This window comes from Exiguobacterium sp. s133 (genome assembly GCF_018618595.1).
GTDB lineage: Bacteria > Bacillota > Bacilli > Exiguobacteriales > Exiguobacteriaceae > Exiguobacterium_A > Exiguobacterium_A oxidotolerans.
Genome location: NZ_JACSMK010000016.1, coordinates 1 through 41,869, shown reverse-complemented (window position 1 = coordinate 41,869; position 41,869 = coordinate 1). Strand labels below are relative to the sequence as shown.

General features: G+C 47.9%; 43 protein-coding genes, 2 tRNA genes and 1 rRNA gene. 1 reads left to right on the top strand and 45 read right to left on the bottom strand.

The features are described from left to right. Positions 1-365: 365 nt before the first annotated feature. The 35 genes from lysS to metG all read right to left on the bottom strand — a co-directional run bounded on the left by lysS (position 366) and on the right by metG (position 34,583). Entirely contained in the window at positions 366-1,847 is a 1,482-nt protein-coding gene (lysS, locus tag KNP96_RS16085) for a lysine--tRNA ligase (protein WP_214771760.1), read from the bottom strand. 170 nt (positions 1,848-2,017) lie between these two features. Further along, positions 2,018-3,013 carry a tRNA dihydrouridine synthase DusB gene (dusB, locus tag KNP96_RS16080; protein WP_214771757.1) on the bottom strand — a complete coding sequence of 332 codons (996 nt, stop codon included), beginning with the start codon at positions 3,011-3,013 and terminating at the stop codon, positions 2,018-2,020. 31 nt (positions 3,014-3,044) lie between these two features. Beyond that, positions 3,045-3,542 carry a 2-amino-4-hydroxy-6-hydroxymethyldihydropteridine diphosphokinase gene (gene folK, locus KNP96_RS16075; RefSeq protein WP_088835989.1) on the bottom strand — a complete coding sequence of 166 codons (498 nt, stop codon included), beginning with the start codon at positions 3,540-3,542 and terminating at the stop codon, positions 3,045-3,047. Further along, a complete protein-coding gene (gene folB, locus KNP96_RS16070; RefSeq protein ID WP_088835988.1) occupies positions 3,539-3,910 on the bottom strand; it encodes a dihydroneopterin aldolase in 372 nt (123 codons plus the stop codon). The genes folK and folB overlap by 4 nt, the downstream gene beginning before the upstream one ends. Positions 3,911-3,912: 2 nt before the next feature. After that, positions 3,913-4,704, bottom strand: a complete 792-nt coding sequence (gene folP / locus KNP96_RS16065; RefSeq protein ID WP_088835987.1) for a dihydropteroate synthase — start codon at positions 4,702-4,704, stop codon at positions 3,913-3,915. Continuing rightward, positions 4,701-5,540, bottom strand: a complete 840-nt coding sequence (gene pabC, locus KNP96_RS16060; protein ID WP_088835986.1) for an aminodeoxychorismate lyase — start codon at positions 5,538-5,540, stop codon at positions 4,701-4,703. The genes folP and pabC overlap by 4 nt, the downstream gene beginning before the upstream one ends. Then, entirely contained in the window at positions 5,524-6,105 is a 582-nt protein-coding gene (locus KNP96_RS16055; RefSeq protein ID WP_214771754.1) for an anthranilate synthase component II, read from the bottom strand. The genes pabC and KNP96_RS16055 overlap by 17 nt, the downstream gene beginning before the upstream one ends. Then, positions 6,102-7,490, bottom strand: a complete 1,389-nt coding sequence (locus KNP96_RS16050; RefSeq protein WP_088835984.1) for an anthranilate synthase component I family protein — start codon at positions 7,488-7,490, stop codon at positions 6,102-6,104. Before KNP96_RS16050 ends, KNP96_RS16055 begins: the two co-directional genes overlap by 4 nt. Positions 7,491-7,582: 92 nt before the next feature. Continuing rightward, positions 7,583-8,527: a cysteine synthase A gene (gene cysK / locus KNP96_RS16045; RefSeq protein ID WP_088835983.1), complete on the bottom strand. Its 945-nt coding sequence runs from the start codon at positions 8,525-8,527 to the stop codon at positions 7,583-7,585. A gap of 80 nt (positions 8,528-8,607) precedes the next feature. Continuing rightward, positions 8,608-8,919, bottom strand: coding sequence for a SurA N-terminal domain-containing protein (locus KNP96_RS16040; RefSeq protein ID WP_029332222.1), 312 nt, complete (start codon positions 8,917-8,919; stop codon positions 8,608-8,610). Positions 8,920-8,931: 12 nt separating this feature from the next. Next, positions 8,932-9,858: an Hsp33 family molecular chaperone HslO gene (gene hslO, locus KNP96_RS16035; RefSeq protein ID WP_029332221.1), complete on the bottom strand. Its 927-nt coding sequence runs from the start codon at positions 9,856-9,858 to the stop codon at positions 8,932-8,934. An 11-nt stretch (positions 9,859-9,869) separates the two neighbouring features. After that, positions 9,870-10,631, bottom strand: a complete 762-nt coding sequence (locus tag KNP96_RS16030) for a type III pantothenate kinase (RefSeq protein WP_088835982.1) — start codon at positions 10,629-10,631, stop codon at positions 9,870-9,872. A 161-nt stretch (positions 10,632-10,792) separates the two neighbouring features. Continuing rightward, positions 10,793-12,799 carry an ATP-dependent zinc metalloprotease FtsH gene (gene ftsH / locus KNP96_RS16025; RefSeq protein ID WP_088835981.1) on the bottom strand — a complete coding sequence of 669 codons (2,007 nt, stop codon included), beginning with the start codon at positions 12,797-12,799 and terminating at the stop codon, positions 10,793-10,795. Between the two features lie 120 nt (positions 12,800-12,919). Further along, positions 12,920-13,465: a hypoxanthine phosphoribosyltransferase gene (gene hpt / locus KNP96_RS16020; RefSeq protein WP_012368964.1), complete on the bottom strand. Its 546-nt coding sequence runs from the start codon at positions 13,463-13,465 to the stop codon at positions 12,920-12,922. Between the two features lie 33 nt (positions 13,466-13,498). Then, the gene (gene tilS, locus KNP96_RS16015; protein ID WP_088835980.1) at positions 13,499-14,743 is read right to left on the bottom strand and encodes a tRNA lysidine(34) synthetase TilS; all 1,245 of its coding nucleotides are present in this window, start codon (positions 14,741-14,743) and stop codon (positions 13,499-13,501) included. Between the two features lie 76 nt (positions 14,744-14,819). Continuing rightward, positions 14,820-14,891: transfer RNA gene (locus KNP96_RS16010), tRNA-Glu, on the bottom strand. 9 nt (positions 14,892-14,900) lie between these two features. Beyond that, positions 14,901-14,977 (bottom strand) — tRNA-Met (locus KNP96_RS16005). Between the two features lie 153 nt (positions 14,978-15,130). After that, a complete protein-coding gene (locus KNP96_RS16000; RefSeq protein ID WP_088835979.1) occupies positions 15,131-15,655 on the bottom strand; it encodes a S1 domain-containing RNA-binding protein in 525 nt (174 codons plus the stop codon). A gap of 83 nt (positions 15,656-15,738) precedes the next feature. Further along, entirely contained in the window at positions 15,739-16,119 is a 381-nt protein-coding gene (locus tag KNP96_RS15995) for an FtsB family cell division protein (protein WP_088835978.1), read from the bottom strand. Positions 16,120-16,184: 65 nt separating this feature from the next. Beyond that, positions 16,185-16,457 carry an RNA-binding S4 domain-containing protein gene (locus KNP96_RS15990; RefSeq protein WP_088835977.1) on the bottom strand — a complete coding sequence of 91 codons (273 nt, stop codon included), beginning with the start codon at positions 16,455-16,457 and terminating at the stop codon, positions 16,185-16,187. After that, complete coding sequence (gene yabN, locus KNP96_RS15985) at positions 16,454-17,884, bottom strand: bifunctional methyltransferase/pyrophosphohydrolase YabN (protein ID WP_088835976.1); 1,431 nt, start codon at positions 17,882-17,884, stop codon at positions 16,454-16,456. The genes KNP96_RS15990 and yabN overlap by 4 nt, the downstream gene beginning before the upstream one ends. Continuing rightward, positions 17,881-19,431 carry a polysaccharide biosynthesis protein gene (locus KNP96_RS15980; protein ID WP_214771751.1) on the bottom strand — a complete coding sequence of 517 codons (1,551 nt, stop codon included), beginning with the start codon at positions 19,429-19,431 and terminating at the stop codon, positions 17,881-17,883. Before KNP96_RS15980 ends, yabN begins: the two co-directional genes overlap by 4 nt. Further along, complete coding sequence (gene mfd, locus KNP96_RS15975) at positions 19,428-22,946, bottom strand: transcription-repair coupling factor (RefSeq protein WP_088835974.1); 3,519 nt, start codon at positions 22,944-22,946, stop codon at positions 19,428-19,430. The genes KNP96_RS15980 and mfd overlap by 4 nt, the downstream gene beginning before the upstream one ends. 55 nt (positions 22,947-23,001) lie before the next feature. After that, complete coding sequence (pth, locus tag KNP96_RS15970; protein ID WP_088835973.1) at positions 23,002-23,559, bottom strand: aminoacyl-tRNA hydrolase; 558 nt, start codon at positions 23,557-23,559, stop codon at positions 23,002-23,004. A 100-nt stretch (positions 23,560-23,659) separates the two neighbouring features. After that, positions 23,660-24,616, bottom strand: coding sequence for a ribose-phosphate diphosphokinase (locus KNP96_RS15965; protein ID WP_029332210.1), 957 nt, complete (start codon positions 24,614-24,616; stop codon positions 23,660-23,662). 69 nt (positions 24,617-24,685) lie between these two features. Next, on the bottom strand, positions 24,686-26,035 hold the full coding sequence (gene glmU / locus KNP96_RS15960; RefSeq protein ID WP_214767913.1) for a bifunctional UDP-N-acetylglucosamine diphosphorylase/glucosamine-1-phosphate N-acetyltransferase GlmU: 1,350 nt from the start codon (positions 26,033-26,035) through the stop codon (positions 24,686-24,688). Between the two features lie 326 nt (positions 26,036-26,361). Next, positions 26,362-26,673, bottom strand: a complete 312-nt coding sequence (spoVG, locus tag KNP96_RS15955; RefSeq protein WP_088835971.1) for a septation regulator SpoVG — start codon at positions 26,671-26,673, stop codon at positions 26,362-26,364. Between the two features lie 162 nt (positions 26,674-26,835). Next, entirely contained in the window at positions 26,836-27,675 is an 840-nt protein-coding gene (purR, locus tag KNP96_RS15950) for a pur operon repressor (protein ID WP_029332207.1), read from the bottom strand. 69 nt (positions 27,676-27,744) lie between these two features. Further along, positions 27,745-28,605 (bottom strand): 4-(cytidine 5'-diphospho)-2-C-methyl-D-erythritol kinase, encoded by an 861-nt coding sequence (gene ispE / locus KNP96_RS15945; protein ID WP_029332206.1) that lies wholly within the window; start codon positions 28,603-28,605, stop codon positions 27,745-27,747. Positions 28,606-28,701: 96 nt separating this feature from the next. Further along, positions 28,702-28,941: a Veg family protein gene (locus KNP96_RS15940; RefSeq protein ID WP_012368950.1), complete on the bottom strand. Its 240-nt coding sequence runs from the start codon at positions 28,939-28,941 to the stop codon at positions 28,702-28,704. A gap of 84 nt (positions 28,942-29,025) precedes the next feature. After that, complete coding sequence (gene rsmA / locus KNP96_RS15935; protein ID WP_029332205.1) at positions 29,026-29,904, bottom strand: 16S rRNA (adenine(1518)-N(6)/adenine(1519)-N(6))-dimethyltransferase RsmA; 879 nt, start codon at positions 29,902-29,904, stop codon at positions 29,026-29,028. Continuing rightward, positions 29,901-30,458: a ribonuclease M5 gene (gene rnmV, locus KNP96_RS15930; RefSeq protein ID WP_088838386.1), complete on the bottom strand. Its 558-nt coding sequence runs from the start codon at positions 30,456-30,458 to the stop codon at positions 29,901-29,903. The genes rsmA and rnmV overlap by 4 nt, the downstream gene beginning before the upstream one ends. A 69-nt stretch (positions 30,459-30,527) precedes the next feature. Continuing rightward, complete coding sequence (locus KNP96_RS16885; RefSeq protein ID WP_214771748.1) at positions 30,528-31,808, bottom strand: 3D domain-containing protein; 1,281 nt, start codon at positions 31,806-31,808, stop codon at positions 30,528-30,530. Further along, positions 31,805-32,572 (bottom strand): TatD family hydrolase, encoded by a 768-nt coding sequence (locus tag KNP96_RS15920; protein ID WP_088835968.1) that lies wholly within the window; start codon positions 32,570-32,572, stop codon positions 31,805-31,807. Before KNP96_RS15920 ends, KNP96_RS16885 begins: the two co-directional genes overlap by 4 nt. A 58-nt stretch (positions 32,573-32,630) precedes the next feature. After that, complete coding sequence (metG, locus tag KNP96_RS15915; RefSeq protein ID WP_214767919.1) at positions 32,631-34,583, bottom strand: methionine--tRNA ligase; 1,953 nt, start codon at positions 34,581-34,583, stop codon at positions 32,631-32,633. A 341-nt stretch (positions 34,584-34,924) separates the two neighbouring features. Between metG and KNP96_RS15910 the strand changes: the two genes are divergently transcribed. Next, complete coding sequence (locus KNP96_RS15910) at positions 34,925-35,221, top strand: transition state genes transcriptional regulator AbrB (RefSeq protein ID WP_012368944.1); 297 nt, start codon at positions 34,925-34,927, stop codon at positions 35,219-35,221. A 41-nt stretch (positions 35,222-35,262) separates the two neighbouring features. Here the strand turns inward: KNP96_RS15910 and rsmI are convergent, their stop codons facing one another. The 10 genes from rsmI to rrf form a co-directional block, all read right to left on the bottom strand. Further along, positions 35,263-36,120 carry a 16S rRNA (cytidine(1402)-2'-O)-methyltransferase gene (gene rsmI / locus KNP96_RS15905; protein ID WP_214771745.1) on the bottom strand — a complete coding sequence of 286 codons (858 nt, stop codon included), beginning with the start codon at positions 36,118-36,120 and terminating at the stop codon, positions 35,263-35,265. Beyond that, positions 36,117-36,371, bottom strand: coding sequence for a GIY-YIG nuclease family protein (locus tag KNP96_RS15900; protein WP_088835965.1), 255 nt, complete (start codon positions 36,369-36,371; stop codon positions 36,117-36,119). Before KNP96_RS15900 ends, rsmI begins: the two co-directional genes overlap by 4 nt. Continuing rightward, positions 36,364-37,101 (bottom strand): tRNA1(Val) (adenine(37)-N6)-methyltransferase, encoded by a 738-nt coding sequence (locus tag KNP96_RS15895; RefSeq protein ID WP_088835964.1) that lies wholly within the window; start codon positions 37,099-37,101, stop codon positions 36,364-36,366. The genes KNP96_RS15900 and KNP96_RS15895 overlap by 8 nt, the downstream gene beginning before the upstream one ends. Before the next feature lie 49 nt (positions 37,102-37,150). Further along, the gene (gene yabA, locus KNP96_RS15890; RefSeq protein ID WP_029332197.1) at positions 37,151-37,513 is read right to left on the bottom strand and encodes a DNA replication initiation control protein YabA; all 363 of its coding nucleotides are present in this window, start codon (positions 37,511-37,513) and stop codon (positions 37,151-37,153) included. Further along, a complete protein-coding gene (locus KNP96_RS15885) occupies positions 37,510-38,340 on the bottom strand; it encodes a PSP1 domain-containing protein (protein WP_029332196.1) in 831 nt (276 codons plus the stop codon). Before KNP96_RS15885 ends, yabA begins: the two co-directional genes overlap by 4 nt. A 6-nt stretch (positions 38,341-38,346) precedes the next feature. Continuing rightward, the gene (locus KNP96_RS15880) at positions 38,347-39,339 is read right to left on the bottom strand and encodes a DNA polymerase III subunit delta' (protein WP_088835963.1); all 993 of its coding nucleotides are present in this window, start codon (positions 39,337-39,339) and stop codon (positions 38,347-38,349) included. Further along, complete coding sequence (locus tag KNP96_RS15875; RefSeq protein ID WP_029332194.1) at positions 39,339-39,668, bottom strand: cyclic-di-AMP receptor; 330 nt, start codon at positions 39,666-39,668, stop codon at positions 39,339-39,341. Before KNP96_RS15875 ends, KNP96_RS15880 begins: the two co-directional genes overlap by 1 nt. Continuing rightward, positions 39,665-40,303 (bottom strand): dTMP kinase, encoded by a 639-nt coding sequence (gene tmk, locus KNP96_RS15870; protein ID WP_088835962.1) that lies wholly within the window; start codon positions 40,301-40,303, stop codon positions 39,665-39,667. Before tmk ends, KNP96_RS15875 begins: the two co-directional genes overlap by 4 nt. Beyond that, positions 40,300-41,721, bottom strand: a complete 1,422-nt coding sequence (locus tag KNP96_RS15865) for an aminotransferase class I/II-fold pyridoxal phosphate-dependent enzyme (RefSeq protein WP_088835961.1) — start codon at positions 41,719-41,721, stop codon at positions 40,300-40,302. The genes tmk and KNP96_RS15865 overlap by 4 nt, the downstream gene beginning before the upstream one ends. Positions 41,722-41,789: 68 nt before the next feature. Then, positions 41,790-41,869 (bottom strand): 5S ribosomal RNA (rrf, locus tag KNP96_RS17015); the annotation flags it as partial.

Below are 41,869 nucleotides of genomic sequence, written 5' to 3'. Positions count from 1 at the left end.
CGTTGACGAAGCTTGCGCTTCATTCATTGTTTGTATCCGAAGATACGTTTTTTGCCTCATCGTTCAGTTTTCAAAGTTCGTCGTGTCGTTTTCAGCGACTTTAATATCTTACCAAGTTATCAACACAATTGTCAACAACTTTTTTTGATATTTTTTTCGGTGTGTCACAACCATTTGCGGCACAAGAAATAATATACCATGGCTTTTTCGATTGTACAAGCATTTTATTAGAAAAACATTTAAAAAGATTATTTACCCGTTTTATTGCTGATTGATTCCAATTCATCATGTCTTTTCGAGCCTTCATTTTTCATAATAAAGCTCCCTCTCTACTATATATAGAAGAAAGGGAGCAAACGTGTTTGTTAGTTTTGTTGGTGGCGCATCGTTGGGAATAAGAGAACGTCCCGAATCGATGGTGCATTTGTTAGCAACATGACAAGGCGATCGATTCCGATTCCAAGTCCACCCGTTGGCGGCATTCCGTATTCCAATGCTTCGATGAAATCATTATCCATCTCGTGTGCTTCGTCGTTCCCAGCTTCCTTTTCAACAAGCTGTGCTTCGAAACGTTCACGTTGGTCGATTGGATCGTTTAACTCCGTGAAGGCATTCGCATGTTCACGACGCACGATGAATAATTCGAAACGATCCGTAAAGCGTGGATCTTCTGGGTTTTTCTTCGCGAGTGGTGAAATTTCAACTGGGTGACCATAAACGAAAGTCGGTTGAACGAGTGTCTCCTCGATTTTTTGTTCGAAGAATTCATTTAAGATATGCCCCGTCGACATATGTGACTGAACTTCGATTCCGTGTTCATGGGCAAGTTCGTGGGCCCGCTCTTTCGAAATATCATCAAAGAAATTGATTCCTGTCGCTTCTTTAACGAGATCTGCCATATGGGCACGTTTCCAACCAACCGTTAAATCGATGACGTCTTCGCCATACGTAACTTTTTTTGTCCCAAGTACTTCTTGAGCGACGTGAGCAATCAGGTTTTCTGTTAAATCCATGATATCTTCATAGTCCGCATATGCCTCATACAACTCAATCATCGTGAACTCTGGGTTATGGCGTGTTGAAATTCCTTCATTTCGGAAGACACGACCAATTTCATATACTTTTTCAAGTCCACCGACGATAAGACGTTTTAGGTGCAATTCAATCGCAATTCGCATGTAAAGCGTCATATCAAGAGCATTGTGGTGCGTGATGAACGGACGGGCAGATGCTCCACCTGCGATTGTGTGTAACATCGGTGTTTCGACTTCCAAGTAGCCGAGACTATCGAGGTATTGACGGATGCCTCGAATTACTTTGCTTCGGGCGATGAATGTCTCCCGTGATTCCGTGTTCGTAATGAGATCGAGATAACGTTGACGGTACCGTTGTTCCACATCTTTTAATCCATGATATTTATCTGGAAGCGGACGAAGTGCTTTCGTCAACAATGTAAACGACGTGACATGGACTGATAACTCGCCGACGTTCGTTTTAAAGACATAACCACTGATTCCGATGATATCACCTAAATCGCATGTCTTGTAAATTTCATATGCTGCTTCTCCGACATCGTCTTTCCGGACATATAACTGAATTTGACCTGTCACATCCTGAACGTTCGTAAATCCAACTTTCCCTTTACGGCGTGTTGTCATGACACGTCCCGCAATCGTTACTTCCGGTTTTAATTCAGCTAATTCCTCTTTTTCGTTCTCGCCGTAAGCTGAACGAATGCTTGCTGTATCCGTTGACCGTTCAAAACGAGCACCGAACGGGTCGAGTCCTTGCTCACGCATCGCGTTCATCTTACCGAGACGCACCTGCATTTGATCATTCATTTCCATGTCCTGACTCACTGTATTCACTCCTTCTAAAAATTGTTCACGACGGTCTTCATCATTCTGCATCAAAAAGCTGCCGGCATGACCGACAGCACCTTGAAAAAAACCGATTCGCTCATCTTTAATGCAATTAGCGTACCATAAAACGGGTAATGCCGACTATACTTTACCTGTCACGCATGTACTGCGGTTGTTTCCAAGGTTTCGACATACTGACGTAACAACTCTTGAAGACCGGCATGGGTATCAATATCGAATAAGGCTTTTCGGACTTGCCCGTTCCCACTTAATCCTTTGAGATACCACGCGACGTGGGTACGCATTTCACGAACGGCTAGTTTCTCACCTTTCAGTGCAACGAGTCGTGCCGCATGCAACAAGCAAATATCAATCTTTTCACGTGGTGTCGGCTCGGCTGGTAACGTCCCGGATTCGAGATACTGGATGGTCTGATAGAGCATCCATGGATTGCCGAGCGCCGCCCGACCAATCATCACACCATCTACACCGATTTCATCAATCATCCGTTGCGCGTCTTGCGGCGTTTGCACATCACCGTTTCCGATGATCGGAATCTGCACTGCCCGTTTTGCTTCCCCGATGATGTTCCAGTCCGCAACGCCCTCATACTTTTGCGAACGGGTCCGCCCGTGAATAGCAACCGCCTTTGCTCCACCCGCTTCCGCTGCCCGGACATTATCGACACAATAAATATGATGACTGTCCCAGCCTGTCCGCATCTTGACCGTGACGGGCTTCTCGACCGCTTGCGATACAGCATGAACCATTTCATATACTTTATCGGGATCAAGCAACCATTTTGCACCGGCATCACATTTCGTGACTTTTGGAACCGGGCATCCCATGTTGATGTCAATGATATCCGCATTCGTGTTGGCATCGACATACTGTGCCGCCTTTACGAGTGTCTCCTTCGATCCGCCGTAAATCTGCAGACTGAGCGGCTTTTCGCGTTCGTCGACATACAGCATCTCTAACGTCCGTTCATTTTCATACAAAATCCCTTTATCGCTGACCATTTCCGCACAGACGAGTCCTGCCCCGAATTCTTTTGCAATCAAACGAAACGCAGGATTGCAGACGCCCGCCATCGGTGCGAGGATGACACGATTGTTCAGTTCGACGTCACCAATCTTAAAACCTGACATGTAGCGCTCTTCCTCTCTTCTTCAATACCCTCTATTCCTTCACGATTCGTCTGACGCCCGCTCGTTCCGTTTCCGGTAGTTGCGCGTAGAGTTCCTCGACCGTCCTCTTTAAATGCGGTACCTCATATTGCGGATTCAATTCCTGCAACGGCGCGAGGACAAATGCCCGCTCTTGCATCCGTGGATGCGGCACCGTTAATCCTTCTGAATGTATATCATCTGTATTATAAAGGATGATGTCAAGGTCTAACGTTCTCGGTCCATTCTTGAACAATCGCTTCCGTCCTTCTTGGCGTTCGATGCCCTGCAAGTGCTCGAGCAACACCTCCGCGGACCAACTCGTCTCAAGTTCGACGACCATGTTGTAGAATAAATCTTGATCGAGGTAACCGACAGGAACGGTCTCATAAATCGAGGACGGGCGAATCGCTTGAATCTCCGGGTACGCCGTCATCGCTTCAATTGCAGCATGTAAGTGCCCGGCCTTATCCCCGATGTTCGACCCAAGGGCGATGTAAGCACGGTTCATGCATAATCCCCCCGAACCCGATTGATTTCTACCGCGACATGCTCATAGTGCCCTGCGATCGGTGGATCAGGTTTGATGACTTTGACGGTCGCTTCCAAAATTCGTGGATCGAGCAAAAAGACGTGTCGGACGATTCGGTCCGCGAGCGCCTCGACCAACTGAACGGCCTCCCCTTCGACGACATGTTTCGTCGCTTCATAGAGTTCCGCATAATTGACACTTTCCCGTAAATCGTCCGTCTCGCCGGCGCGTGATAAATCAAGTCCGATGGATAAATCCACATTAAAGCGCTGTCCTAACTTCGTTTCTTCTGCGAACACTCCATGATAACCATAAAAACGCATCCCTGAAACGTGTATGCGATCCATCTTCATTCCCCCTTCGGTAATTCTGCTGCAAGCATCGCGTCCATCATCAGAGCGGCCCGCTTGATTTCTTTCACGTCATGGACACGCATCCACTCGCAACCTTGTTGGATGCCGTAACAGACGGTCGCAATCGTCCCTTCCACCCGTTCCGCCGCCGGGAGTCCGAGCGTCAATCCGATGAGTGACTTTCTCGACGTCCCGAGCAGGACGGGGTATCCGAAATCTGTCGCGATCGCGAGGTGACGCATCAAAAATAAATTCTCTTCATACGTTTTCATGAAACCAATCCCTGGATCGAGCCAAATCCGATTTTCCGAGACACCCGCCTGTTTCGCTAATCGGATTGATTCTTCAAGGTCGGCGCGGACTTCAGCTAAGACGTCTGTTCCGTGTGGTTCCGTCCGATTATGCATCAGGATGATTGGGACTTCGTGCCGGGCGGCGACCGTTACCATTGAACGATCCCCCCATTTCGAACCCCAGACGTCATTGATGAGATCTGCACCGGCACGGACAGCGGCTTCAGCGACTTCCGGTTTATACGTATCAATCGAAATCAAGACATCGAGCTCACGCTTCAAGCGACGAATCACTGGAACAACGCGGTCGATTTCATCTGCTGCTGAAACAAATGTCGCACCCGGTCGCGTCGATTCTCCACCAACATCGATTGCATCTGCCCCGTCCGCAACAAGTTGCCTAGCATGACGAACAGCGAGTTCGACATCAACGTATTGTCCACCATCTGAAAACGAATCCGGCGTCACATTTAAAATTCCCATGATTTTTGTCAACGTTTTTCCCTCCTCGACCACCGCGTCTCGACGGCCTCATCGAATAGCTGACGCACACGTTGATAGCCGCTTCCCGATTGACCCGGGAACGTTCGTCCGTCAAGTGATGAAACGGCGACTGCTTCTTGAACGGAATTCGTGTAGAGAATTTCGTCTGCCTCCATCAACTGTGGCAATAAAGCAAGGCGTTCTTCGACCATAAGTTGCTCCATCAAGAACTGGCGGGTGATCCCATTCAAGGCACCCGTCTCAAGCGACGGTGTATACCACTTCTCCCCATAACGCCAAAAAATGTTCGAAGTGATGCCTTCACAAATGAATCCTTCCTTCGTCAAGAAGAGCCCTTCCGCTTCCGGATTAAACAGTTGGCGTTTCGCAACTAGATTGTTCATGTAGTGATGCGACTTTAAGCGATACGCCGTTTCCGGTGTACTGCGTGGCAACCGGACCGTTTCAAGCGCCCGCTCCGTCGCTTGTCGCGCACCAATCGGTCTCGCATAAATCACGACCGTCGGCGTGTCATACCGCTCAACGGAGAGTCCGATATCACGGGGACCAGCCGAGACATTTAAGCGGATGTATAAATCAGTCGTCGCATGGGCACGGTATAAGGTCTCAATCGCAACTAACAGTTCATCCCGCGTATAGGGGATGACGATTCCAATCGCGGCACAACTCATCTGTAGCCGTTTAATATGATCATCAAATAAAAATGGATGTCCTGCATACGTACGAAATGTCTCAAAAATCCCCATTCCATATAAATAACCATGGTCAAATGGTGAAATCCGAACGTCTTCTTCTTTTACTACCTGTCCATCATGCCAAAGATACATATCGATTCAACTCCAAAAAGTTTTTTAACATCCGTTTCCCGTCTCGGGTCAAGATTGCTTCCGGATGAAACTGGACACCGACGATCGGTAACTCGCGATGTCGCAGGGCCATGATTTCTCCCCCTGCTTCCGCTGTCACTTCCAGGGCATCCGGAAAGGTCTCCCGCTCGACGACAAGCGAATGGTACCGTGTCACTGGTGTATCTTGAGCGATGCCTTCAAACATCCCGGTCGCGTCGTGAGACAATAACGAAACTTTTCCGTGCATTAAGTCTTGTGCCCGGACGACTTGTCCGCCGAAGACTTGTCCGATTGCTTGATGACCGAGGCAGACACCAAGGATAGGCAACTTGCCTGCGAAGTATTCGATCGCAGCAAGGCTGATGCCCGCCTCGTTCGGAGTACAAGGTCCTGGCGAAATCACTAGGTGATCGGGTTTGAGTTGTTCAATCTCCTCGAGTGTAATCGCATCATTCCGAAACACCTGGATCTCTTGCCCGAGCTCCCCAAAGTATTGGACTAAGTTGTACGTAAATGAGTCATAGTTATCAATCAATACAATCATGTCGTTCCCTCCGCCATTTCTTTTGCGACCCAAAGTGCCTTTGCCTTACTGAGTGATTCTTCATATTCGCTCACTGAACTAGAATCGGTGACGATTCCTGCTCCCGCCTGAATATAAGCGACGCCATCTTTGGCGACGAGCGTCCGAATCAAGATGTTGAAGATCGCATCGTCCGCCCAACTGATAAATCCGAGTGACCCTGTATAAATACCACGCCGGACCGGTTCTAACTCCTCGATGATCTCCATCGTCCGGATTTTTGGTGCACCGGTGATCGTCCCACCGGGGAACATCGCTGCGAGAACATCGCTCGCACCTTGGTGTTCCGCTACTTTCCCACGGACATTCGAGACGATATGTTGGACATGAGAATATTTTTCGATCACCATCAATTCATCGACATGAACGGACCCATACCGGCTGACCCGTCCTAAATCGTTGCGTTCTAAATCAACGAGCATGACGTGTTCCGCCCGCTCTTTTTCATTATCGAGCAGCGTCTTCGCAAGCGCTAAGTCTTCCGCTTCATCCTTCCCGCGCGGACGTGTCCCAGCAATCGGACGCGTCGCGAGATCGTCTCCAATTTTTTCGACGAGCAACTCGGGTGACGCTGAGACGAGCGTCAACTCTTCATCGACGAAGTAGCCCATGTACGGCGACGGGTTCACCTGCCGCAACACGTCATAGACATGAGCCGGCGATGTTAAGAGACGTTCATGTTGACGAACCGCAAGATTGACTTGAAAGACGTCACCCGCTTCAATATAACGTTTGACGCGGTCTGCCGCCTCGACAAAGTCGGCTTGTTCGAACGACCGACCCCGCTCTAACCGTTCATTCAAAACCGGGCGAAAGACTGGCGCAGGACTCTCCACTTTCCAAGCAAGTACTTCAGTTTCAAGTGCTGCTTCCGCTGCCTCGACCGTATCACGCGTCACGGCAACGAATAACTGACCTGCCTGTTCGTCATACACGGCGACTTCATCGTACCAATACAACGAAATATCTGCTGTTTCTAAATCGTCCTCCGCTTCGTCCGGTAATCGCTCTAAATACCGGACAGCGTCATAACTGACGTAGCCTGCCAGTCCACCGAAAAATGCAGGCATCCCGTCCGGACGAGCCGATGCATGACGCGCGCGTACTTCTTCAATTAATGAAAACGGAGAATCTGTTCGTTCCTCGACACCATCACGTGTTGTAATCGTCGTTTGTCCGGATTTCGTGCGTAACTGCCCGACCGGGTGCACACCAGCCATCGTATAGGAACCGATACGACCACTTTCGAGCCAGATATGACCGGTTTGTTCTTTTGTCCGCTCCACATAACGGTTATAAAATTGTTCCTTCGTCCATGTAAATGCTACATATCTCGTCTGTCGCACTTGCGTCCCCCACCTCTGTACGTATTCTGTCCTCATTATACGCAAAAAAAAGGCACGCGGGAGTCGAATGACTTCCGTGTGCCTGAAAAAAATTATAGTTTCGAACCTTCTTCTTCCTCGACTTGATAGAGTGGCGTACTGAGGTAACGTTCTCCATTCGAAGGAATGATCGCTAACACATTTTTGCCTTTTCCAAGACGTTTGGCCGTTTTAAGAGCTGCAGCGATTGCAGCACCTGAAGAAATCCCACCGAGAACTCCGTTTGATTTCGCGGCACGGCGCGCATGATCAAATGCTTCTTCCGTCGTGATTTGTTCGACACCGTCATAGATGTGTGTATCGAGAATCGAGGGTACGAATCCAGCACCAATTCCTTGGAGCTTGTGCGGACCCGGTTTACCACCCGAAAGAACAGGTGAATCCGTTGGTTCGACAGCGATGATTTCGATTCCCGGGAAGGCGTCGCGTAATACTTTACCAGCACCCGTGATCGTCCCACCTGTTCCGATTCCGGCGATGAAGGCATCCAGTGATAGTCCTTCGAACGCTTCAACGATTTCAGGTCCTGTCGTCTGTTCGTGGACGACGGGGTTCGCTCCGTTGTTGAATTGTTGCGGCATGAAATGACCATGTTCCTCTGCTTCCGCCGTCGCTCGCGCGATTGCACCCTTCATTCCTTCCGGACCAGGTGTTAAAATCAACTCCGCGCCGTACGCACGAAGAAGAGTTCGACGTTCCATGCTCATTGTTTCTGGCATGACGAGAATGGCCCGGTATCCTTTCGCTGCTGCGACCATCGCTAGACCAATCCCGGTGTTGCCACTCGTTGGTTCGATGATCGTATCGCCCGCTTTCAGTTTCCCAGCATCCTCTGCCGCTTCAATCATCGACAGCGCAATCCGGTCTTTGACACTTGACCCGGGATTCATGTACTCCAGTTTCAAGTAGACATCTGCATCCTCTGGTCCTGTCAGATGGTTCAATTTGACGATCGGCGTGCGGCCGACTAAATCTAGTACTGAATTTGCAATACGCATGACCATTCCTCCTCATAATGAAAAACCTTTAATTCCAAGTAATCCGATAAATCAATTATCAATGGACTGGATGAAATCTGTCAATCAAAGCGCTCCACGGTAGGTTTCGTTCCATTTTTGGATTGACGTTCTACCGCTTCTTGAATCAAACGATCGAGTGTATCTTGTTCGTGTTCTTTACGCATTACTTGATAGACATCCGCTCGTGTGATGTCTTCGTCTCCGACTGTCGCGACGACGTCTTCAAGCGGTCCACCGATACTTTCTTGGACGATCTTCGGAGAATCAACTTTCGGTAGTTCTCCCATGAAGGCATATGCTCCCGTTAAAAAGTTCGTCAACAGTAAGATGAAAATCAACATCCACAAGTACTTAGAGTTTACATTTCCCATTTTCAGACCCTCTTATGCTCGTTCGAGCGATTTTTCACGAAGTGATTGTAATTCTTCGACGCCATACTGATAGTGTTCTGAACAGAAATGACAAACTGCCTCTGCTCCACCATCTTCATCAATCATCGATTGAATCTCGTCAGGTCCGAGCGCCACGATGGCTGTCGCGAGCTTTTCGCGATCACATGTGCAACCAAACGTAACCGGCACTGTATCGAGGACTTCGTATGATTCACCGAGGACGAGTTCAAGCATTTCTTCCGGTGTTTTTTCTTCTCCGACAAGAATCGAGATTGGTTTTAATGCGGCCACTCGTGCTTCGAGTGCGGCAATCGTTTCTTCCGATGCACCTGGCATCAATTGCACGATTAACCCACCTGCTGCGATGACCGACTCATCTTCCGGATAAACGAGCACACCTGCACCGACGACAGATGGACTTTGTTCTGAGACTGCGAAGTAATACGTAAAGTCTTCACTGATTTCACCGGTTTGGATCGGTGATTGCCCTCCGACGAAGTCACGAAGTCCTAAATCTTTGATAACGGAAATATTTCCGCGACCGACTGCATCGCCGACTTTTAATTTCGTCAGACCGTCTGCATTGACGTACGTATCCATTTCGACACGTGGATGGCTGACGTATCCACGGACCGTTCCTTTTGCATCGGCATCGACGATGATTTTTCCGATCGGACCGTCCCCTTCAACTTTCAGGGTCACACGTGTGTCGCCTTTTTGCATCGTTCCCATCATCGCACCGATTGTCAGCGTCCGGCCAAGCGCCGCCGTGACGACCGGAGTCGTTTGGTGCCGGAGCTGTGCTTCATACACCGACTTTGTCGAACGGATTGCAAATGCACGGACTTCGCCGTTAAAACCGAGCGCCCGTACTAAATAATCATCTTTTAGTTGTGCTAATAATTCTTCACGTTTCATTATTTATTCCCTCACTTATTTCGTTCGTAGATAATACGCAACCCGTCAAGCGTCAAAAATGGATCGACGATTTCAATCGTTGCGGATTCCTCGCTGATTAATCGGGCAAGCCCACCAGTCGCGATGACTTTTGCTTCACCCATTTCTTCTTTCATCCGGTGGACAAGACCGTCCACTTGCGCGACATATCCAAAATACGTCCCTGACTGCATCGCATGAATCGTATTCCGCCCAATCGCGGATTGTGGTTTCGCAATCTCAATGCGCGGCAGTTTTGCTGCTTTGTTATAGAGTGCCTCAGTCGACACCATGACACCCGGTGAAATGATTCCACCGTAATAGCGTTTTTGTGAATCGATATAACAATAGGTCGTTGCTGTCCCAAAGTCGACGATGATCAATGGACCATCATATTTGACCGTCGCGGCGACCGCATTGACGATTCGATCCGCCCCGACTTCCCTTGGGTTATCGACTTTTAAGTCGAGCCCGGTTTTAATACCTGGTCCAATCACGAACGGGCGTCGATTGAAATAACGGACGCACATATTCTCCAGTGGAAACACGACGGGGGGTACGACAGATGATAACACGATTCCCTCGATTTCTTCCACGTTTAACTCTGCATCCCGGAACAAGGCTTTGACGAGCATCCCGTACTCATCGGTCGTCCGTGTCCGATCGGTTGCGATCCGCCAGTGCTCGACCAATGTCTCGCCAGCATAGACACCCAGTACGATATTCGTATTTCCAACATCAATTACTAAGATCATTTGACTGATTCCCCACTTTTCTATACGATACCTGCAATATACGTTGTGATTATACCACGTCGTCTAAGCTTCACCTACCGAAGTGCGCAAGCATCACGGCATATAAAAACAGGACCAGCACCCGCATAGCGGGTACTGATCCTGTCTCGTTGTGTCAGCGATTAAATTTGATCATCACGGCGTGGTTGATCAGGCTTTTCTACATCCACATTTTGACCTTCGTCGATGACTGAACCACGTTGTGTCGGAGATTCTGTCGGTTCATCGATGACAGGAGTCGTCGATTCCGGTTTTTTCTCGTCTTCTGTTTGTTCAGCTACCACTTCTGGCTCGTTCTTTTTGTATTCACCTGTCTCAATGAGGTGGTGAATTTGTTTTTGATCCAGCGTTTCAACTTCAAGTAACGTTGTCGCAATCAAATCAAGCTGATCACGTTTTTCCGTTAAGATCGTTTTCGCTTTTTGGTAACAGCGGTTGATGATCGCTTGGATTTCTGTATCAATCTCATGCGCAATCGCGTCCGAATAGTTTTGTTCATTTTGGAAGTCACGTCCTAAGAAGACATTTCCGCCTTGACCTGAACCGAACTGAAGCGGTCCGAGTTTTTCACTCATCCCGAACTCCATCACCATCTTCCGGGCGAGTCCTGTCGCACGTTGGAAGTCGTTGCTTGCTCCAGTCGATACTTCACCAAAGACGATATCTTCCGCGACACGACCACCAAGCAATCCGGTAATTTTATCTTCAAGTTCTGGTTTTGTCATGAAGTAACGATCTTCTTTCGGAAGCATGACGACGTAACCGCCGGCATTCCCACGAGGAACGATTGTTACTTTATGCACTTCATCCGCATCATCAAGTGTGACACCGATGATCGTATGACCTGCTTCATGCCACGCAACGATTTTTTTCTCTTTCGGCGAAATGATCCGGCTCTTCTTCGCTGGTCCAGCGATAACGCGGTCAATCGCTTCTTCTAGATCGACAATGGAAATCTTATCCCGGTCGGTACGCGCTGCAACGAGTGCTGCTTCGTTCAACAGGTTTTCAAGATCAGCACCAGAGAATCCTGGTGTCCGCTGTGCGATTGCTTTTAAATCGACTGTTGAGTCGAGTGGTTTATTTCGTGCATGTACCTTAAGAACTGCTTCACGACCGACGACATCTGGACGCTCAACCGTAATTTGACGGTCAAAACGACCTGGACGAAGCAAGGCTGGGTCCAAGATATCAGCGCGGTTCGTTGCTGCGATCATGATGATGCCTTCATTTTCACTGAATCCGTCCATCTCAACGAGAAGTTGGTTCAATGTTTGTTCACGCTCATCATGTCCGCCACCGAGACCTGCGCCACGTTGACGACCGACTGCATCGATTTCATCGATGAAGATGATACACGGTGCATTTTTCTTTGCATTTTCGAAGAGATCACGTACACGTGACGCCCCGACACCAACGAACATCTCAACGAAGTCAGAACCTGAAATCGAGAAGAATGGAACGCCAGCCTCACCTGCTGCTGCACGTGCAAGTAACGTTTTACCTGTACCTGGAGGACCGACAAGAAGGACCCCTTTAGGGATACGTGCACCGAGACGTGCAAATTTACGTGGGTCTTTCAAGAATTCGACAACTTCGACGAGTTCTTGCTTCTCTTCGTCTGCACCAGCGACATCTTCAAACGTAATTTTCTTTTTCTCCGTATCATAGAGGCGCGCTTTTGATTTACCGAAGTTCATCACGCGGCCACCGCCGCCGCCACCTTGTGCTTGATTAATTAAGAAGAAGAAGAGAATGAATATGATGATGAACGGGACGATCGTCGTCAGTAACGCGATCCAACCGCCATTCGTCTCTGCTGCTTTAAAGTCCATATTGACACCTTGACTGCGCAATTGTGTATAAAGATCCGTTAACTCCGTATCAACAGCTGGAACAACCGTTTCATACGTCGAATCCTTTTCACGTAAATCACCAGTCACATTATACGTCTGTCCTTCGTACTGGAAGGTAGCCGTCTTAATTTCACCTTTTTCAACCGACTCGACAAACTGTGTGTAATTGATTTCTTTGCTTTTGTTCACTGGACTCTGCAAGTATTGCAGAAACAAGATCAAAGCTAGAAAAATGACCCCAAACACGAGGGTATTCTTCACTGCTCGGTTCATCTTATGCCTCCTCTCCGCACCAACTGACATACCTTCATCAACTGATACGAATCCTGACGCGGCAAAGCGCGCTTTGTAATTGGTTTCATCTTATCATGTGACAGTCAAGATTAAAAATAATTAGCCACCGTAGACTGCCGGCTTCAACACACCAACATATGGCAGGTTACGATATTTCTCTTCATAGTCGAGACCGTAACCGACGACAAACTCGTGTGGAATCACAAATCCACTATAATCCGCGTGAAGATCATTTTTGCGACCTGACGGCTTATCGAGCAATGTCACGATTTTGACAGATTTTGCTTTACGGTACTTGAAGAGATCAACCAAGTATCCAAGCGTCAATCCACTGTCAATGATATCTTCGACAATCAGGATGTCACGTCCTTCTACAGATGTGTTCAAATCCTTTTCGATTTTAACTTCGCCTGTCGATGTCGTTCCACCGTGGTATGTCGAAACATCCATGAAATCCATCTCAAGGTGCATGTCCATCTTTTTGACGAGATCAGACATGAACGGCATTGCGCCTTTTAAGACACAGACGAGCAGTGGAAAACGATCACCATAATCTGCTGTCAGTTCACCCGCGAGTTCACCGACTTTATGTTGGATCTCTTCTTCCGAAATCAGTACTTTCTCCATATCATTCATTAAGGTCATGCTAGGTATTCCTCCTCCATTTTAAACACTACATTACCATTCTATCATTAAATAAGACCGTGCGAGGAGTTCAAATGACCCGAATTTTGCAATTCGATGTCCGACGACCGCTAAAACTTGACCCGTGGCGTCGACGACGACCGGAACTTCTGCCCGAAGATAACGTGGTACTTTCGCATCAATTAGAATCCGGCTTACTTTTTTCGTTCCGATTTCTAGCTGTATCCGGTCCCCTGGCAACTGACTTCGTACCGTCAGCGGGAAAGTAACTTCCGCTAACGGAATCCCTGCATCCCCGTATGAAAACGTCACATCTCGTTCACCATAACGGTATGTTCCCAAATCAGCCCCTACTTGAAACGATTCAAGTGCAGAATCTGTCGTATCTTTCTCGATACAGGTCAAGTATCCGTACGCGCGGCGAATCCTCCAGTTTCCATAATACACTTCGCTCGAGGGCATATCTACTCGGAGCCATGCTAAAAAGCGATCGAAATCCTCTGATGTCAACCGGACATCCGGTAAGAGCACTTGTAAAGCGAGTCGTCTCAAATCTGTCGGCAGCTGGTTGATCTCATCGATTACTATCCCATCCTCCGTCGTATGTCGCGCTACTAATGCTTCGACGTACGCTAAGTGCTCGTCCTGTATCGTTTGACGAAGTCGTGCGGCACGGACCGCCGCTTCTTCGAACCCCGGGCGCACTTGAGCGAGCCTTGGTAAAATATCGTGCCGGATTTGATTTCTTAAGTACTTCGTTTCCGCATTTGTCGCATCCTCACGCCACTCGATTTGTTGACGCGTCGCATAAGCCGTCAGTTCCTGTTTCGTCCAGTTCACCAGCGGACGATGCAACTGACCGGGACCGAACGGGCGATGAATCGGAATCCCGTCGATTGTCGCTTCACCCCGCAACAACTGAATCAATAACGTCTCGAGTTGATCATCACGATGATGTGCTAAGACTAAGTGACTCCGGTTCGTCTCTTCCATTAAATCTTCAAAAAACTGATACCGTTTCTCGCGACAACGGGCTTGACTCACCCGTTGTCCACCCCATTCTAAACGGGTCGTCCGGAACGGGAGATTACGTTCAAAAGCCCAGTTTTCGACAAACGCGGCTTCTTCATCCGATGCTGCACGAAGACCATGGTGGACATGGGCAATTAAAAGATCAAACTTCGCCTCGTGCAACAGATGCGCGAGCACCATCGAGTCGCAGCCTCCGGATACGCCGACGATGAGCGGTTCATTCGGAACAGGAGCAATCGTTTCCATGATGTACGCATCCCCTTTTCGAATCTACTATACTAAAAAAAGCCACCTCTATATAATAGAGATAGCTTTTAAAGAATGACCCGTACGGGAATCGAACCCGTGTTACCGCCGTGAAAGGGCGGTGTCTTAACCGCTTGACCAACGGGCCAAAAAAATATGGTAGCGGCGGAGGGAGTCGAACCCACGACCTCACGGGTATGAACCGTACGCTCTAGCCAGCTGAGCTACACCGCCATATTTTTAACTTGTGCGTCTTAAGCACATTTTCTATAATACGGTGGAGTCAAATGAAAGTCAACGCTTTTTATAAAAATAATTTCAAAAAAATAAAAGATGGAATGAACAGCGTCATTCCATCTCTATTCTTATAAAGAACAGGTCAGCAAGTTATTGACGTTTAGCACCGCGTCCGCCACGTTTTGAATCCGTTTGGCGTTTGAGTGTCGCAAGACGATCTTCACTGTCTTTGAGGAAACTCGTCATCAACGTATCGAACGTTTGCTCTTTACGTGGAGCAGGTGCTCCGCGACCACCTTTGTTGAATCCTCCACGATTTCCACCACCGCCGCCACTGCGCGGTCCTTTGTTATCAAACGGACGTGGTCCGCGATCTTGACCGGCCGGGCGTGGGCCACGGTCGAATTGACGTGCAGGACGAGGACGTTCGCCTTCAGGGCGGTCAACAGCCTTCTTGATTGAAAGACCGATTTTACCATCGTTTTCTACACTCAAGACTTTAACTGTGATTTCCTGTCCAACCGTCAAGACATCATTGATATCTTTAACGTAAGAATCTGCCACTTCGCTGATGTGAACGAGACCGGTTTTCCCAGTCGGTAATTCTACGAACGCTCCGAAATTAGTGATGCCTGTAACTTTCCCTTGCACTTTGCTGCCTACTTCAATCGACATAAATTGTATTGCTCCTTTTTAGTTGATTCATTTCTTATTATACGAGTGATTACATATTTTTTCAATCAATCGGCAACCATCGGTTAATCTTCAGGTGAGAAATAGAAAATTGTTTCGCCTTTTTTCGAGTACAACAACTCACTTCTCGCTAAGTTCGCAACATATTCTTTATCGTTCAGCCGTTCGATTTCCTCTTTCAGGCGTGCCGACTCTTTTTTCGCTTTTGTTTGCTCTTGTTGAGCGACCTGGAACGATTGATTTTGTTCAGCAATCAATTGTTTCTTTTCGATGTATGACCACCCCATGAGAGAAAGGACGATGAGAAAGATTGACATACAAATCAAGAAACGCTTTTTTAAGCGCGATCGGTTCTCAATCGCATTTTGGCTTAATTGCTTTTTACGATCATTGAGCGGTTTAATCTTTGGTGGTGTTTGACGACCTGATTCTAACGGTGCCGGCATATCATCCCTCCTTATCCGAGTGGTCATCTCTGACACTCTTTAGTATACTTCCTTTTTCAGGTAAATTACATTGATTCTTCAGAATTCACTTTTTCTTCACGAATAATCTTATACATGTCCGTCGCTTCTTCTTTTTTCGCATGCTCTTTAATGCCGTCGATTTGAACGGTGACGATTTTGTTTCCGAATCGAATCGTCATCTCATCTCCGACTGCGACGGTACTGCTTGCTTTTGCGACGAGACCGTTAATCGTAATCCGACCTTGGTCTGCTACCTCTTTTGCGAGTGTCCGTCGTTTAATCAAACGGGATACCTTTAAAAATTTATCGAGTCTCATGACTGTTCCTCCTGCTTCGCTTGATTCCATAACTGATCTTGTTCGTCGAGCGACAACTCTTCAATTGGTCGCTTTGCGAGTTGTTCCACCCGCGTAAAACGGCGAATGAACTTATCGTTCGTCAGCTGCAACGCTTCTTCTCCCGATAATCCCATATATTTTCCGACAAGTGCTAACGAAAATAAGAGATCTCCGAATTCAGCAAGTTGTTCTTTTGGCGCTGCTTCTTGTAGTTCACGTATTTCTTCTTGTACCTTTTCAAGCGCACCACTGACTGTGTCCCACTCAAAGCCGACTTTTGCGACTTTTTTCTGAATCTGTTCAGCACGCATCAAGGCAGGTGCCCCTTTTGTGACACCGTCGAGCAGATATTTCCGCTCTGGTTTCTCCTGCGACTTGATCGTTTGCCAGTTCGCAACGACGTCTGCCGCCGAATCAACCGTCTTCTCTGCAAAGACGTGTGGATGACGACGAATCATCTTATCGCTGACACTGCCGATGACGTCCCGGATATCAAAGTACCCTTCATCGAGACCGATTTGTGCATGTAACATGACTTGAAGTAAGACATCCCCTAATTCCTCTATCATTAAGTTATCGTCCTGAAGGTCGATTGCTTCCAGTAATTCGTAAGATTCTTCGATTAAATGTTTTTTGAGCGATTCATGCGTCTGTTCTTGATCCCATGGACACCCTCCTTCACCACGTAAACGGGCGATGATGTCCTTGAGCGTCGCAAAATCCCGATTCAGCGCCTTTTCCTCCGTCACCGGCGGCACATAGACCGTCGTCAAATTACTGAGCATCGTCACACGATCCAGTTCATAGAGCGGAACTGTCATGACGTGTTGCTTGCTCGTCCCCGCTGCTGTGACGAGCGTCACCGGGTGTTCATCCGGATAACGTTCCATCAACATGACTTTCAAGTCACCTGCGACAAACGCATCGTACACTTGTCCGATCAGTACGTGTTGACGAATTTGCGCTTCATCAACACGGAAGGCCGTTGCGTCAAGCAATTGAAATCCTTCAATCGGATCTACCCCGACCGCTGCGAACATCGGATCAAGAAAACTTTGTCCACCGACGATGTCGATGTCAGTCGCACGCGCAAGTAGTTGTTGAACGGTACTTTCTGCTACAAGCGGGTGTCCCGGTACCGCATAGATGATTGGCGTTTGTGTCGCCTGATCAAGCAGTGTTTCGACGATGTCCGTATAGACCGCTTCAAAACGGTCGTGCCGCTCATAAATCGAATCAAACGATGTAAATTTCATTCCCTCTGTCGCCAGTTCTGAAACGACGGGATGATCTGCTGTCCGTAAATAAACAGGTTGTGTTGTTTCTTTCAATAACTTATAAACGCCAAACGGCAATTGCTCTAGTTCGCCAACACCTAAGCCGACGACTGTAATACGGTGTGTCATATGATTTTCCTCCGATGATGAATTCGATAAAGTTTGTCTCCGAACGGCAATAAAGACCACTCCCGCTCTGTCAGGACCCGCCTGCGCAGTGCAAATATACAAAAGATCAATACACCACCGATGACGAGTAGACCCACTTCAAACATCGCTCCAATCCGCGTCTCGAAACCTGCCCATTGAAACAGACGTTCGACCACGTACAAAAACAACGCCATCGGGATGATTGCTTGGAGCAATCGGACGTAGAAAATTCGTCCTGCTGTTACACGTCCAAATTTCCGATTCAATAAGATGAGTTGTGCTGATGCCATCATCGCGAATCCGCCGAATGTCGCCATTCCCGCCCCGATCATACCATAACGGGGCAACAAGTAGATGTTTAATAACAGCTTGACGACCAGTCCGAGCACGACGCCTGCAAAGGCATATTTTTCAGCATCGACGGACTGGAGACAAGAGATGATAATCATCGAGAGCGATGCCGTAAAGGCCGTCGCAGCAAGCCAACTGAGCGCAATCGTCCCTTTATCATCTTGATAGAGCGCGATGTTGAGTGGACGCATGACACTAAACAATCCGACCGTCGCAGCTGCCGCGACCAATAGACCAGAACGAAGGAGTGTTTCAAGGTGCAACCGTGTCGCCGCGTCATTTTGTTTACGATACTCCGTCAGCAACGTCGGAACACTGGCCAGACTGATTGACGTCGCAAATAAAATTGCGAACTGCAACAATGGATAACCACGATCAAAAATCCCCTTCTCGATTTTCGTCTCCATCGTATCCCCGAGCAAGTTGACGAACGTCAATCCATCAATCAACTGCATCAACAGTAAAGCAAGCGACGCGATACTGACCGCCATCCCACTCGTCAATAAGACTTTCCCGACACGTTTTAAATGACGCTTCGAGACGACCGGGCGACCAATCCGCCCTTTCGCGAAGCGAAGGAGCAACAACAATGAAGCGACGCTGCCACCGAGCGCCGTCACGTGTGCCGCAGCACCGATTTGATAAGGATTCGCTCCGATCGAGACACCATAATACGTCACGAGTAACAATAGACAGACACGCACGGCATTTTCCGTAATTTGTGAAAAGGCGGTCGGTCGCATCTCAAGGTCTGCTTGAAACATTCCTCGTAACACGGCAATGACCGGCAATAAATAAAACGTCAACGTCACAGCACGTAACGGAAGGACGAGCTTCGGATCTCCGAACAGTAAAGCAAGTTCTGGTGCGATGATCCAGCCGAGCAGACCGAACACTAACGAAAGACTCGCAAGGACAAAGAAAATCGACCAGAGAACCTCTCGTTTTTCTTCCGGGTGATGCAACGTCAACTTTGCGACGATGACGGGTAGCGCATAAATCCCCAGTGCTGCCGCAATCGCGAATAATGGATAGACCGTCTGATAGACGTACAATCCAAAATCCCCTGCCATGTTTTGATACGGAATCCTATAAAAAAAGCTCAGCAGCTTTGAGACGTAACTCGAGATCGCCAGGAGCGCTGCCCCTTGCGCAATCGTTCGCCGTTGACTCATCGCATCGAGATCCGGCGGTCAAGTTCAGCGAGCAACCGCTCTGCTTGTTCCGTTGTTTGTTGAACGGTTTGTTTGCCACGGTTCAACGTCAAAACAAGTTTTCCTTCTTGTTGTCCCATGCCGAGTCCGCGACCAATCGGTACCGTCCACTTGACGAAATCCGCAACATCGAGCGTCTGAGTCGTTTGTTCGGATAAGACGATCTCGATTTTCGGGTCCGTTTGTTTGACCCGCTCAATCCGAGCCCGTTCAGCAAAAATCCGCATCCGCGTCAACTGAATCAATCGTGCGACTTCATTCGGGAATTCACCGAAGCGCTCCAGCATCTCTCCTTCGAGTGCATCAAGACTTTCTGTCGTATCAACATACTTCAAGCGTTTATAGAACTCAATTTTCAGTTCAGAATCCGACATATAATGACTCGGAATATACGCATCGAGACTGAACGTAAAGTCTGGTACGAATTTTTGGACACGTTGTTTCCCTTTCATCCGTTCCTTCCGTTCTTCGACGGCTTCCGATAACATTTGTGAATACAAATCGAACCCGACTGAATCGATAAAACCGGATTGTTGGGATCCGAGCAGATTCCCGGCACCGCGAATCGACAAGTCACGCATGGCAATCTTGAAGCCACTTCCAAGCTCCGTAAATTCCTTGATCGCCTGAAGACGACTCTCGGCGACTTCGGTCAACCGTTTTTGCGGACGGTACGTAAAGTAGGAATACGCGACACGACTTGAACGTCCGACACGACCACGCAGTTGGTAGAGCTGTGATAGACCCATTTGATCGGCATCATTGACGATCAATGTATTGACGTTCGGAATATCGATCCCCGTTTCAATGATTGTCGTACTGACAAGAACATCGGCATCCCCCTCGAAGAAGGCAATCAATTGACTTTCAAGTTCCGTCTCCGTCATCCGACCATGTGCCGTGACGACACGTGCTTCCGGAACGAGCGCCCGGATTTCCTCCGCCTTCCGTTCAATCCCTTCAACGCGATTGTAGAGGAAAAAGGCTTGCCCCCCTCGACCAAGTTCACGTTCAAGTGCTTCACGCATGATGATTCCGTCGTACTCCATCACGTACGTTTGGACAGGATAGCGGTTTTCAGGCGGTGTCTCGAGGACCGACAAATCACGAATCCCGATCATCGACATGTGTAAGGTCCGTGGAATCGGTGTCGCCGTCAACGTCAAGACATCGACATTCGTTTTGAGTTGTTTCAATCGTTCTTTATGTTTAACACCGAAGCGTTGCTCTTCATCGATGATCAACAGACCAATGTCAGCGAACTGAACATCTTTTGATAAGACACGGTGTGTTCCGACAACGACGTCGATCGTTCCTTCTTTCAAGCCTTTTTTTGTTGCTTTCAGTTCTGACGCCGATCGGAACCGACTCATGACTGAAACATTGATTGGCCATTCGCTGAATCGCTCGAGCATCGTTTCATAGTGTTGTTGGGCAAGAACAGTCGTCGGTACAAGGAGAGCGACTTGTTTCCCTGCCATAACTGCTTTAAATGCCGCCCGAATCGCGACTTCCGTTTTCCCGTATCCGACGTCTCCACATAACAGACGATCCATCGGACGCGGCCGTTCCATATCTTTCTTAATCTCTTCAATCGACCGGACTTGATCGACCGTTTCCTCGTACGGGAACGAGGCTTCGAATGCCTGCATGCTGTCATCATCTTCCGGGAAAGCAAATCCAACTGCCGCTTCTCGTGTCGCATACAATTTGATTAGTTCATCTGCGATGTCCTCAACTGATTTTTGGACTTTCGCTTTGACTTTCTTCCAGTCCGTTCCGCCGAGTTTATAGATTTTCGGTTCTTTTCCTTCTGCTCCGACGTATTTTTGAATCAAGTCGATTTGGTCAACCGGAACATACAAGGAGTCGTCACCGGCATAGACAAGGTGCAAGTAATCTTTATGGTTCCCTGCGACATCAATCGTTTTGATGCCGTGGTAACGACCAATTCCATGGTGGATATGGACGATATAATCACCCGTCTTCAACTCTTGGTAACTTTTGATCCGTTCCGCGTTCGTCAATTTCGTCGTCTGTTTCCGGCGACGGGTCGGTTGCTTAAAGACTTCTTCTTCCGTCACGACGACGAGTCGTGCATTCGTCATTTCGAAACCACCATGAATGCCACCGATTAAAATCGACGGATGTCCCCGACGCATATCTTCTTCTGCCGTATGCAAGGACGCTTCGACACCGTAGTCGGAAAGTGTCTGCCGCATCCGCTCCGCCCGCTCTTTGTTACTCGCAAGAAAGACCATCCACATGTCTGCCCGGGCATACCGATCGATTTCCTGTTTCAGACGTTCCATTTGGCCATGAAACGGAGCGATCGGTTTGATGTTGAAGTGAATCGCTGCACTTTCAGGGACGCCGCTTCTGCGTGTCGGAAGGAGCGACAAGTAGAGTAGCTGACGTTGTTCGAAGACTTTGAGCATCGGAACCGAGAGAATGTAATCACTAACGCTTTGCCCCCGTTCAATCAACGAAGCCATCCATTCCGCTTCTTCCGCATCCTGAACTTCCGCCGCTTCTTCGATCCGTGCGATTTCATCGACGATCAAGACGGCATCTGTGATATCAGCCAGTAATGTCTTCTGATACAGTAACGGCGCGTATTTCGCGAGTTGTTTCGGTCGCTCCCCACTTTCGAGCAATTCGACGTCATAGGCGATCCCTTCTTCAAGTGCTGCAAGGACTTCCGTACTTTGGACACGTTCTTTCGTCGCTTCATAGAGTGCACGCAACCGTTCACCCGCGGCACGGAGATTTTCCGTCGTCGCAAAGTGTTCAGCTGCCGGTGGAAGCAACGCTTCTGCGACCACACCGAGTGATCGTTGCGTTTCTGCATCGAATGTATAAATCGAGTCGACTTCTTCATCAAATAAATCCAATCGATAGGGACGGTCGACCGTCAACGGATAAATATCGATGATACTCCCGCGAACTGAAAATTCTCCCGGTGTTGTCACGGTCGCCGTTCGCTCATATCCGGCGTCGACTAATTCTTGAATGAAGTCCGGAATTGCCAAGATATCGCCCGGCTTAATCCGTTTCGTATGTGCTAAGAAATCACTTGCAGGTGGAGCATACCGTCTGAGACCGACGAGTGGGATGATTAAAATACCATCATCGGTCGTCAGGAGCCGGTGCCGCGTTTCAATCCGTGTCGCCCGTAATTCCGGGCTCGCCCCGTACGATAATTCAGCAGCTAATGTCTCGTCGACCGGGTAGAGCATCACTTCCTGTTCAGGCACCAGTTCAATCAAATCATCATACAGTTTTTGCGCTTGAAACATATTGTGGGTGACGATGACGAACCTTTTTTTTGTTTCTTGATAAATGCCTGCGACGAACAACGCTTTCCCGCTATTCATCAAGCCTGTGATGAGTTGGGCATCGACCCCTTGTCGAAAACGCTCACGGACCGTTTTTATTTCTGGTATTCCGAGCAACAGATTTTGTAGTTGTTTCATAGTTTCCCCTCCTAAGACGACAGCAAAAACGCTTTGGAATTCCAAAGCGTTTCGTTCAGTTATAGCGATTCATCAAAGCCAAAAATGGTGTATCGGTAAAGTCTGTCGCGATTTTCACAGCGTCTGCCAATACTTCCCGCAAGACAGGTTGTTCTGCTTTTGAGAACGGCATCAAGACCCAATCGATGACTTGAATCGGAGCAGGCGGACGACCGACACCGAGTTTTAAGCGTTTAATTTCTTGTGTGCCTAAATGCTGAATAAGCGACTTGACACCATTATGCCCACCGGCGCTTCCTTTTGAGCGAAGACGCATCTTTTCAAGCGGCAAATCGAGATCATCATAGATGACGAGGACGTCTTCGACCGCGATTTTATAAAAATCCAGGAGCGGACGAACTGCTTCCCCGGATAGATTCATGTAAGTCAATGGTTTGACGAGCACAACACGTTCCCCATTTATCATTCCCGTTCCGAAGACTGCTTTAAACTTCGACTCGGATAATTTTATTCCGTGTTCCTCCGCCAACGCATCAATCGCGAGGAAACCGATGTTGTGACGTGTGTTCGTATATTTAGCTCCAGGGTTCCCTAGACCGACGATACATTTCATATCGCTACCTCCTTTTGTTCATTTCCTTTGATGAAAAAAAAGCACGAACAAGGGTCCGATTTCAAAAAACCGGACCTCATCGTTCGTATCTGTTTGTTGATCAGCTAAAGAGCGGGCTGATTGATTTTTGTTCATGGACACGGATGATTGCTTCTGCAAGTAACCGCGCGACAGAAATTTGTTTGATTTTGCTTGCGCATTCACGTTGCGTCAAGTCGATCGTGTTCAAGACGACGAGCTCTTCAATCGCTGAGTTCTCAATCCGTTCCATCGCTGGACCAGAAAGAACAGGGTGCGTACAACAAGCATAAACTTGTTTCGCCCCATTTTCGATTAAAGCGTTCGCAGCAAGTGTAATCGTTCCTGCCGTATCGATGATGTCATCGATGATGATGGCGATTTTGCCATCGACTTGACCGACGATGTTCATGACTTCCGCGACGTTCGGTTTCGGACGACGCTTATCGATGATTGCGATCGGTGCTTTTAATTGTTCTGCTAATTTACGTGCCCGTGTAACACCGCCATGGTCTGGAGAAACGATGACGAGTTCATTTGGGTCGATGTTTTTCTTCTCGAAGTAAGTAGCAAGAAGTGGAACACCCATTAACTGATCTACTGGAATATCGAAGAAACCTTGGATTTGAGCGGCATGGAGATCCATCGTGACGACACGTGTCGCTCCTGCGACTTCAAGTAAGTTCGCAACAAGTTTTGCTGTGATCGGCTCACGCGAACGTGCTTTACGGTCTTGACGTGCATAACCATAATACGGCATGACGACGTTGATCGTCCGTGCAGAAGCACGTTTTAATGCGTCAATCATGATGAGGAGCTCCATCAAGTTCTCGTTGACCGGCTGACTTGTCGATTGGATGATGTAGATATCATCTCCGCGAACGCTTTCTTCGATGTTCATCGAGATTTCGCCATCACTGAAGTGTTTGACTGAACTTTCGCTAACGGGAATTCCGATGACCTTAGCGATTTCCTCTGCCAGTGGTTTGTTCGAGTTGAGTGCGAAAATACGAATTTCATGTTCTAAGACAGTAGACATGTTTAGGTGGCCTCCATTTGTTTGGTTTAGACGAGTAGAGCGACAAGTAATGAATAAGGTATAGCTGAATTAACGATAATCAGGTTTTGTCGTTTGACGCTCACGGGCGATCGCAAGACCGTTTTCCGGAACATCATCTGTCACTGTCGAACCTGCTGCGACGAGTGCATTTTTACCGACTGTGACGGGGGCAATCAAGTTGACGTTACAACCGATGAACGCATCATCCTCGATGACCGTTTCGAACTTGTTTGTTCCATCATAGTTGACGGTGATTGATCCACATCCTAAATTGACGTTTTTACCAATCGTTGCGTCTCCGACGTAACTCAAGTGTGCCGATTTACTTCCTTCACCGAACGTCGATTTCTTGACTTCAACGAAGTTACCGACACGCGTGTTCGCTCCGAGCACCGCTTGCTGACGCAAGTGCGCGAATGGACCGACTTGTGCCGCTTGCCCGATCCGGCTATCGGTTACGACCGACTGACGGACGACGGCAGCATCTGCCACTTCACTGTTACGGATGTCACTATTCGGTCCGATGATACATTCAGACCCGATGATCGTCTTCCCAAGCAATTGTGTCCCTGGGTAGAGCGTGGTATCCGAACCAATCGTAACATCTGGTCCGATATAGGTCGATGCCGGGTCGATGAATGTGACACCTTGACGCATCCAATGCTCGTTCGTCCGCTTACGCATCGACGTCTCAGCTTGCGCGAGTGCGACACGGTCATTGACACCGATTGTCTCTTCAAACGTCGGCGCCGCATAGGCAGCAATCGTTTCGCCATCGGCTTTCGCGATTTCGATGACATCCGGCAAGTAATACTCTCCTTGGACATTATCGTTCTTGACTTGTTTTAACGCAGCGAACAACAACTCATTATCAAACACGTACGTTCCTGTGTTGATTTCTTTAATCGCGAGTTCTTGTTCTGTCGCATCTTTATGTTCAACGATTTTTGAAACATGGCCCTCTTCACCACGAATAATCCGACCATATCCAGTCGCATCATCCGCATGAGCCGTCAAGACGGTCACTTTTGCACCCGTTTCTGCATGGTGGTCGAGTAACGCGGCTAACGTCTCACTCGTTAAGAGTGGTGTATCCCCACAGACGACAAGCGTCGATCCTTTTTCGTTTCCAAGTACCGGTTCTGCCATTTGAACAGCATGACCCGTGCCAAGCTGCTCACTTTGAAGCGCATATTCCACCGATGTGCCAAGCACTTCTTTTACAGACTCCGCACCATGCCCAACGATTACGACTTGACGCTTGACGCCAAGTGTCGCGAGTTGGTCCACGACGTGTTGTACCATAGGTTTCCCAGCTACTGGGTGGAGTACTTTGTAGAGTTTTGATTTCATGCGTGTTCCTTTACCAGCTGCTAGAATTACCGCGAAATGATTCATCCTTGTCGCTCCTCCACGTAAATTAGTGTTGATTTCGTTCAGAAATAGTACACTCGTACCAACTATAACGAAAATGAGGCCACTATTCAATCACAGGACCGAGTCAAATTGATGAAACATCCATTAAAAACAGACTGTAGACAACGTGAGGAGGCTGACTCATAAGTCGTTTTAAAATCAACCTTTGTGATGGACGGGCTTTTCTTTTCATTGCTTTCATCGGAAGAGGCACAACCCGTTGTTGTTTTGTAAGAAGATTGCAGCAAACCTTTTTAACAGCAAAAAAAAGACCGGTCCGCCGCAATACGGGAAACCGGTCTCCTCTATTAAGGGCGATCTGTCAATTCGACTGATGTCAGCTCTAAATCGAGCGCCTCTTCATTTTCTTCACGCAACACATATGCTTCTAGTACTGAATCTTCGACCTTTTTTCGCATTAATGCATTGATTGGATGAGCGACATCACGAAAGATGCCTTCTTGCGTCCGTTTGCTCGGCATCGCGACGAAGAGACCACTGTTCCCTTCAATCACACGTAAATCGTGTACTACGAATTCGTGATCGAGCGTAATCGAGGCGAGTGCTTTCATGCGCCCCTCTGCCACGACGCGACGAATTTTAACGTCCGTAACGTTCATTTTGTCCGCACCCCTTTTAGTAACCGATGTCACAACTCTTCGTTGTCTACTTCTACTTACGGTTCAAAACAAATAAAGGTTTAGCTTTTTCCAATCTTTTTAGGCATAATTTCCAAAAGTTTGATAATCACAGTATAGTTTCAAAGAAATCACGTGTCAAATTCAGGTATTCCCATCACTTGTGAAATACTGGTCGACGTTCCCACGCTTCACTTGAATCTGTCCGAGATCGACATCGACGTCGGCAAGTTTCATTAAGCTGACGTATTCACTGACCATCTTCTTCTCGGCACCTTCTGCTTCAATCAAGACCCCGACACCGGCTACTTTCGCTTCGAACTCGCTCAGTAAACTCATCATCCCACGAATCGTTCCCCCAGCTTTCATGAAGTCATCAATCAACAAGACGTTCGCTCCGCGCGGAAGACTTCGTCGCGCCAGTGCCATCGTCCGAATCGCTTTTGATGAGCCTGATACGTAGTTGATGCTGACGGTCGACCCTTCCGTAACACGACTGTCCGAACGAACGATCACGAACGGTACACCGAGTTGTTCAGCGACGGCGTAAGCAAGCGGGATTCCTTTTGTCGCAATCGTCATGACGACATCCACTTTTTTCTGACTGAAGACAGATGCAAAAACTTGTCCCATCTGCTTGACCATCCGTGGATTGCCAAGTAAATCTGTCAGATACAAATACCCACCCGGCAACAGACGATCTGGCCGTGCGACGCGTTCACATAAATCATCGATGAACGGTAATGCTTTTTCGCTACTCCATGTCGGAATGAACATGACACCGCCCGCAGCCCCCGGGACTGTGACGAGTCGTCCTGTTCCTTCATGCTCTAACATTTCACTCACGATATCTAAATCTTCACTGATTGACGATTTTGCAGATTTATAGCGTTCTGCGAAAATTGTCAATGAGATCAGATGATGCGGATGGTCGAGTAGATAACGTGTCATATCGACTAACCGACCACTTCTCCGAATTTTCATCTAAATTGTTCCACCTCTCCGTAATTCCGAATATTCACTAGTGAATATATCATTTTCATACGGATATTATCAATGGTTTTCGCCTAAAAGACGAACGACGTAGACTTCGTTACAAAAACCTCTTAAGCCATTATAGAGACGTTGGGCCCGGTTTTCGTGTTCCGTCAACGCGAAGACCGTCGGACCACTCCCGCTCATCAAGACACCTTCCGCCCCGCAACTCGTCATGAAATCCTTGATTTGCTCGACTTCCGGGTGCATCGGTAACGTGACCGACTCAAGAACATTTCCGAGTGATTGACAAATCGCCGTAAAATCCTGCTCTTTAACAGCTGTAATCATCGCTTCGACATCCGGTCGTTTGGCCGTCGTCAAATCGAGTGCGCCATAAACGTCTGCCGTCGACACACCGATCGTTGGTTTCGCAAGCACGACCCAGCACGGAGGCGGAGCAATCAATTTTTCAAGCTTTTCACCACGTCCTGTCGCGATCGCCGTCCCACCCATGACACAAAACGGGACATCCGAACCGACTTCCGCGCCGATTTCTGCGAGTTGTTCGAGCGTCAATCCGAGCTGCCATAAATCATTCAAACCGCGTAATGTCGCGGCAGCGTCACTCGATCCACCCGCGAGACCCGCTGCGACCGGAATTTGTTTCTCAAGGTAAATCTCTACTCCAGCCTGGATGTTAAATTTTTTCTTCAAGACGGCTGCCGCCTTGTAAGCCAAGTTCCGCTCATCGTTCGGAACATAGGCGTGCTGTGCATTCATTCGAATCTCGCCTGACGGAAGTTCCGTCAACTCTAAGCGGTCTGCCAAGTCCACTGTCGTCATCACCATATGTACATCATGGTAACCATCTGTCCGCTTCGCCGTCGCATCCAACACTAAATTGATTTTCGCTGGTGCCTTTACAATAATCGTCATCGTGCCGTTCCTCCTCTAGTACGTATCCTGTACGAATTGTATCAACCTTTCCACAAAAAAAGAAGCGAACATTTCTGTCCGCTTCGGAAGGTAAGTTTACGAATTCGCAAATTCGATTTGTACGGAGTCGGTTAACACGTCAGCGTAGCTATAAGAAACTCGCTCGACATTGTGGCGCTCTGCGTCTAGCTTGACTACAAACACCGAAGGATACGTCTCAACGAGCGTTCCGATTCGGGTTACGACCTTTTTACGACCGCCGCTTGCTTTTAGCGTCAGTCTTTCACCAACATGTGTTTCGAAAACATGTCTGATTTCGTTCAACGTCTTTGGCATACGCTTCACCTCACTAATATTTATTATAGCATATTAATTAAATATTAGAAAGGGCAAATATTATATCTTTTCTTCCCGCTACCGTCAACGTTTTTTAATCGGCAAAAGTGCGTCCGCGAGCTGTGCGAATTCCTGCAAGCTGAGCGTTTCACCACGACGTCTTGGGTCGATACCTGCTTCATGCAACGCGGCTTCGACAGCTTCTTTTTCTGCTTTTCCGAAGTGGCTCGACAAATTATTTAAAATCGTTTTCCGGCGCTGGGCAAAACTCGCACGCGCAACTTCGAAGAATAATTTTTCATCTTTCGTTTGGACGGCCGGCTCTTTTCGGATGTTCAAGCGGATGACAGCCGAATCGACGTTCGGAGCGGGAATGAAGACTTGCTTCGGCACCGTGAAACAGACTTCCGCTTCCGCATAGTATTGAATCGCAATCGATAATGAACCATACGCTTTTGTACCTGGTTTCGCACCGATCCGTTCCGCGACTTCCTTTTGAATCATCATGATGAGTGTCCGGAATGGTGCTTTCGCCTCTAATATCCGCATGATGATAGGTGTTGTGACATAGTACGGTAAGTTTGCGACGACCGCAAGATCCGTAATTCCTTCTTGTGTGAACTCCTCGTTGACAATCGTTTCGAGATCCAGTTCAAGTGCATCTCCATGGATGATTTTGACGTTCGGATAAGGTGAGAGCGAATCATCTAAAATCGGTAACAGCCGTTGGTCGATTTCAAGGGCGACGACTTTTTTCGCCTGTTTCGCGGACTGTTCCGTCAACGACCCGATTCCCGGTCCGATCTCAAGAACACCGCTCTCCTTTGTTAACGAAGCAGCGCCGACAATGTTCGCGAGTACGTTCAAATCGATTAAAAAGTTTTGTCCTAAGGACTTCTTAAATGAAAATCCGTGTCGCGCGAGGATTTCCTTCGTCCGGTGTAGTGTTGCGATGTCTTTCAATCTTGTTCCTCCTCTAACTGTCTCAGTGCAGCTTCCCATTCCTCTTTTGTGATCCGAATCGAAGCGACGCGTTTGACGAGTTGTTTCGCATTCGGTTCACCGATTGCGAGCAACTGTCCGAGCCGACGTCTGCGTGACGATGCTGATGGACCACCGATTAAGTCTGCTGCAAGTATCATATCCCGTGTCACTTCTGCGACATGGACTTCTTCTGTTTCATAAACGGCTGCGAGTGCACGTTCGATTGCCTGCGGTGAAGCATGCTCGACACCGATTTTACCGCGTTTATCTTTTGCGTCCGCACGTGGCAGATAGGCTTGTTTGCATCCCGGAACACGTTCATTGATACGTGCGCGAATCCGGTCACCCGGAAAGTCTGGATCCGTGAAGACGATGACGCCTCGGCGTTCGAGTGCTTTTTCAATTCGTTGTAACGTTTGCTCATTGACGGCAGAGCCGTTCGTTTCAATTGTATCGACATTGAATACTTCCTGTAGTCGTGTCGTATCGTCACGTCCTTCGACGACGATGACTTCTTTTAAGCGTTTTTGCATCAATTCTTCTCCACCTTCTTCAAACACTTCCGTAATTGTACCTGTTTCCACGAAAAAAACAAGGAAGCGTCAACTGCCCGCTTCCGTGCCCGACTCATTCGGAATGACCCAAAGCTTGACGGTCTTCCGCCCGAACGTCTTCGCCGTCTGTTCGTCACTGACGAGGACATCAATTTTATTGCCTTTAATGGCACCGCCCGTATCGAGCGCGACCGCCAGTCCGACCCCCTCGACATACACTTTCGTCCCGAGCGGAATTACTTTCGGGTCGACGGCGACGATCGGTAACCCTTGATAGGTGATTGTATCCGTGACATCGTACCCCGTCGCTGTCAATGCGCGCCCATCATACAATTGACTCCCGTTCGATGCCGGGTCATTCGTATAGGCCGTCGCCTCGACCATCAGCGTCTTCGCATTCTTGAAGTCTAAGTCTGCCGTGACTTCCGGTGCGACCGTCAATGGCGTCGTTGCCTCCTCTTCATTGAAGACAGGTGCCGGTGTTTCTACTCGTTCAATCGGTTTTGTTCCGACTTTAATGATTTGTTTCACCGGTTCACTCGTTACTTCATCGGTCAGTAACTTCTTCTCTTTACTGAGCCCGTCAGCGAGCGTCAATTCGTACTTTTGGGTCCGGATTCCAGGACGCCCCGTCGTCGTTACAAGTTGTTGTCCTTTCGGTAATGTCGGATCTTCTACTTGCTCGACATCGAACGGAAGCAACTGTTCTTCCGTTAAGGTCGCCCGTCGCGTCGTATTGACGGTGACGAGCGTATCTTCCGAGACAACGGTATCAAGGCTCGGCGCAACACGGTCTGTTGCTTGTAACGTCACTCCTTGTTTCGCAAGGAGCTCACGGACGGTCGTTTGGTACGTATAGACTTGACTGGCTCGTCCTCCGATGACGATGTCAACCGGAAATGCTTCACGGAATCGGACTGTCATCCCGGTCGTCAAGACGGCATGAATCGAAGGGTATACATCATCGGTATCGGCTTGGACGATGCCACGTTCCTTCAATAAATCCGATACAAGACGAGCATGTGTCCGAACCGTCTGTGCTTGCCCGTATCCGACAATCATCGTAATTTCTTTTGCACGTTGGATGACAATCAAACCATTCTTTGGTAAATCCGCACTGCGCGAAGGTTCGATGTTATCCTCCGCTCGCACTTCGATTCCATTTTCACGTAAGACACCATAGACTGATGTTTCTATCGTCTTGACGTGTTGTTCTTGTCCGTCAATCATGATAGTGACGTCACGCGGATGATTCATCGCCAAGTAGATTAGAATCGCAATTAACAATAAGGCACACCCTGTCGCGATATAAGAGAACGAACGCATCATGGTAAACGGAAGACCCGCTTCGCGTTTTCTGTTGTCGCTTGTTCGATATCGGCATACATCATGCCACGCAGTTGCGCGATTTCTTCCGCCACGAACCGGACGTACGCCGGTTCATTCCGTTTGCCGCGGTATGGTGTCGGTGTCAGGTAAGGACAATCTGTCTCGACGAGTAACCGATCAAGCGGAACTTCTTGAGCGACACGTTTTGGCATCTTCGCATTTTTAAACGTTACCGGTCCACCGAGCGAAATATAAAAGTTCATCGCTAGGCAACGGGGTAAGAGCTCGGCACTCATGCTGTAGCTATGGAGAATCCCACCGACTTCTTTCGCGTCTTCTTCTTCGAGAATACGTAACGTATCTTCCGTTGCTTCCCGGTTGTGAATGACGATTGGCTTATTCTTTTTCTTCGCGAGTTGAATTTGTTTACGAAACGCAGCTTCCTGGACATCTTTTGGTGACGTATCCCAGTGATAATCAAGACCAATCTCACCGAGGGCGACGACTTTCTCATGGTCCATGAGGCGCTCGACTTTCGCGTACGCTGCATCGTCGAAATCGATTGAATCGACGGGATGCCAACCGATGACGGCATACAGATCATCATACTGTTCAACAAGTTCCATCGCCCGGTCGATTGTCTTATGATCGAATCCGACGACGATCATTGGTGAGACTCCGTTCGCGCGTGCGCGTTCAATCGTTTCTTCGACGTCTCCGTCGAACTGATCGGAATTTAAATGTGTGTGTGTATCGATTAACAATATCCTCAACTCCTTTTTCAAAAAAATGCCTGTGACGTGAAGTCCACAGGCATCCGAATTATTTTACACTGGCACCGTTCGCCATCGTTGACGGGACGGTCGCTAGTTCAAGTTTACCTGATTTTTCAGCCGCAAGCACCATACCTTGCGATAATTCGCCACGGAGAGTGACCGGCTTCAAGTTCGCGACGACGATGACCTTCCGACCGACCAGGTCTTCCGGCTCGTACCATTCAGCGATGCCTGAAACGATCTGGCGTGTTTCTTTCCCCATGTCGACCGTTAACTTTAACAGTTTTTTTGCTTTTTTGATTTTTTCTGCTGTGACGACTTCGCCGACACGCAGCTCAATTTGATCAAAGACATCAATTGTCGTTTCCGGACGAACATCCTCATCTGTTTCTTCGACTTCTTCTTCCTCAACTCGGGCAGCAGATGCCTGTTGCATCATTTCGACGATTGCTTCAACTTCCTCTTTCATGTCGCGGCGCGGGAAAATCGGTTCAGCAATCCCGACTTTTGTTCCTTCTTCAATCGACGCGAACTGTGCGAGTGCTTCCCAGTTCATCGGCTGACCAGCAAGACCAAGCTGACGGAACATCTCGGTCGGAGATTGTGTCATGAACGGTTGCAACATGATCGCGACGTGACGCAGCGTTCCGACGAGGTGGACCATGACCGAGCCGAGTTCATCCGTCTTCGTTTCGTCTTTCGCGAGTACCCACGGTTGTGTCTCGTCGATATATTTATTCGCGCGACTGATTAATTGCCAGACGTGCGCTAAGGCAACCGAGAATTCCATATGCTCCATCGAAGCCTCGACCTTCTCGACTGTTTCTTTCGCAAGCGTCGACAATGTCGCATCGAACGGCGTGACATTTCCCGCATAGGTCGGGATGACCCCATCAAAGTATTTCGTGACCATCGCAATCGTCCGGTTGAGTAAGTTCCCGAGATCATTCGCGAGATCGAAGTTCATCCGCTCAACGAATGCTTCGGGTGTGAACATCCCATCTGAGCCGAAAGGAACTTCGCGTAAGAGATAATAACGAAGAGCATCAAGACCATAACGGTCAATCATCGGAATCGGGTCAACAACATTGCCTTTTGATTTCGACATCTTCCCATCTTTCATCAACAACCAGCCGTGCGCGAAAACTTGTTTCGGCAATGGGAGATCGAGTGCCATCAAGAGTGCCGGCCAAACGATCGTATGGAAACGAACGATTTCTTTTCCGACGAGATGAACGTCTGCTGGCCAGTACTTGTCGAAGTTCCCTTGATCATCCGTTCCGTAACCGAGTGACGAGATGTAGTTCGTCAAGGCATCAACCCAAACGTAGACGACGTGTTTCGGATTCGACGGGACTTTAACGCCCCAGTCAAATGTCGTCCGTGAGACGGCGAGATCTTGGAGACCTGGTTTAATGAAGTTGTTGATCATTTCATTCTTCCGTGATTCCGGTAAGATGAATGATGGGTTCGCTTCAAAGTATTCGACTAAACGATCGGCATACTTACTAATTCGGAAGAAATAACATTCCTCACGAACAAGTTCGACGGGATGGCCGCTATCTGGGCTTTTTCCATCCACTAACTGCGATTCCGTGTAATACGTCTCGTCCGGAATCGAATACCAGCCTTCATATTCACCAAGATAGATATCACCTTTTTCGAGTAATGTCTCAAAAACGTGTTCGACGACTTTCTTGTGGCGTGGTTCTGTCGTTCGAATGTAATCGTCATACGAGATGTCGAGACGATCCCACAGGACTTTAATCTGCTCGACGACACCGTCGACGAATGCTTGTTCAGAAATACCTGCTTCAGCTGCTTTTTCCTGAATTTTTTGTCCGTGTTCATCCGTTCCTGTTAAGTAACGTACATCGAATCCTTGAAGACGTTTATAACGCGCCATCGCGTCTCCTGCGACCGTCGTGTACGCATGACCGATATGTAGCTTCGCGCTAGGATAATAAATCGGTGTCGTGATATAAAATGTTTTTGACATGTTATTCCTCCGTTCTATTGTTCATTCCATTATTATACGCTGTTCTATCGCCGCTGTCGAAACTCGTTTTTTGTCGAATCAAAACATTTTTTGACATCAGACATCAAATTACAAAAAAACACACTCAATAGTTTGAATTCCTTTAAAAAGGGAAAATCTATTAATAAATCGTTTCAATTATGGCTTTTTTGAGAAATAAATGACATTTTGATTTCAAGCTATTCGGATTGGTTGACTACTTTTGGAAAGTTTAGTATTCTACATTCTATAGAAGTGATGTCGAATTTTGACGATTTTTAAAAAAATACAGAGACTTAGACATCCAGAGGAGGAACAACAAAATGAAATCAACAGGTATTGTACGTAAAGTAGACGAGCTCGGCCGGGTAGTCATTCCAATTGAACTTCGCCGCACACTCCAAATCGCAGAGAAAGATGCACTCGAAATCTACGTCGATAACGAGCAAATCATTCTTAAAAAATACAAACCAAACATGACTTGCCAAGTTACTGGTGAAGTATCAGAAGATAACTTCAAATTGGCAGACGGAAAATTAATTCTCTCTCCAGACGGCGCACAACGTGTCCTCGTTGAGTTAAAAGATTTCCTCGATCGTCATTACGCAGGAAACGAATAAAACCAAGAAGGAAGCGCGCCGATTCGGTACGCTTCCTTTTTTCATTTCGATTCGTGATAAGACAGGTATAAGGCTTGTCGGTCAAGTCCCCGTTCCTTCGCAACACGCTTTAACGCCGCATTCGGTTTTTCACCGTCTGCGATATACCGTTCGATTTGATCGAGTGGATCTGCCTCTTGCTGGATTTCACTCGGACGTTCTTCCGTCGTTCCTTCGACGATGACGACAAATTCGCCCCGGACCTCTTCTGACGCCCAGTCTAACGCTTCCGTCACCGATCCACGAATGTATTCTTCATAACGTTTCGTCAATTCACGGGCGAGCGTGAGTTGGCGATCACCGAGTATTTCGAGGACACCTCCAAGCATTTCCTTTAGCCGATGGGGTGCTTCATAAAATATCAATGTTCCTTGCTCATAACGTAACGTCTCGAGTGCTTCACGCCGCTCTTTTTTCTTGCGTGGTAAAAAGCCGTAATACAAAAAATGTTCCGTCGGTAGACCTGACGCGACGAGGGCCGTCAATGCCGCATTCGCACCCGGTAAGACGACGACCGGAATGTCTGCTGCAATCGCGAGTCGGATTAAGTCGCTCCCCGGATCGGAAATCCCGGGCATTCCAGCGTCGGAGACGAGGGCGACCTGTTTCCCCGACAATAAGTCTTCGAGCAGCCGTTCACCGCTAACTTGCTTATTGTGTTCGTGATAACTGACGAGTTTCGTGTCGATTTCAAAGTGATTGCACAATTTCATCGTCTGGCGTGTGTCTTCTGCCGCGATGATATCGGCCTCTTGTAAGATGCGGACGGCTCGATACGTCATATCCTCTAAGTTCCCGATTGGCGTCGGTACGATATATAAGCCGTTCGTCTGATCCTTAAAACTGCTGGTCGCCTTCATGACGTCCCTCCTTGAATAAGCTGTTCTTTTTTCGCACGCGTCAATTGTTTGATCGCATACTCGCGTTTCAGCGCTTCCGATTTCGTTTCAAACGTCTCTGTGTACGCAAGGACGACCGGTAGCCGCGCCCGTGTGTACTTGGCACCCTGCCCCGTGTTGTGCGTCGCAACACGCTTCTCGACATCGACGGCATATCCCGTATACAGACTCCCATCGCGGCAACGCACGATATACACCGCATGCTTAGACATTCAGATGTTCCCGCATTTGTAAGGTATACGTGTCATCTTGCTCGTAGACGATGAACGGGGGTAACACCTTCAAGCCCGGTTTTGCATCCTTGATGCCTTCAATCAACAGCATATTCGCTTCTTTCCCTGCCTTCGGATAAATCAATTGCATCCGCTTCGGCTCAATCCGGTACTGACGCATCAGCGTCACGATGTCGAGTAGACGTTCCGGACGATGGACGAATGCCGTTTTCCCGCCTTGTTTAAGTAAGTCGGCGGCTGAACGAATGCAATCTTCAAGTGTACATAACACTTCATGCCGGGCAATCGTATAGTGTTCACTCTCATTTCGGTTCGATGATTCATGTGCTAAAAAATACGGCGGATTGCAGGTCACGACATCATAGGCACCGTATCCGAGTTGTTTCCCGGCCGTTTTGACATCCCCCTCAATCATTTGGAGCTGTCCCGCTTTTTCGTTCAACTCGATACTACGGCGTGCCATCTCGACGAGGCGCGGTTGAATTTCGAGTCCCGTGATCGTTCCGTTCGTCCGGTACGATAAAAAGAGCGGAATCGCACCGTTTCCGGCACACAAATCGATCAACTTACCTTGGCGGATCGGGACCCAGACGAATTGCGCGAGTAACGCGGCATCCAGTGAATACGAAAAGACGGTCGGACTTTGAATGATGCGACCGTCTCTTCCGAGGAGATGATCGAGTCGCTCATCTGGTAATAATTCAAGCATAGGTGTCTTCCTTTCTGAAAAAAAGACTGACTCCTAGGAAGTCAGCCTCTCAATGTTTCGTTAACATGGACAAGCAGAACAGGCAATCCCCGTCTTTACGGACTTGACCGTAGTGCAAGTTACAAATGTGGAATCCTTCTTGATAGAGGCGACCGAGGTTATCGTATCCGGCACCTACTAACGCTTCGGCTTCCGCTTCTTCTGTAATCGGTTGTTGTTCGTCTCGCTCCACCTTCTCACGCAGGTGATGATTTTCGAGGTAGAGGTGTTGATTTTCCTCCATCATGTAAGCAAGCTGATCTTTTAATACGCTCAGATGCTCAGTCAGCAAATGAATCTGTTGCTCGATCGCATCGACACGCGTAATGATTTCTTTTTTATCGACTCTCTCCACGCGTATGCACCCCGTCATTCTTTTGGTCGTTTTTGTTTTACGGCACCGACGGATAACAATTCTTCCATCGAATAAGTCAGAACGCGGGAACGGTCTTTCAGTTCAATTTGAACTACTTGATCGAGGATGTTCAATCCGACGACACGACCTTCGCCTTCTGGTACAGTCAGACGTTTTCCGTAATCCGGTAGATCACGTCGCATTTCTTCATACGTATCGTTCTCGTATTTCAAACAGCACATTAAACGGCCACAGACCCCGGAAATTTTCGTTGGGTTCAGTGATAAGTTTTGATCTTTCGCCATCTTGATTGAGACCGGCTCAAATTCACCTAAGAACGATGAACAACAAAGGACACGGCCGCACGGACCGATTCCACCGAGCAATTTCGCTTCATCACGAACTCCGATTTGGCGCAACTCAATCCGTGTCCGGAAGACTGCTGCTAAATCTTTAACGAGTTCCCGGAAGTCGACGCGACCTTCCGCTGTGAAGTAAAAGATGACTTTATTACGATCAAACGTATATTCGACGTCCACGAGTTTCATATCGAGCTTATGTTCGCGAATCTTTTCGACACACACTGCATGTGCATCAAGTGCTGCTACTTTATTTTCACGGACGATCATTGCATCTTTATCATCAGCAATCCGAAGAATTGATTTTAATGGTAAGACCACATCTTCCTCGTCCATTTGTTTATCGGCGATTACCACTTCGCCATATTCAATGCCCCGTACTGTCTCCACGATGACGGCTTGTCCTCGTGATAATGACTCTTGTCCAGGTGCAAAATAATAAATTTTGCCCGCTTCTTTAAAGCGAACGCCTACTACTTCTAGCATATCGCTCTACCCTTTCTGTAAGTCAAACATGAGACGCTCAACTGTTAATTGAGGATTAACATTCGCTTCGACCCGTTTGACGGCTGCAAGTACTGCCTGCAACCAGCGGGTGATCGTCGCCTGACTCTTTCCACCCATCTGCTCAAGTAATGGTCGGCTATTCGTATACGTAATGATCTCCCATGATGGATTCAACTTCAGATGCAAGGCATCTTCGAAGAAACATGTCACGAGTTCTAGACCAATCCGGACGTCTTGCCGATTCTTAAATTGGTTAATCCACTTCTCTTGAACGAACAAAGGCAAATCTGCCGGACGATTCGCTAATTCCTCCATCAATTGTAACACTGACGCTCGCGCATTTACAAACCAGTCTTCGATTAAGGCTTGCTCCGCATCATCAATTTTTGAGTAGACGCGAGCTGCAAGTTGGGTTAACTCCGCATCTCGAGACGTTTTATCCGATAAAACTTGTCCAATCATCACACGATCGGCCGGTCGAAAACTTAACAGTTGTCCACGAGAACGAATCGTCGGTAATAACAGTTGCGGTTGATTCGTTAGTAGAATCGCTACTTTTCCTTCGCCCGGTTCTTCGAAGAACTTCAATAAACTATTCGCTGCTTGCGGAGTCATCCGGTGCGCTTGCGTCACGACATAGATTTGCCGATCCCCTTCTAACCCCCGAAGTGACAAGTCATGCATCAATTGCTGGATTTGTTCTTTTTTGATGGTTGCCCCATCTGGCTCAATCTGGTAGTAATCGACAAGGTTTCCGCTATCCATCCGTCGACAGCTTCGGCATTCATTACACGGCTCTACTTGATCTTTCCGCTCACAAAATAAACTCTTGGCGAACAATTGAGCCGCTTCCAAAAGAAGCGGCTCATAGTCTCCCGTAAAGATATAAGCATGATTGATTCGATTTGCTCGTAAAGAATTTTGAAGAATCGTCGAGATGACAGATTGTGTTTGTTCGAGCTCATGAAATGTCCGCATCAGAACTGATGAAACCCTTCAATCGGCAAGACAAAGACTGTCGCGCCTCCGACTTGAACTTCAACCGGATAGGGAATATACGAGTCGGCGTGTCCTCCCATTGGGGAGATCGGCGAGACCATTTGATCGCGGCTCGAACAATTTTTCTTGATCAAACGCATCAAATCGTCAACACGTTCACTTTGAACCCCAATCATGAATGTCGTGTTACCTTCTTTTAAAAAGCCGCCCGTCGTCGCAAGTTTGGTTGCCCGAAAATCATTTTCAACAAGCGCTTCTGCTAAACGTAAGCTATCTTTATCTTGAACAATCGTAATGACCATTTTCATGATAATCTCTCCCTTTTCTTCAAATAGGCTAACACATCTTCTAACAATAGCGACTGGACCGCTTCAATCGATTGATTGGCGTCAATCAATCGAATGCGTTCCGGTTCTGACGCGGCTAATGATAAAAAGCCATGATAGACACGCTCTCTGAATGCATCATCACGTTGCTCGATCCGGTCAAGCGCCCCTCGTTCAATCATTCGTCTTTTCGAGTCCATGACCGTCAAGTCAAACAAGTACGTTCGATCAGGGGTTAATCCTCCTGTTGCTTGCTGATTGACGTTACGGATCTGTTCAATTGAATACCCGAGTCCATATCCTTGATACGCAATCGAGGCATCAACGAAACGATCACATAAAACGACAGTCCCAGCTGTAAGTGACGGACGAATCAATTCATTGACGTGCTGCGCCCGTGACGCCGCATACAATAAAATTTCTGTCATTTCATCCATCTCCGTGAAATCTGGATTCAGAATCAACGAACGGATTTCATTCCCAACGCGTGTGCCGCCTGGCTCTCGTGTCATGATGACCTGATAACCCTCTTTTTTTAATGCTTCTGCCATCAATTGAAGCTGTGTCGTTTTTCCTGCGCCATCTGGTCCTTCGACTGTAATAAACGTTCCCTTCATTCAACAAACCCTTCCTCTATGACACGCAACGTACCTTCTTGCAAAGACTCTCCACCCTGAAGATGGACGGATGCGGCTATATGATGCTCAATACATACTATCTGTTCTTTTGTCACACGCTCTCCTCGCAACAAGACTGGAATACCTGGCGGATATGGAATAATCGTTTCAAGTGCAATCTGACCAATCGTTTCACGAAGCGGAAGATTCCGATATTCCCTCTCCTCTAACTGATCCAGTGGGCAAGCGAGTGATGATACTTTTATTTTACCCATAATTGATTGCTCGATATACCTTTTTGAGGGAATTCCTTTCATTTTCAACTTTTCAATCGCATCTTTTACCTGTGTTAACCACTGAGTTCGGACAGTTTCCGATAACTTATGAAGAGGTAAAATGCAGACGACAAATGAAGCTAAAGCAAACTCTGCATCTATTTTTTCATTGGCTAATGCATCGAGTAACTGTTCTCCGGAATAGTCCTCATAGGAAAGAATCACGCGTGACCAATCATCAAAAGTAAAAGCATGCATTCCATCTAGTCCGTCGAGTTCGTCTTTGAACAGTTGATGACTGTTCCGGACCTCTTCCATCTCATCAATCGTCCACTGCTGTCGATAGTATCGAGCATAATCGAGCGAAGCCATGATGAGATACGAAGGGCTTGATGTTTGAAACGACTGGAGTGCATGGTGGAGCTTACGACGTTGTACGTCCGTTAATCGCTCATGAATCCAAGCCCCCATCGTTAATGCCGGTAACGTCTTATGAGCAGATTGGACGACAGCTGTAGCACCCTGTTCAAAAGCTGAACGGATTCCAACTGCTTCTCCAAAATGTGCACCATGTGCCTCATCAACTAATAATGGTATTTTATAACGTGCTGTCACTGCTACGATTTCTTCGATAGCTGCTGTTTCTCCATAGTAACTCGGTGAAGTTAAAAATACCGCGACTCCACCCGGATAAGATGTTAACGCTTCCTTTAATGTTTCACGTGAAACATTGCCGGCGATTTGTGTTTCTTCATCATACTCAGGGCTCATGAAGATTGGAGACAATCCTAACCATTCGAGTGCATTAAAAATCGACTTATGTGAATTTCTCTGAACGTAGACGCGATCTCCTCGTTTAGTCACAGCCGCAAGCATTGCCCAGTTACCACTTGTTGAACCATTGATTAAAAAATGACTATCTTCCGAATCATAGACTTCACGCAACAATACTTTTGCTTCTAGAATCGCTTCTGTCGGATGGTGAAAATCATCTAAGCCAGCTAGTTCTGTTTTATCCCATTCCAAAAAACTAGGTAGACCTAATACGATTGATCCATTTTTATGACCAGGAACGTGCCAAGATGTTGCCTTACGTTCGACATGTCGCTTAAGTGCCTCAATGATTGGAAGCTGACTTTTCATGAAATACACCTCTTGTTTTTAAAATACAAAAGACCGACCTGCAAGATGCAGATCGGTCCTTTTCAATTGCCTGGCAACGTCCTATCCTCACAGGGGGAAGCCCCCAACTACTTTCGGCGTTCAAGTGCTTAACTTCCGTGTTCGGCAT

Bases quoted from the DNA above. Each gene is read 5' to 3' on its own strand.
- lysS (WP_214771760.1), bottom strand. From the start codon at position 1,847: ATGGAAATGAATGATCAAATGCAGGTGCGTCTCGGTAAGATGAACGCG.
- dusB (WP_214771757.1), bottom strand. From the start codon at position 3,013: ATGTCAGGTTTTAAGATTGGTGACGTCGAACTGAACAATCGTGTCATC.
- folK (WP_088835989.1), bottom strand. From the start codon at position 3,542: ATGAACCGTGCTTACATCGCCCTTGGGTCGAACATCGGGGATAAGGCC.
- folB (WP_088835988.1), bottom strand. From the start codon at position 3,910: ATGGATCGCATACACGTTTCAGGGATGCGTTTTTATGGTTATCATGGA.
- pabC (WP_088835986.1), bottom strand. From the start codon at position 5,540: ATGTATCTTTGGCATGATGGACAGGTAGTAAAAGAAGAAGACGTTCGG.
- KNP96_RS16055 (WP_214771754.1), bottom strand. From the start codon at position 6,105: ATGATTGTATTGATTGATAACTATGACTCATTTACGTACAACTTAGTC.
- cysK (WP_088835983.1), bottom strand. From the start codon at position 8,527: ATGCGTATTGCAAATTCAGTACTAGATTTAGTCGGCCGCACGCCGATC.
- KNP96_RS16040 (WP_029332222.1), bottom strand. From the start codon at position 8,919: ATGGGAAATGTAAACTCTAAGTACTTGTGGATGTTGATTTTCATCTTA.
- hslO (WP_029332221.1), bottom strand. From the start codon at position 9,858: ATGAAACGTGAAGAATTATTAGCACAACTAAAAGATGATTATTTAGTA.
- KNP96_RS16030 (WP_088835982.1), bottom strand. From the start codon at position 10,631: ATGATCTTAGTAATTGATGTTGGAAATACGAATATCGTACTGGGTGTC.
- ftsH (WP_088835981.1), bottom strand. From the start codon at position 12,799: ATGAACCGAGCAGTGAAGAATACCCTCGTGTTTGGGGTCATTTTTCTA.
- hpt (WP_012368964.1), bottom strand. From the start codon at position 13,465: ATGACCTTAATGAATGATATGGAGAAAGTACTGATTTCGGAAGAAGAG.
- tilS (WP_088835980.1), bottom strand. From the start codon at position 14,743: ATGGAAACGATTGCTCCTGTTCCGAATGAACCGCTCATCGTCGGCGTA.
- KNP96_RS16000 (WP_088835979.1), bottom strand. From the start codon at position 15,655: ATGTCGATTGAAGTAGGCAGCAAAGTGCAAGGGAAAGTTACAGGCATC.
- KNP96_RS15995 (WP_088835978.1), bottom strand. From the start codon at position 16,119: ATGCCGGCACCGTTAGAATCAGGTCGTCAAACACCACCAAAGATTAAA.
- KNP96_RS15990 (WP_088835977.1), bottom strand. From the start codon at position 16,457: ATGAGACTCGATAAATTTTTAAAGGTATCCCGTTTGATTAAACGACGG.
- yabN (WP_088835976.1), bottom strand. From the start codon at position 17,884: ATGACACACCGTATTACAGTCGTCGGCTTAGGTGTTGGCGAACTAGAG.
- KNP96_RS15980 (WP_214771751.1), bottom strand. From the start codon at position 19,431: ATGAGTCAACGGCGAACGATTGCGCAAGGGGCAGCGCTCCTGGCGATC.
- mfd (WP_088835974.1), bottom strand. From the start codon at position 22,946: ATGAAACAACTACAAAATCTGTTGCTCGGAATACCAGAAATAAAAACG.
- pth (WP_088835973.1), bottom strand. From the start codon at position 23,559: ATGAAATGTATCGTCGGTCTAGGGAACCCTGGAGCTAAATATACGAAC.
- KNP96_RS15965 (WP_029332210.1), bottom strand. From the start codon at position 24,616: ATGTCTACTGTCTTAGAACATGAAATTCGTATTTTCGCACTCAACTCG.
- glmU (WP_214767913.1), bottom strand. From the start codon at position 26,035: ATGAATCATTTCGCGGTAATTCTAGCAGCTGGTAAAGGAACACGCATG.
- spoVG (WP_088835971.1), bottom strand. From the start codon at position 26,673: ATGAACGTTACGGACGTTAAAATTCGTCGCGTCGTGGCAGAGGGGCGC.
- purR (WP_029332207.1), bottom strand. From the start codon at position 27,675: ATGAAAATTCGGAGAAGTGGTCGGTTAGTCGATATGACACGTTATCTA.
- ispE (WP_029332206.1), bottom strand. From the start codon at position 28,605: ATGACGATTATTGTAAAGGCACCAGCGAAAATCAATTTAGTGTTGGAT.
- KNP96_RS15940 (WP_012368950.1), bottom strand. From the start codon at position 28,941: ATGCCAAAGACGTTGAACGAAATCAGACATGTTTTCGAAACACATGTT.
- rnmV (WP_088838386.1), bottom strand. From the start codon at position 30,458: ATGCAAAAACGCTTAAAAGAAGTCATCGTCGTCGAAGGACGTGACGAT.
- KNP96_RS16885 (WP_214771748.1), bottom strand. From the start codon at position 31,808: ATGATGCGTTCGTTCTCTTATATCGCGACAGGGTGTGCCTTATTGTTA.
- metG (WP_214767919.1), bottom strand. From the start codon at position 34,583: ATGTCAAAAACATTTTATATCACGACACCGATTTATTATCCTAGCGCG.
- KNP96_RS15910 (WP_012368944.1), top strand. From the start codon at position 34,925: ATGAAATCAACAGGTATTGTACGTAAAGTAGACGAGCTCGGCCGGGTA.
- rsmI (WP_214771745.1), bottom strand. From the start codon at position 36,120: ATGAAGGCGACCAGCAGTTTTAAGGATCAGACGAACGGCTTATATATC.
- KNP96_RS15900 (WP_088835965.1), bottom strand. From the start codon at position 36,371: ATGTCTAAGCATGCGGTGTATATCGTGCGTTGCCGCGATGGGAGTCTG.
- KNP96_RS15895 (WP_088835964.1), bottom strand. From the start codon at position 37,101: ATGCTTGAATTATTACCAGATGAGCGACTCGATCATCTCCTCGGAAGA.
- yabA (WP_029332197.1), bottom strand. From the start codon at position 37,513: ATGACGGGGTGCATACGCGTGGAGAGAGTCGATAAAAAAGAAATCATT.
- KNP96_RS15885 (WP_029332196.1), bottom strand. From the start codon at position 38,340: ATGCTAGAAGTAGTAGGCGTTCGCTTTAAAGAAGCGGGCAAAATTTAT.
- KNP96_RS15880 (WP_088835963.1), bottom strand. From the start codon at position 39,339: ATGCGGACATTTCATGAGCTCGAACAAACACAATCTGTCATCTCGACG.
- KNP96_RS15875 (WP_029332194.1), bottom strand. From the start codon at position 39,668: ATGAAAATGGTCATTACGATTGTTCAAGATAAAGATAGCTTACGTTTA.
- tmk (WP_088835962.1), bottom strand. From the start codon at position 40,303: ATGAAGGGAACGTTTATTACAGTCGAAGGACCAGATGGCGCAGGAAAA.
- KNP96_RS15865 (WP_088835961.1), bottom strand. From the start codon at position 41,721: ATGAAAAGTCAGCTTCCAATCATTGAGGCACTTAAGCGACATGTCGAA.